The organism is Planktothrix mougeotii LEGE 06226, assembly GCF_015207485.1.
GTDB lineage: Bacteria > Cyanobacteriota > Cyanobacteriia > Cyanobacteriales > Microcoleaceae > Planktothrix.
This window is the reverse complement of the sequence record NZ_JADEWU010000003.1, coordinates 1-57,671: the sequence shown is the minus strand read 5'-3', so window position 1 is coordinate 57,671 and position 57,671 is coordinate 1. Positions and strand designations below refer to the sequence as shown.

General features: G+C 43.0%; 46 protein-coding genes and 2 pseudogenes (1 of these 48 running past the window's edge). 29 read left to right on the top strand and 19 right to left on the bottom strand.

Going from position 1 to position 57,671, the window contains the following annotated elements; translation table 11 throughout:
- Both nifJ and IQ236_RS02195 read right to left on the bottom strand, forming a co-directional pair.
- Positions 1-3,507 carry the 5' portion of a pyruvate:ferredoxin (flavodoxin) oxidoreductase gene (gene nifJ, locus IQ236_RS02200; RefSeq protein ID WP_193867765.1) on the bottom strand. It extends 150 nt beyond the left edge of the window, so 3,507 of the gene's 3,657 nt are visible here — the first part of the coding sequence; its start codon is at positions 3,505-3,507; its stop codon lies off the left edge, out of view.
- Between the two features lie 350 nt (positions 3,508-3,857).
- A complete protein-coding gene (locus tag IQ236_RS02195; RefSeq protein WP_190520737.1) occupies positions 3,858-4,091 on the bottom strand; it encodes a HypC/HybG/HupF family hydrogenase formation chaperone in 234 nt (77 codons plus the stop codon).
- Between the two features lie 402 nt (positions 4,092-4,493).
- Here IQ236_RS02195 and hoxE point away from each other — a divergent pair, with 402 nt between their 5' ends.
- From hoxE to IQ236_RS02120, 15 genes are all read left to right on the top strand, one after another.
- The gene (gene hoxE / locus IQ236_RS02190) at positions 4,494-5,015 is read left to right on the top strand and encodes a bidirectional hydrogenase complex protein HoxE (RefSeq protein ID WP_193867764.1); all 522 of its coding nucleotides are present in this window, start codon (positions 4,494-4,496) and stop codon (positions 5,013-5,015) included.
- 177 nt (positions 5,016-5,192) lie between these two features.
- Positions 5,193-6,806, top strand: a complete 1,614-nt coding sequence (locus tag IQ236_RS02185) for a NuoF family protein (RefSeq protein WP_193867763.1) — start codon at positions 5,193-5,195, stop codon at positions 6,804-6,806.
- A 63-nt stretch (positions 6,807-6,869) separates the two neighbouring features.
- Positions 6,870-7,175 carry an antibiotic biosynthesis monooxygenase family protein gene (locus IQ236_RS02180; protein ID WP_193867762.1) on the top strand — a complete coding sequence of 102 codons (306 nt, stop codon included), beginning with the start codon at positions 6,870-6,872 and terminating at the stop codon, positions 7,173-7,175.
- A gap of 60 nt (positions 7,176-7,235) precedes the next feature.
- Positions 7,236-8,885, top strand: coding sequence for a hydroxylamine reductase (hcp, locus tag IQ236_RS02175; protein WP_193867761.1), 1,650 nt, complete (start codon positions 7,236-7,238; stop codon positions 8,883-8,885).
- Between the two features lie 139 nt (positions 8,886-9,024).
- Positions 9,025-9,741, top strand: a complete 717-nt coding sequence (gene hoxU / locus IQ236_RS02170) for a bidirectional hydrogenase complex protein HoxU (protein WP_193867760.1) — start codon at positions 9,025-9,027, stop codon at positions 9,739-9,741.
- Complete coding sequence (locus IQ236_RS02165) at positions 9,729-10,277, top strand: NADH-quinone oxidoreductase subunit B family protein (RefSeq protein WP_193867759.1); 549 nt, start codon at positions 9,729-9,731, stop codon at positions 10,275-10,277. Before hoxU ends, IQ236_RS02165 begins: the two co-directional genes overlap by 13 nt.
- 164 nt (positions 10,278-10,441) lie before the next feature.
- Entirely contained in the window at positions 10,442-11,872 is a 1,431-nt protein-coding gene (locus IQ236_RS02160) for a Ni/Fe hydrogenase subunit alpha (protein ID WP_193867758.1), read from the top strand.
- Positions 11,873-11,944: 72 nt separating this feature from the next.
- Positions 11,945-12,208, top strand: coding sequence for a (2Fe-2S) ferredoxin domain-containing protein (locus IQ236_RS02155; protein WP_190520747.1), 264 nt, complete (start codon positions 11,945-11,947; stop codon positions 12,206-12,208).
- Between the two features lie 2 nt (positions 12,209-12,210).
- Positions 12,211-12,711 (top strand): PAS domain-containing protein, encoded by a 501-nt coding sequence (locus IQ236_RS02150; RefSeq protein ID WP_190520749.1) that lies wholly within the window; start codon positions 12,211-12,213, stop codon positions 12,709-12,711.
- 22 nt (positions 12,712-12,733) lie between these two features.
- Positions 12,734-13,900 (top strand): SpoIIE family protein phosphatase, encoded by a 1,167-nt coding sequence (locus tag IQ236_RS02145; protein WP_193867757.1) that lies wholly within the window; start codon positions 12,734-12,736, stop codon positions 13,898-13,900.
- A gap of 18 nt (positions 13,901-13,918) precedes the next feature.
- Positions 13,919-14,350 carry a hydrogenase maturation protease gene (locus IQ236_RS02140; protein ID WP_193867756.1) on the top strand — a complete coding sequence of 144 codons (432 nt, stop codon included), beginning with the start codon at positions 13,919-13,921 and terminating at the stop codon, positions 14,348-14,350.
- 173 nt (positions 14,351-14,523) lie between these two features.
- Positions 14,524-14,865, top strand: a complete 342-nt coding sequence (hypA, locus tag IQ236_RS02135; RefSeq protein ID WP_193867755.1) for a hydrogenase maturation nickel metallochaperone HypA — start codon at positions 14,524-14,526, stop codon at positions 14,863-14,865.
- Between the two features lie 2 nt (positions 14,866-14,867).
- A complete protein-coding gene (gene hypB, locus IQ236_RS02130; RefSeq protein WP_193867754.1) occupies positions 14,868-15,659 on the top strand; it encodes a hydrogenase nickel incorporation protein HypB in 792 nt (263 codons plus the stop codon).
- 19 nt (positions 15,660-15,678) lie between these two features.
- Entirely contained in the window at positions 15,679-16,458 is a 780-nt protein-coding gene (locus IQ236_RS02125) for a dioxygenase family protein (protein ID WP_193867753.1), read from the top strand.
- Positions 16,459-16,513: 55 nt separating this feature from the next.
- Complete coding sequence (locus tag IQ236_RS02120) at positions 16,514-16,696, top strand: SMR family transporter (RefSeq protein WP_193867752.1); 183 nt, start codon at positions 16,514-16,516, stop codon at positions 16,694-16,696.
- An 8-nt stretch (positions 16,697-16,704) separates the two neighbouring features.
- On the opposite strand, the gene IQ236_RS02115 is transcribed toward IQ236_RS02120, so the two are convergent.
- A complete protein-coding gene (locus tag IQ236_RS02115) occupies positions 16,705-18,042 on the bottom strand; it encodes a pentapeptide repeat-containing protein (RefSeq protein WP_193867751.1) in 1,338 nt (445 codons plus the stop codon).
- 134 nt (positions 18,043-18,176) lie between these two features.
- On the opposite strand from IQ236_RS02115, the gene hypF reads away from it, so the two are divergent.
- Positions 18,177-20,624, top strand: a complete 2,448-nt coding sequence (gene hypF, locus IQ236_RS02110) for a carbamoyltransferase HypF (RefSeq protein WP_193867750.1) — start codon at positions 18,177-18,179, stop codon at positions 20,622-20,624.
- Here hypF and IQ236_RS02105 read toward each other — a convergent pair.
- Complete coding sequence (locus IQ236_RS02105; RefSeq protein WP_190520767.1) at positions 20,572-21,135, bottom strand: hypothetical protein; 564 nt, start codon at positions 21,133-21,135, stop codon at positions 20,572-20,574. The genes hypF and IQ236_RS02105 overlap by 53 nt on opposite strands.
- A gap of 861 nt (positions 21,136-21,996) precedes the next feature.
- Here IQ236_RS02105 and IQ236_RS02100 point away from each other — a divergent pair.
- The 5 genes and pseudogenes from IQ236_RS02100 to IQ236_RS02080 all read left to right on the top strand — a co-directional run bounded on the left by IQ236_RS02100 (position 21,997) and on the right by IQ236_RS02080 (position 27,448).
- On the top strand, positions 21,997-23,112 hold the full coding sequence (locus IQ236_RS02100; protein WP_193867749.1) for an acyltransferase family protein: 1,116 nt from the start codon (positions 21,997-21,999) through the stop codon (positions 23,110-23,112).
- A gap of 233 nt (positions 23,113-23,345) precedes the next feature.
- Positions 23,346-23,951, top strand: a pseudogene (gene clpP, locus IQ236_RS02095) (ATP-dependent Clp endopeptidase proteolytic subunit ClpP); the annotation flags it as partial.
- A 304-nt stretch (positions 23,952-24,255) separates the two neighbouring features.
- Complete coding sequence (locus IQ236_RS02090; protein WP_193867747.1) at positions 24,256-25,398, top strand: polysaccharide deacetylase family protein; 1,143 nt, start codon at positions 24,256-24,258, stop codon at positions 25,396-25,398.
- Positions 25,399-25,437: 39 nt separating this feature from the next.
- Complete coding sequence (locus tag IQ236_RS02085) at positions 25,438-26,457, top strand: glycosyltransferase family 2 protein (RefSeq protein ID WP_193867746.1); 1,020 nt, start codon at positions 25,438-25,440, stop codon at positions 26,455-26,457.
- Between the two features lie 70 nt (positions 26,458-26,527).
- Positions 26,528-27,448, top strand: a complete 921-nt coding sequence (locus tag IQ236_RS02080; protein WP_193867745.1) for an NAD-dependent epimerase/dehydratase family protein — start codon at positions 26,528-26,530, stop codon at positions 27,446-27,448.
- 128 nt (positions 27,449-27,576) lie between these two features.
- On the opposite strand, the gene IQ236_RS02075 is transcribed toward IQ236_RS02080, so the two are convergent.
- Positions 27,577-28,284 carry a fasciclin domain-containing protein gene (locus IQ236_RS02075; protein WP_193867744.1) on the bottom strand — a complete coding sequence of 236 codons (708 nt, stop codon included), beginning with the start codon at positions 28,282-28,284 and terminating at the stop codon, positions 27,577-27,579.
- 228 nt (positions 28,285-28,512) lie between these two features.
- Between IQ236_RS02075 and IQ236_RS02070 the strand changes: the two genes are divergently transcribed.
- A complete protein-coding gene (locus tag IQ236_RS02070; protein ID WP_193867743.1) occupies positions 28,513-29,511 on the top strand; it encodes a hypothetical protein in 999 nt (332 codons plus the stop codon).
- 17 nt (positions 29,512-29,528) lie between these two features.
- Here IQ236_RS02070 and IQ236_RS02065 read toward each other — a convergent pair whose 3' ends face one another.
- The 5 genes from IQ236_RS02065 to purD form a co-directional block, all read right to left on the bottom strand.
- The gene (locus tag IQ236_RS02065) at positions 29,529-33,878 is read right to left on the bottom strand and encodes a transporter substrate-binding protein (RefSeq protein WP_193867742.1); all 4,350 of its coding nucleotides are present in this window, start codon (positions 33,876-33,878) and stop codon (positions 29,529-29,531) included.
- A gap of 232 nt (positions 33,879-34,110) precedes the next feature.
- Entirely contained in the window at positions 34,111-36,021 is a 1,911-nt protein-coding gene (locus tag IQ236_RS02060) for an N-acetylmuramoyl-L-alanine amidase (RefSeq protein WP_193867857.1), read from the bottom strand.
- A 232-nt stretch (positions 36,022-36,253) separates the two neighbouring features.
- Positions 36,254-37,936 carry a mechanosensitive ion channel family protein gene (locus IQ236_RS02055; protein WP_193867741.1) on the bottom strand — a complete coding sequence of 561 codons (1,683 nt, stop codon included), beginning with the start codon at positions 37,934-37,936 and terminating at the stop codon, positions 36,254-36,256.
- A 55-nt stretch (positions 37,937-37,991) separates the two neighbouring features.
- Positions 37,992-40,238, bottom strand: a complete 2,247-nt coding sequence (locus tag IQ236_RS02050; RefSeq protein ID WP_190520851.1) for an ATP-binding protein — start codon at positions 40,236-40,238, stop codon at positions 37,992-37,994.
- Positions 40,239-40,585: 347 nt separating this feature from the next.
- A complete protein-coding gene (purD, locus tag IQ236_RS02045; protein ID WP_193867740.1) occupies positions 40,586-41,851 on the bottom strand; it encodes a phosphoribosylamine--glycine ligase in 1,266 nt (421 codons plus the stop codon).
- A 253-nt stretch (positions 41,852-42,104) separates the two neighbouring features.
- On the opposite strand from purD, the gene IQ236_RS02040 reads away from it, so the two are divergent.
- Positions 42,105-42,596 carry a KGK domain-containing protein gene (locus IQ236_RS02040; RefSeq protein WP_193867739.1) on the top strand — a complete coding sequence of 164 codons (492 nt, stop codon included), beginning with the start codon at positions 42,105-42,107 and terminating at the stop codon, positions 42,594-42,596.
- Between the two features lie 285 nt (positions 42,597-42,881).
- On the opposite strand, the gene IQ236_RS02035 is transcribed toward IQ236_RS02040, so the two are convergent.
- The 4 genes from IQ236_RS02035 to IQ236_RS02020 are packed head-to-tail and all read right to left on the bottom strand — an operon-like array spanning position 42,882 to position 48,242.
- Complete coding sequence (locus IQ236_RS02035; protein ID WP_193867738.1) at positions 42,882-43,913, bottom strand: SAM-dependent methyltransferase; 1,032 nt, start codon at positions 43,911-43,913, stop codon at positions 42,882-42,884.
- Positions 43,903-45,327: a cytochrome P450 gene (locus IQ236_RS02030; protein ID WP_193867737.1), complete on the bottom strand. Its 1,425-nt coding sequence runs from the start codon at positions 45,325-45,327 to the stop codon at positions 43,903-43,905. Before IQ236_RS02030 ends, IQ236_RS02035 begins: the two co-directional genes overlap by 11 nt.
- A 10-nt stretch (positions 45,328-45,337) precedes the next feature.
- Entirely contained in the window at positions 45,338-46,600 is a 1,263-nt protein-coding gene (locus IQ236_RS02025) for a glycine amidinotransferase (RefSeq protein WP_228041377.1), read from the bottom strand.
- Positions 46,572-48,242 carry a flavin-containing monooxygenase gene (locus IQ236_RS02020; RefSeq protein ID WP_193867736.1) on the bottom strand — a complete coding sequence of 557 codons (1,671 nt, stop codon included), beginning with the start codon at positions 48,240-48,242 and terminating at the stop codon, positions 46,572-46,574. Before IQ236_RS02020 ends, IQ236_RS02025 begins: the two co-directional genes overlap by 29 nt.
- A 501-nt stretch (positions 48,243-48,743) precedes the next feature.
- Between IQ236_RS02020 and IQ236_RS02015 the strand changes: the two genes are divergently transcribed.
- The 6 genes and pseudogenes from IQ236_RS02015 (at position 48,744) to IQ236_RS01990 (ending at position 53,318) form a co-directional block, all read left to right on the top strand.
- A complete protein-coding gene (locus IQ236_RS02015) occupies positions 48,744-49,547 on the top strand; it encodes a HalD/BesD family halogenase (RefSeq protein ID WP_193867735.1) in 804 nt (267 codons plus the stop codon).
- Positions 49,548-49,567: 20 nt separating this feature from the next.
- Positions 49,568-50,143 (top strand): IS607 family transposase, encoded by a 576-nt coding sequence (locus IQ236_RS02010; protein ID WP_193867734.1) that lies wholly within the window; start codon positions 49,568-49,570, stop codon positions 50,141-50,143.
- 67 nt (positions 50,144-50,210) lie between these two features.
- On the top strand, positions 50,211-50,957 hold the full coding sequence (locus IQ236_RS02005) for a transposase (protein WP_193867865.1): 747 nt from the start codon (positions 50,211-50,213) through the stop codon (positions 50,955-50,957).
- A complete protein-coding gene (locus tag IQ236_RS02000; RefSeq protein ID WP_193867733.1) occupies positions 50,948-51,763 on the top strand; it encodes an aldo/keto reductase in 816 nt (271 codons plus the stop codon). The genes IQ236_RS02005 and IQ236_RS02000 overlap by 10 nt, the downstream gene beginning before the upstream one ends.
- 76 nt (positions 51,764-51,839) lie before the next feature.
- Positions 51,840-52,020, top strand: a pseudogene (locus IQ236_RS01995) (transposase); the annotation flags it as partial.
- A complete protein-coding gene (locus IQ236_RS01990) occupies positions 51,987-53,318 on the top strand; it encodes a hypothetical protein (RefSeq protein ID WP_228041392.1) in 1,332 nt (443 codons plus the stop codon). The pseudogene IQ236_RS01995 and the gene IQ236_RS01990, both read left to right, overlap by 34 nt.
- Before the next feature lie 194 nt (positions 53,319-53,512).
- Here the strand turns inward: IQ236_RS01990 and IQ236_RS01985 are convergent, their stop codons facing one another.
- The 5 genes from IQ236_RS01985 to bioD all read right to left on the bottom strand — a co-directional run bounded on the left by IQ236_RS01985 (position 53,513) and on the right by bioD (position 57,613).
- A complete protein-coding gene (locus IQ236_RS01985) occupies positions 53,513-54,871 on the bottom strand; it encodes a TrpB-like pyridoxal phosphate-dependent enzyme (protein ID WP_193867731.1) in 1,359 nt (452 codons plus the stop codon).
- A gap of 1 nt (position 54,872) precedes the next feature.
- A complete protein-coding gene (locus tag IQ236_RS01980; protein WP_322744066.1) occupies positions 54,873-55,091 on the bottom strand; it encodes a hypothetical protein in 219 nt (72 codons plus the stop codon).
- Positions 55,092-55,192: 101 nt separating this feature from the next.
- Positions 55,193-55,354 carry a hypothetical protein gene (locus tag IQ236_RS01975; protein WP_193867730.1) on the bottom strand — a complete coding sequence of 54 codons (162 nt, stop codon included), beginning with the start codon at positions 55,352-55,354 and terminating at the stop codon, positions 55,193-55,195.
- A gap of 195 nt (positions 55,355-55,549) precedes the next feature.
- The gene (locus IQ236_RS01970; RefSeq protein ID WP_193867729.1) at positions 55,550-56,770 is read right to left on the bottom strand and encodes a M20 metallopeptidase family protein; all 1,221 of its coding nucleotides are present in this window, start codon (positions 56,768-56,770) and stop codon (positions 55,550-55,552) included.
- Between the two features lie 159 nt (positions 56,771-56,929).
- Complete coding sequence (bioD, locus tag IQ236_RS01965) at positions 56,930-57,613, bottom strand: dethiobiotin synthase (protein ID WP_193867728.1); 684 nt, start codon at positions 57,611-57,613, stop codon at positions 56,930-56,932.
- Between the last annotated feature and the right edge of the window lie 58 nt (positions 57,614-57,671).

The following is a 57,671-nucleotide window of genomic DNA, read 5'->3' as shown; positions in this document are numbered from 1 at the left end:
TTGGGCTTCTTGTAATAACCGTTTGGCGTCTGCTGGTTTGCTCTTGGTCAGCATTTTGAAACGGTTCTCCGCATACATCGAAGGTTCAACGGTTTTCTTCGGTGATTTAGAATCTAAAATTAACGGGTTTTTGCCTTGTTCTTTCAAGTCGGGGTTATAACGATACAGCAACCAACGACCGCTTTCCACCACTTCTTTTTGATGGCTCATTCCCGTTGCCATATTAATCCCGTGAGCAATACAGTGAGAATAGGCAATAATAATCGATGGCCCGTCGTAGGCTTCCGCTTCTAAGAAGGCTTTCAGGGTATGTTCATCCCGTGCACCCATCGCCACACTCGCCACATAAACGTTACCGTAGGTCATGGCAATTAAGCCTAAGTCTTTCTTGGGTGACGGTTTACCCCCGGCTGCAAACTTAGCAACGGCACCGCGTGGAGTGGCTTTCGAGGACTGTCCTCCGGTATTGGAATAAACCTCTGTATCCAACACTAAAATATTGACGTTGCGACCACTGGCGATGACATGATCTAAGCCACCGTAACCAATATCATAGGCCCAACCATCTCCCCCAATAATCCAAACGGATTTTTTAACTAAATAATCCGCTAAACTCAATAATTGTTGAGCATCGGGGGAATGATTTCCCTGTAATTTTTGTTTAAGTTCAGCGACGAGTTGCCGTTGTTCCCAAATATCCGCTTCTGATTTTTGAGAATTATTGACAATTTGGCTAACTAGATTATCCCCAACTTCACCACCGAGTTTTTGTAACAGTTCCAAGGCAAACCCAGTGTGTTTGTCGATGGACATTCGGAACCCTAAACCAAATTCGGCGTTATCTTCAAATAAACTATTTGCCCAAGCGGGGCCCCGTCCGTCGGCGTTTTGTGTCCAAGGGGTTGTGGGTAAGTTACCGCCATAAATGGAGGAACATCCGGTGGCGTTAGCAACCATCATGCGATCGCCAAATAACTGAGTTACTAATTTAACATAGGGGGTTTCACCACAACCACCACAGGCGCCGGAGAACTCAAATAAGGGTTCTTGCCATTGTTGTTGACGAATCATGTCTGGCCGTAATTTTAACCGATCCGGGTTGGGAATACTGAGGAAGAAATCCCAATTTTCCGCTTCTTGTTCCCGTAACGGTAACTGAGGCGCCATGTTAATGGCTTTTTTCGACGGCATGGATTTATTTTTAGCCGGACAAACATCCACACACACGCCACATCCGGTACAATCTTCGGGAGCGACTTGAATGGTGAATTTTTCACCGCCAAAGGCTTTATCTTTAACGTTGGTAAATTTGAAGGTTGCAGGCGCGTTTTCTAAAGCCGTTTCATCATAAGCTTTACCCCGAATAACGGCATGGGGACAAACCATAATACATTTGCCACACTGCACACAGACATCGGCGTCCCAAACGGGGATATCTTGGGCAATATTGCGTTTTTCCCATTGGGAGGTTCCGGTGGGATAAGTACCATCGCAAGGCAGTTTACTAACGGGTAGTTCATCTCCCCGTCCGGCGATCATCATGCCTTCGACTTCTTTAACAAAGGCGGGTGCCGCATCAGGAACGGGTAAAGCCCGTCGAAGTAGAGACGTGCCATGGCGCGTCTCTACTTCATAAAGATGTTCTAGGGTATCGTCAACCGCTTTTAAGTTTAAGCGGACAATTTCTGCACCTTTTTTACCGTAGGTTTTTTCGATCGCTTTTTTAATTTGATAGATCGCTTCATCCCGTGGCAATACTTTCGCTAAGGCAAAGAAACACACCTGCATAATGGTATTAATGCGGTTGCCCATTCCACTTTCACGGGCGACTTGGTTGGCATTAATTACATACAGCTTGATATTTTTACGGATGATGGTTTCTTGAATTTCTATGGGCAAATGTTCCCAAACTTCATCGGGGCCGTAGGGACTATTTAATAAGAACGTTGTGCCGTCCATTGCACATTTGAGAACGTCTAATTTTTCGATAAACGTCCATTGATGACATCCGATAAAATTCGCTTGGCTAATTAAATAAATTGACCGGATGGGTTGTGGCCCAAACCGCAGGTGAGAAACGGTAACAGCACCGGATTTTTTAGAGTCATAGACAAAATATCCTTGGGCATAATTATCGGTTTCTTCCCCAATAATTTTAATCGAGTTTTTATTCGCGCCAACGGTTCCATCTGCACCCAAACCATAGAACATTGCCCGAACAACGTTATCGGGTTCGGTGGAGAAGTTGGGATCGTATTCTAACGAGGTTTGGCTAACATCATCATTGATCCCAATGGTAAAGTGATTTTTGGGTTTAGTTTGAGCTAAATCATCAAAAATGCCTTTAACCATTGCCGGGTTAAATTCTTTAGAAGATAAGCCATAACGACCGCCGACTAAGGATTTAAGGTTTTTAATTTTAGCTTTGAGATCCTCGTTATCTCCTAACATCACTTCTTGAACAGCCGTAACCACATCTAAATAGAGGGGTTCCCCACTAGAACCGGGTTCTTTGGTTCGATCTAAAACCGCGATCGCTTTGACGGTTTCTGGCAGTTCTGCAACTAATTGTTCTCCCTTCCAAGGACGATATAACCGAACTTTTAAAACGCCTAATTTTTCCCCTTGAGCGTTCAAATAATCGACGGTTTCATGAACGGTTTCGCAACCGGAACCCATGAGAATAATCACTTTTTCAGCATCCGGTGCACCGTGATATTCAAACAGTTTATAATTGCGTCCTGTCAGTTGTCCAAATTTATCCATTGCCCGTTGTACAATTTCGGGGGTTTTATCATAAAACGGGTTAACGGTTTCTCTGGCTTGGAAATAGACATCCGGGTTTTGGGCGGTGCCTCGCAGCACGGGACGGTCGGGGGTTAACGCCCGGTTACGATGTTCATAAACGTATTGATCATCGATCATGTCTCGCATGACACTCTCATCTAACAGATCAATTTTTTGAACTTCATGAGAGGTGCGAAATCCGTCAAAAAAGTGAATAAACGGAACCCGTGCTTCTAAAGTTGCCGCTTGGGCAATTAAGGCCATATCTTGGGCTTCTTGTACCGAAGCCGAACATAAGAGAGCGAACCCCGTGGCTCTGGCGGCCATGACATCACTGTGATCCCCAAAAATCGATAACCCTTGGGCGGCCAAGGAACGAGCGGCCACTTGGATCACGGCACAGGTTAACTCTCCCGCGATTTTGTAGAGGTTGGGGAGCATTAACATTAACCCTTGGGAGGCCGTGAAGGTGGTGGTTAACGAACCTGCTTGTAAGGCTCCATGAATGGCTCCGGCTGCCCCCCCTTCGCTTTGCATTTCTACAACAGCCGGAACGGTTCCCCAGAGGTTTTTATCACCTACAGAAGCCCAGGCATCGGCCCATTCTCCCATGGGTGAGGAGGGTGTGATCGGATAAATGGCGATCACTTCACTCAAACGATAGGCAACACGGGCAACGGCTTCGTTACCATCTAAGGTTGCATAATTTTTTGTATTCATTCCTAAAATTCCTCTAGCAATAAAACTTTGATCTGAATGCCCGTTAAACCTTAAATACAGAATTGTGGTGGCAATTCACGCGCCTAACTCAATTGATGCTTCTGCTGTTTAGTTTGAGTTGGTAATTTTTCTAATTCTGTAGTTAAACGGACAAAATTCTCCTTAAGAATTACTTCAGCTTTCTCTCATTACCCCAGTAATTGTTGAATTGGGAATTTCCCAGAGTCAAATGTTGGTCAAGATTAAACTTTCCTTAAATTTTGATTAAGGATTTTGCGGTCTACTCCCTAGATTTATATTTTAGATCATCTAATAAAAAAGGGAGAAATAGGATCACTGCTTAATGTTTTTTAACTGATCGTCACCATTTGTTGTAAATCTGTTAAGGTTTGTTGTGCGGCTTGTTCATCGACAATACTCAGGGCAAAACCGACATGAACAATGACATAATCACCGACTTGAACCTCTGGAACATAAGCTAGGTTGACTTCTTTGACCAGTCCGCCAAAGCTAACTTTCCCAATTTTTTCTAAGGGATCATTGCCAGAAATACTGAGCAATTGACCGGGAATCGCTAAACACATTGCTTTACCTATATTATTGTTAAATTTCTTGAAGGACAGAGGAGAGCTTGTTAGGAAATCAACACCTGTTCTGGGGGGCTGATTTTCCTTCTGTTTGGTGTGAGCCCCATCTCATGGTTCCATTATTAACTCACACTGATTAATTCTTTTTTTTATTTTAAGACTTTTTTCCAGAAGTAGGAAGTAGACTTACAATTGAGAATAGAAGTTGGAGTCCAACCCAGAATCGTCGAGATAAACAACAAAAGGGTTGTATAACCAACTCTTAACAAAGTCTACAATCCCTAAGTCCACAAACGTTATTCAATTGGTGATCATTTTGCTGAACAGAACAGAACTTTTTGCAACGGATCTGGCATTAAAAATCAGCAACAATCCATATCATGAGTAGAGAACTGAACTATGCAATCTTCTACGGTAACTGCTGCAAAAGCCGATAAACCCAAGGCTGAAACTGCTAAAGGGGGCGATAAACGATTTAAAGTCCTCGATATGACGATGAAACGGAATCAATATCGTCAGGACGCTTTAATTGAAGTGCTGCACAAAGCGCAAGAATCCTTCGGCTATTTAGAAGAAGAAGTTTTAATCTATGTCGCTCGACATTTAAAACTGCCCCTGAGTTATGTCTATGGGGTCGCCACGTTCTATCATTTATTCTCCCTCAAACCCAATGGTGCTCATACCTGCGTCGTCTGTTTGGGAACCGCCTGTTACGTCAAAGGCGGTGGGGATGTGTTAACCGCATTAGAAGCCAAAACGGGAATTAAAGCCGGGGAAACCACCCCCGATGGTCAAATTTCGATTATGACCGCCCGTTGTATTGGTGCCTGTGGTATTGCTCCGGCTGTTGTTTTTGATGGTAAAGTTGCCCCGCAGATTTCGCCAGAGGTGGCTTGCGATCGCATTGCGGAATGGGAATAAGAGGGTGTGGGAATGGAGGTTTTTCTCGTTTCTATCCGAACACCCGTAGGGGCGGGGTCATCCCGCCCAAAGCCTCCGAACCTTTAACCCTAAACCCTGGGAGGGTGGGGAGACCCCACCCCTACAATACAGAGGGGAGGGACACAAGCCCCTACAATACAGAGGAACACAACAATTATGGAATATAGCGAATTATTAGAACTAGCCGAGAAGGAACAAAAAGCTCAAAAGCCGATCCGGGTTCACTGTTGTACCTCAACGGGTTGCGTGGCGGCGAACTCCTTGGGGGTGAAAACGGAAATGGAACAGGCCGTTAAAACGGCTGGACTTGAAGAGCAAGTGCAAGTGGTCGGTGTGGGTTGTATGGGCTTCTGTGGACGGGGGCCAATGGTGGAAGTCGAACCCGTCGGACTGCAATATGAAAAAGTCACCCCGGAAGAAGCCCCCTCTATTATTGAAGCCATTAATGGGGGAGAAGCCAAACCCGTCCAAGGCGATCGCCATCATCCGTTTTTCAGTCGTCAACTGTTAATTGTTCGGGAAAATAGCGGTAAAATTGACCCGGAAAAAATTGGCGAATATGTTGCCGTTGGCGGGTATCAAGCGTTATATCATGCCCTTTATGAAATGAGTCCGGCCGATGTCGTTGCCGAAATTACTAAATCGGGTTTACGGGGCAGAGGCGGCGCAGGATATCCAACCGGGTTGAAATGGGCCACCGTTGCTAAAATGCCTCCGGGTCAGAAATACGTGATCTGTAACGCCGATGAAGGCGATCCCGGTGCGTTTATGGATCGCAGTGTGCTAGAAAGTGATCCCCACCGCATCTTAGAAGGGATGGCGATCGCAGGTTATGCCGTCGGTGCGACCCAAGGGTATATTTATGTGCGGGCTGAATATCCCCTGGCCATTAGTCGTCTGCAAAAAGCCATCCAACAAGCCAAACGTCAAGGGTTTTTAGGCAGTCAAATCTTTGGCTCGGCCATTGATTTCCGCATTGATATCCGAGTCGGGGCGGGAGCCTTTGTTTGTGGGGAAGAAACAGCCCTGATTGCTTCCATTGATGGCGGACGTGGCACACCTCGCCCCCGTCCCCCCTATCCCGCCGTTTCTGGCTTATGGGGTTGTCCCACCTTAATTAATAACGTCGAAACCTTTGCCAATATTGCCCCCATTCTCAAAAAAGGCGCCAATTGGTTTGCTAGTATTGGTACAGAAAAGAGTAAAGGGACTAAAATTTTCTCCCTTACCGGAAAAATTCGCAATACCGGACTCATTGAAGTACCAATGGGCATTAGCCTACGACAAATTGTCGAAGAGATGGGCGGCGGAATTGCGGGGGGGGGAAAAGTCAAAGCCGTGCAAACCGGAGGGCCATCGGGTGGCTGTATTCCCGTCGATTATTTAGATACTCCCGTTGATTACGAATCCTTGGCCCAACTCGGATCGATGATGGGATCAGGAGGCATGGTGGTGATGGACGAAGACACCAGCATGGTGCAAGTCGCCCAATTTTATATGGAATTCTGTCGAGGGGAAACCTGCGGAAAATGCGTTCCTTGTCGGACGGGAACGGTACAACTGTATCAAATGTTAACAAAAATTCTCAATCAACAAGCGACTTCCGCAGATATTGAGAAAATGAAACAGTTGTCGGAAATGGTAAAAGCCACCAGTTTATGCGGACTTGGACAAACCGCACCGAACCCGGTTTTGAGTACCTTACGCTATTTTCCAGAGGAATATACGACTTTATTGAAAACAGAAAATGAACAAGTTCCGGTGTCTTAAATTGACACAATGGAAATTGTTTTACTCTGAGATTGGCGTTAGTTTCGATGAGTGATTAATCTGATGATTCGAGTGATTTATCGTTGGAAAGTTCAACCTGAAAAGGAAACAGAATTTATTCAAGCTTGGACACAAGCCACTGAAACCATTCGACATCAGGTTTTAGGTGCAAAAGGGAGTTTATTACTGCGTTCTAGCGAACATTCATCGGAATTTATTGCGATCGCTCGATGGGAAACTTTAGAACACTGGCAACAATTTTGGCAAGGTGATCCACCCGATCCCCAAGCTTTTCAAATCATGCAAACGGTTAGTCAGTTATTATCCCATCAAGTCTGCGAGGAGATAGAAGATTTAACGCTTCTATAGGATTTATAGGATTGTAATTCACCCATTACAACACACACTTTAAACGAGGGTAAGTTCATTATGTTTTGCGAACAATGCGAACAAACAGCGAGTGGAAATGGGTGTCATCAATGGGGAGCTTGTGGTAAAAGTCCTGAAGTTAATGCAGTTCAAGATTTATTAATGTATTGCTTACGGAGTATTGCCCCCATTGCCTTAAAAGCCTATGAGTTAGGAATTCCAAATCGGGAACTGGATCGTTTTACCTGTGAATCGATCTTTTCTACGATGACGAATGTTAACTTCAATACGAAGCGATTTTCTGACGCTGCCAAAGAAGCATTACACTTTCGAGAAACTTTAAAACAAGCCGTTGAAAACCAAAATCAAACCCCCATTCAATGGCCAGAAATTTGTTCTTATCAGCCAAATTTTGAAGAAAGTTTAGCCGAACAAGGACAACAGTTTGCTTTAGATTTAATTCAAAAAGCCAGTGGGAATATTGATATTTATTCCCTGCAATTAACGACCATTTACGGGTTAAAAGGATTAGCCTCTTACACCTTCCACGCCTACGAATTGGGGCAAGAAGATGAGCAAATTTATCGGTTTATTTATGAAGCCTTAGTGGCTTTAGATCAACCGGATTTAACGTTAAATGATTGGGTTGGTTTAGCGTTGAAAGTGGGAGAAATGAACCTGCGGGCGATGGAATTATTAGATGCCGGACATACCGGACATTATGGACATCCCATCCCAACAACGGTTCCCTTAAATCATCGTCAAGGTAAGGCGATTTTAGTCTCTGGACATGATATTAAACAGTTGGAAGCGTTGTTACAACAAACGGCAGAAACGGGGATTACAGTTTATACTCACGGAGAACTTTTACCTGCTCACGGATATCCGGTTTTAAAACAAAAATATCCCCATTTGTACGGACATTTTGGAACAGCTTGGCAGAATCAAACTAAAGATTTTGCGAAGTTTCCGGGGTCAATTGTGGTGACAACTAATTGTTTAATGCCACCCCATGAAACCTATGATGAAAAACTGTTTACCATTGGGCCTGTAGGGTATCCAGAGTTAAACTATTTACCATCAGATGAAAATGGTATTCCTGACTTTACTCCCGTGATTCAAAAAGCCCTAGAACTCCCCGGATTTTCTGATAATGAAACGCCCCGTGAAGTCAAAACTGGATTTGCTCACAATGCCGTTTTAAATGTAGCAGATCATGTGATTGATGCCGTTAAAACTGGAAAAATTCGTCACTTCTTTTTAGTCGGAGGTTGTGATGGAGCAAAACCGGGACGGAGTTACTATACCGAATTTGTGGAAAAAGTACCCCAAGATTGTGTTGTCCTAACATTAGCTTGCGGAAAATTCCGCTTTTTTGATCAACAATTAGGGGAAATTGGGAGCATTCCTCGGTTGATGGATGTGGGGCAATGTAACGATGCTTATTCTGCCATCCAAATTGCGTTAGGGTTAGCCAAAGCTTTTGATATTGGGGTGAATGAATTACCCTTATCAATGATTTTGTCATGGTATGAACAAAAAGCCGTTGCGGTGTTATTAACCCTGCTGTATTTAGGCATTCAAGACATCCGTTTAGGCCCCACCTTACCCGCCTTTATTTCTCCCAATGTCTTCAAATTACTGTCAGAAACCTATCATCTCAAACCCATTTCAACTCCCGATGAAGACTTGGCAGCTTGTTTAGCTTAAAAAATGGGTGGGCAAAAGCCCACCTTTACCCTAAAAATTCTGTTAAAACTTTTAGGAAAAATGCTATAATGAAACTCGATACCTCTTAAAATTAAAGGATTAAATTTGATATTTTAACCGCATAGGAGATAAAAAAATTATGTCTGTAAAAACCCTAACCATTGATGGAATTGATGTTGCTGTAGAACAAGGAACATCCATTCTCAAAGCGGCTGAAGAAGCCGGAGTGAGAATCCCAAAACTCTGTCATTTAGAAGGCGTTTCTGATGTCGGTGCTTGTCGGTTATGCTTAGTTGAAATTAAAGGCATTAATCGTTTATTACCTGCTTGTGTAACGGAAGTTTCCGAAGGCATGGAAGTCTGTACAAACAGCCCCCAACTGCAAGATTATCGACGCATGACTGTAGAGTTATTATTCGCAGAAGGAAATCATGTTTGTGCGGTTTGTGTTGCCAATGGAAACTGCGAATTACAGGACGTTGCCATTGAAGTAGGGATGGATCATAGCCGTTTCCCCTATCGTTTTCCTGAACGAGAAGTAGACATCACTCATCCTAAATTTGGCATCGATCATAACCGTTGTATTCTGTGTACTCGGTGTGTGAGAGTTTGTGCTGAAATTGAAGGAGCCCACGTCTGGGATGTCGGCTATCGGGGAGCCGCAGCTAAAGTTATTACAGGGTTAAATCAACCTTGGGGTGAAGTCGATGCTTGTACATCCTGTGGCAAATGTGTTGATGCTTGTCCGACGGGTTCTATCTTTAGAAAAGGCACAACAACCGCCGAAATGCAACGCGATCGCGAAAAACTAGAATTCTTAGCAGATGCAAGAGGAAAACATCAATGGACAAGATAAGATTTGCTACGGTTTGGTTAGCGGGATGTTCCGGTTGCCATATGTCGTTTTTAGACTTAGATGAATGGCTGTTTGATCTCGCGGAAAAAGTCGATGTTGTGTTTAGTCCCGTCGGTTGCGACTTAAAAGATTATCCCGAAAATGTTGATGTTTGTTTAGTAGAAGGGGCCGTTGCTAACGAAGAAAATTTAGAGTTATTACATCAAGTTAGAAAACGCACGAAACTCTTAATTTCCTTTGGAGATTGTGCTGTTACCGCTAACGTTCCAGCTATGAGAAATATGTTAGGCAGTACGGAACCTGTGTTAAAACGCTGTTATTTAGAACTCAGTGATAAAGGCAATCAACTTCCAAAAGAGCCCGGTATTGTTCCTGAACTTTTAGACCGTGTTCGCCCTGTTCATGAATTAGTTAATGTTGACATCTTTTTACCCGGATGTCCTCCGTCTGCGGAGAGAATTAAAGCCGCCATTGCACCTTTGTTAGAAGGAGAAAAACCCGCTATGGTTGGGCGAGAAATGATCAAATTCGGTTAACCCGTTCTTGCAGAAGGGCGGGAAAACCCCGCCCCTACCATACAAATTCCAGAGGTTAAAAACCCGCAATGGTTGGGCGAGAAATGATCAAATTCGGTTAACCCATTCTTGCAGAAGGGCGGGAAAACCCCGCCCCTACGATACAAATTCCAGAGGTTAAAAATATGTCTAAAACAGTTATTATTGATCCCGTTACTCGGATTGAAGGACACGCTAAAATATCCGTTTATTTAGATGATGCGGGAGAAGTCGAAAACGCTCGATTTCACGTTGTCGAATTTCGTGGGTTTGAGAAATTCTGCGAAGGTAGACCGATGTTTGAAATGGCAGGAATTACCGCCAGAATTTGCGGAATTTGCCCCGTTAGTCACCTGTTAGCTTCAGCAAAAACAGGCGATAAAATCCTGGCGGTGCAAGTGCCTCCTGCTGGGGAAAAACTGCGGCGGATGATGAATTTAGCCCAGTTAACTCAATCTCACGCCTTAAGTTTTTTCCACCTCAGTAGCCCCGATTTCCTATTAGGTTGGGATAGTGATCCTGCTAAACGCAATGTCTTTGGTTTAATGGCGGCTGACCCCGATTTAGCACGGGCGGGAATTCGCTTGCGTCAGTTCGGACAAACGGTAATTGAAATATTAGGCGCGAAAAAAATTCATGCGGCTTGGGCGGTTCCCGGTGGGGTGCGTTCTCCCCTGTCTGAAGAGGGGCGAGAATGGATTATTGAACGCTTACCGGAAGCCCGACAAACCACCGAACTAGCGATTAGTTTGTTTAAACGGTTATTAGATAGTGAATTAGCCCAAGAAGTTGATGTTTTTGGGAAATTCCCTTCATTATTTATGGGGTTAGTTGCCCCCGATGGCACTTGGGAACACTACGGCGGACATCTAAGATTTATTGATAGTAATGGCGAAATTGTAGCCGATGGTTTAAGCGAAGATGACTATCAAGACTTCTTAGGAGAAGCCGTTGAAAATTGGTCTTATCTCAAGTTTCCCTATTACAAACCTCTGGGATATCCTGATGGGATTTATCGCGTTGGGCCCTTAGCAAGATTGAATGTTTGTGACTGTATTGGCACCGAAGATGCAGACCGAGAATTAATCGAATTTCGTCATCGCGCAGGGGGACGAGTTGCCACTTCTTCCTTCTTCTATCATTATGCACGATTAGTAGAAATTATGGCTTGTATTGAAGCCATTGAACAGTTAGTTGATGACCCGGATATTGTGTCAAAACGGGTGCGTTCAGAAGCCGGAATTAACTGTTTAGAAGGAGTGGGAGTCAGTGAAGCGCCGCGCGGTACTTTATTCCATCATTATCAAGTGGATGAAAACGGCTTAATTAAGAAAGTTAACTTAATTATTGCCACCGGACAAAACAATTTAGCCATGAATAAAACCGTGACCCAAATTGCCCAACATTATATTCATGGAAATGAAATTCCTGAAGGAATGTTAAACCGAGTAGAAGCCGGAATTCGTGCTTATGACCCGTGTTTAAGTTGTTCCACCCACGCCGTCGGACAAATGCCATTACACATTCAATTAATTCAAAAGGATGGAACAATAATTCAAGAAAAATATCGCAATTAATCACCCGTAGGGGCGAGGTTTTCTCGCCCTAAAAAACCCTTCTCCTCTACTTTCTTTATTAAGAGAGAAAAAATGTCAAAAGAAAACTTATATTTATGTATGGGTTCCGCTTGTCACCAAATGGGAGTCTATGAAGTTTTACCCAAATTGCAAGCCTTGATGAGTGAATATAATATTGATCAAAAGATTGAGTTAAAAGGTTCATTTTGTTTAGAAACGTGCAGTTCAGGAATTGTAATGAAGTTTCGAGATTTGCATTTTATTAATATTAGCCCTCAAAATATAGAAGATAAATTTTTACAAGAAATCCTTCCCGCTATTAAAAACAATAATTAACTATGTTAGAAAAAACACAAAACCACCTTTGGCAACTTTTATGGGAATATGATCCGAACGGTTTAATCGCCGTAGATTCAGATTTAATTATTAAACTGGTTAATCCAGCATTTTGTCAAATCTTTAACGTCGAAAAAGAAAAAATTATCGGAAAATTAGCAACGGAAATTTTAGGAAATATTGATCATTTTCAAGAAGCTTGGGAGACTAATACCGTAATTCGAGGACGAGAAACTTCCTATTCCCAATATGATTTATATATTCGAGAGTTTATTTTTCCGATTAAAGAAGAAAATATTATTGGCTGTATTATGACTGATATTACCGCCGAGATGGAACGTAAAAAAGAAACCGATAGAATTAAAGCAGAAACCGTTAAAAAAGTGAATGAAGTGGTAGATAATCAAATGAAAGTCGCTCAAGAAATAGCAGGGTTATTAGGAGAAACAACGGCAGAAACTAAAGTTAGTTTACTTAAAATTATTGAAATGGTAAATCAGTAAACCATCACAAACTTAATAGAATATGAATCAAGATAACTTTTTTGATATTTGTAATCTGAGCCTAAATAAAAAAGGCGAAGAGCTTTGTGGTGATCAAGTTAAATTTACTAAAACCGAAACAAAAAGCACCATTGTTTTATCCGATGGGTTAGGAAGTGGGGTAAAAGCTAGTATTTTAGCAACGTTAACCACTGAAATTTTAATCACGATGTTAAATGCGGATGTTCCCTTAGAAGAAGTGATTAAAACCGTTATAGGAACTTTACCCATTTGTCAGGTGAGAAAAATTGCCTATGCTACTTTTACCATTATTTCAATTAATCATTTAACCAATGAATTTAAAGTCATCAACTTTGATAACCCCCCAGTTCTTTATTTTAAAAAAGGTCGGATTGTTAAATTAGAAACCAAAATTGATAAAATATTAGAAAAAAAAATACAATCTTCTGAAGGAAAATTAGAACGGGGGGATTTTATTGGAGCCATTAGTGATGGTATTCTGTATGCGGGGTTAGGAGATACGATGAATTTTGGCTGGGGTTGGGATAATATTGCTAAATATATGGAACGAATTTTTATTAGTCAAGCGACAAATTCACGGTCAATTATTGAACAAGTAATGGCAGAAACTCGTTCTTTATATCGAGATAAAATTGGCGATGATGCAACTTTTGTGGGGGTTTATGTTAGAAAACCCAACCCCGTCATGATTTTTACTGGCCCCCCTTTAGATATTACTCAAGATGAAGTTTATGCAGAACGATTATTAAGTTTTCCCGGTCGAAAAGTCATTTGTGGGGGGACAACCGGAAATTTAGTGGCAAATTATATGGGAGAAACCATTGAAATGGATATTCCCACCATGCGAAAAGATTTACCTCCTATTGGTATATTAAAAGAAGTTGATTTAGTCACGGAAGGAATTTTAACGATTTCTAAAGCAACGGAAATTATTAGAAAATCTAAAGGAGATATTTCTCGCTTATCTTCCGATAAAAATGGAGCCGTTTTATTAGCAAGGGAAATTTTAGAAGGAGATTCTATTTATTTTTTAGTGGGTCAACAAATTAATGAATTTTACCAAAACCCTTTATTGCCTAAAAATATTTCAATTCGTCGTAACTTAATCGAAGATTTAGTTCAGTTACTTCGTAGCCAACAGAAAGAAGTTATGGTAGAATATTGTTAATAAAACCCCAAATAAATTATGATATTAATTATAGGATATGGCAACCCGATTCGCGGTGATGATGGCATCGGTCAAGCGGTAATTGCAGAAGTTGAACAGTGGAATTTAGCCAATGTGCGATCGCAATCTCTCCATCAACTCACCCCGGAAATGGCAGCAGAAATGGCTGAAGTTGATAGCGTTATTTTTGTCGATGCTAGTTTAGAAGGAGATACCGTTAATATTACATCCTTGGAACCTTTACCCTCAGATTTATTTAATTGGGGTCATTCTTTAAACCCGCGATCGCTTTTATCCTTAACTCAATTTCTCTATCAAAAAAGCCCTCAAGCCTGGTTAATTGCCGTCCCTGGAGAGAATTTTGAACTCAGTGAAACCCTTTCCGAAAAAGCTGAAAAAGGCATTCAAGAAGCTTTAAAAATCATTAAAAATCTCATCAAAAAAACCTAAAATTAATTATAATCAACCGTAGTGAGTCCTTCAGGACTCAATCTCACCCCTGAAGGGGTGACTACAAAGTAGTGAGTCCTTCAGGACTCAATCTCACCCCTGAAGGGGTGACTACAAAGTAGTGAGTCCTTCAGGACTCAATCTCACCCCTGAAGGGGTGACTACAAATAATTATGCACGAAGTTAGTATTATGGAACAAACCCTAGAGATAGCCTTAAATCATGCTAAACAACAACAGGCAACTCAAATCCATCGGATTAAAATGAAAGTAGGGACATTATCAGGGGTGATTCCAGAAGCGTTAGAATTTGCCTTTGATGTCGTTACCAAAGGAACAATAGCAGAAACCGCTCGTTTTGAAATTGAATCTATTCCCGTACGCTGTTATTGTCATCATTGTAACGTAGAATTTCAACCCGATGACTATATTGATGAATGTCCCCATTGTCATCAATATAGCCTTGATATTCGTCAAGGAAAAGAATTAGAATTAACATCTTTAGAGGTTTCTTAAATATGTGTACAAATTGCGGTTGTGCTGTCACCCCAGGAACGATTGAAATCCATAATCATGATCATGAACATCCCCACACCCATGATCATAATCATGAACATCTTGATCATGACCATTCCCATCAAATCTTAACCGTTCATGAAGCTATTTTATCTAAAAATGAACGATTGGCAGAACGAAACCGAGGCTTTTTTTGGGGAAAAGGACTGTTTGTTTTAAACGTTTTATCCTCTCCCGGTTCAGGGAAAACCGCCTTTATTGAACGGACTTTAACCGATATTAATTCTCGTCTTCCAGGGGCGGTTATTGTGGGAGATTTAGCCACCGATAATGATGCTCAACGCTTAAGACGTTCAGGGGCACAAGTGGTTCAAATTACCACCGGAACAGTTTGTCATTTAGAAGCGGATATGATTGCCAAAGCCATTCCTCAAATTAACTTAGATCAGGTAAAATTATTAATTATTGAAAATGTCGGTAATTTAGTGTGTCCCGCCGCCTACGATTTAGGGGAAAACAAACGAATTGCCTTACTTTCTGTCACCGAAGGAGAAGACAAACCCTTAAAATATCCCACCTTATTTAAAACGGCTGATGTGGTGATTATTAATAAAATGGATATTGCGGAAGCCGTCGGTTTTGACCGAGAATTAGCCTTAACTAATATTAAAAAAATGGTTCCCCAAGCACAAATTTTTGAAGTGTCTGCAAAAACAGGTCAAGGGATGAATCAATGGTATCAATTTTTGGAACAACAGGTTAAAGAAACCAACCCTCTATTAACCGTAGAATAAAACCCATTTGTATTAACCGATGAATACCCTACCTGCTATTTTCTTATCTCACGGAGCACCGGATTTAACCATTCGAGAGGGGGAAGTCACCCACTTCCTGCGCTCTCTTGATCAACACTTTTTTAAACCAAAAGCCATTCTAGTCATCTCTGCCCACTGGCTTACCGATTTACCTAGGGTCAGTACAGCCCAAAATCCCAGAACAATCTATGACTTTTCTGGGTTTCCCGAACAGCTTTATCACCTAAACTATCCCGCCCCCGGTGCACCTGAACTTGCTTCTCGTATCGTTAGCTTGCTCACCCAGGCGGATATTCCCTGCGAGACTCATCCAGAACGAGGATTAGATCATGGAGCTTGGACACCCTTGCTTTTAGCCTATCCAGCCGCGGACATCCCCGTTACCCAGCTATCCATTCAATACTACCGTGATCCCCTCTATCATTGTAAATTGGGACAGGCACTAGAACCCTTACGACAGGAGGGAGTGCTGATTATCGGGAGTGGTGGCATCACCCACAATCTTAATGCTTTTGATCAAGATTATAATGCACCGCCTCCCTATTGGGTGGAACAGTTTGATCAATGGGTAGCAAAGACCATTGAGGAGGGGCACTGGGACGCTCTAATTCGGTATCGGCAACTGGCACCTTATGCTCCTGAAAACCACCCAACAGAGGAGCATTTTCTGCCTTTGTTTGTGGCGTTAGGTGCTGGCGGAGTAAAGGCGAAGGGAATACAACTACACCGTAGCTACACCTATGGTGCTTTCAGTATGGCAGCTTACGCCTTTAGTTAGAAGACAGTAACGCAACAGAAGGAGTATTAATTTTATCTGTATTGTTCTCAAAAAAATGGGTTGGATTTACTTAATTTTAGCCGGATTATTTGAATTAGGATTTTCTAGTTTTTTGAAACTTTCAGAAGGACTCACAAAACCCTATGCAATTGTCACTTTTATTGGGTTTGGGGTGTTAAAAAGTTTATTAGTCCTTGCTTTAATTGGTTTAAAAGCCACTTCCTCCCAATTAAACTAATATTTTTTTTACTCTTCTTCTTCATTAACATAAATTTTACCATTCGGCATAGTTGCTCCTTTTAACTGAGTATCTCGTAAATTTGCTCCTTCTAAATCGGCTCCTTTTAAGTTTGCACCCCGTAAATTTGCCCCTTTTAAATAAGCATTTTTTAAGTTAGCTTTACTTAAATTTGCACCTCGTAAATCGGCTCCTTCTAAATTTGCTTCTTGTAAATTAGCTCGTTCTAAATAGGCTCCTAATAAATTAGCTCGTTCTAATTTAGCACCTTTTAAATTCGCTTTTTTTAATTCCGCATCTTCTAAACTTGCTCCTTCTAATACTGCATCAATTAATTGAGCATTATTTAAGTTCGCTTGATTCAGTTTAGCATAACCTAATTTCGCTTTCTCTAAATTAGCATTTTCTAAATTAACCTTTTCTAATTGAGCTAACCATAACACCGCTTCAGATAAATTAGCATCTTGTAAATTAGCTTGATTTAAAATCCCATTCCCTAAATTCGCTTGAGTTAAATTCGCCTCCGTTAAAACTGCATTTTGCAAGTTAGCTTTGTTTAAATTAGCGTCTTCTAAAATAGCACCATTAAGATTCGCATTTTTTAATTGAGCTTGTTTTAAATTGGCTGAAGTTAAATTAGCCATTAAGAAATTAGCAGATTCTAAAATAGCACCTTCTAAATTAGCTTTGCGTAAATCAGCTTGTCTGAATGTAGCATTATTGAGGTTCGCATTTTTTAAATTCGCTTGCCATAAATTAGCTTGTTGAAAATCAGCATTATTCAGTTTTGCTCCCATTAAATTAGCATATCCTAAGTTAGCACTTGCTAGTTGACTATCTCGTAAATCGGCTCCCGCTAAGGTTGCACCCCGTAAATCAGCTAACTCTAAATTAGCATCATTCAAATCGGCATTTTCTAAATTTGCTTTCCATAAATACGCTTCTCTCAAAGAGGCTTTTTTTAAATTAGCTCGACTCAAATTACATTCAGGACATTTCTTTGTTGCTAATAGAGTTTCTTGGGGATTTTTGGGTTGTTTTTTTGCCGATGATGGAGTTAAATTAGACGTTTCTGTTTTCAAACGTTGACTTAATCGGCTATTTTCGACCCAAACCCAAATGGCTATGACTGTACTTAAAACCGCCACAACTGCCAATATAATATTAATAACGGCTTTCCTCGGTTTAGGAGTTAAAGATTCTGATTCTGTTCCTAAATCCGATGATTTTAAACCAGGTAAGGCGTTTTTCGAGTCAAAGCGTTCTTTCGAGTTGGGTTCTAGCATTTGTTCTAATGATTCTAACCTTTCGGGTTTGCTCACTGATAATCCTGTTTTACCTTTCATACCACGATTTTCTACCGATGAGGAGGGTGGTCTATGTACAAACTCAGATAAATTTTGAGTGCTTCTCCTAAACTATAGTATTTTTGCGATCGCTTAACAATATCGCTATAATAAAATTGTTCTAAGTCTGATCTATGTCACAACCTTCTTCTGATCTCAATTCTCAACACTATCGCTTGCAACTCAAGATTCAAGGAACAGTGCAAGGCGTTGGCTTTCGTCCGTTTATTTATCGCCTCGCAACTCAGTTAAACTTAACGGGATGGGTAAATAATTCCGTTCAAGGGGTTTGTATTGAAGTGGAAGGTTTACGGGAGAATTTAGAACAGTTTCAACGCCGTCTTCAACAGGAAAAACCGCCTCAGTCTGAAATTTTAAGTTTAGACTCAATTGGGTTACCAACAGTAGGTTATTCTCAATTTGAAATTCACGTTTCTGACTCTACAACCCACACTCAAAAGTCAGCAATTGTATTACCCGATTTATCAACTTGTTCTGACTGTTTACAAGAAATTTTTGATCCTGAAAATCGCCGTTATCAATACCCGTTTACAAATTGTACCAATTGTGGGCCACGTTATTCGATTATTCAAGGGTTACCTTATGATCGAAATCACACCACAATGTCAACGTTTACCCTGTGTTGTGATTGTCAAAATGAATATAATAACCCTTTAAATCGTCGGTTTCATGCTCAACCCAATGCTTGTCCGGTTTGTGGGCCACAATTAGAATTATGGGATAAAATAGGAAATAAAATTGCTAGTTTTCAGGACGCTTTAAAACAAGCAGCCGATATCATTCGTTCAGGTCAAATTTTAGCATTAAAAGGGTTAGGTGGATTTCTTTTAATCGTCGATGCTAGAAATGCAACGGCTGTACAGAATTTACGCACTCGTAAACGTCGCCCAGCTAAACCCTTGGCGGTGATGTATCCGAATTTAGAACAAGTTAAACAGGATTGTTTGGTTTCTGAATTAGAAGCAAAATTATTATATTCTCCCGCTTCTCCAATTGTTTTGTTACGTCGAATTTCTCCATTAGCAGGGGTAATTTCCCCAGGAAATCCCTATTTAGGGGTGATGTTACCTTACACACCCTTACATCATTTATTATTAGCAGAATTAAATTTTCCGATTGTGGCAACCAGTGGCAATTTTGCCAGTGAACCGATTTGTATTGATGAAGCAGAAGCGGTCACTCGGTTAAATCAAATCGCCGATTTCTTCTTAGTTCATAACCGCCCGATTGTTAGACCCATTGATGATTCTGTGGTTCGGGTGATTGCAGGTGAAGAAATGGTGTTGCGTCGCGCCAGAGGTTACGCGCCTTTACCTGTTCCGATTCCAGAAGAGTCTATAGGCGCAGACAGATCCCCATTTTATCAAACTAACTTTAGTTTAGCACAGCTTTCTGATTTGTCAATAGAAACTCCCCAAAAAATTTTAGCGGTGGGGGGACATTTAAAAAATACAATTGCTATAGCATTTAATCAAAAAGCCTTCTTAAGTCAACATATTGGAGATTTAGAAAACCCCCAAGCTTTAGACGCATTTCAAGAAGTGATTAATAGTCTCAGTAATATTTATGATTTTCAACCGAATATCATTGTTTGTGATGCTCATCCTGATTATTATTCAACGCAATTTGCAGAAGCTTTATCCCAACAAAATCACCCCATTCCTTTGATTCGCGTCCAACATCATCTCGCTCATATTTTTTCCGTTATTGCTGAACATCATTTACAATTTCCCCTCTTAGGAATAGCTTGGGATGGAACCGGATATGGACTGGATGGAACGATTTGGGGGGGAGAATTTTTTCAGATCACAGAAACCCAAATTCAACGCATTGCTTCTTTTCGTCCCTTTCCCCTTCCCGGTGGAGATAAAGCTGTTTATGAACCTCGAAGAATTGCGTTAGGATTATTATATGAATTATTCGGAAATAATATATTTAATCACGAGATGAATTTAGAGTTGACGCAATCTTTCACCACTCAAGAGTTGAAAATTATACAAACTATGCTTAACCGTAAATTAAATACACCTTTAACATCGAGTGTAGGCAGACTCTTTGATGGGGTGGCTGGTTTATTAGGAATTGCTGAAATAGTAAGTTTTGAAGGACAAGCGGCAATGGCGTTAGAATTTGCCATTGATAATTTAGAAACCGATGAATATTATCCCTTTGAATGGTGTGATCTTCCCCAAGCTTTAGAAAAGGGAGAAAATCTAAATTATTTTAATTGGGAAGCTACAATTAAAGCCATATTACAGGATAAAATTAACCAAAAACCCCTTAATTTAATTTCAGCTAAATTTCATAATACTTTAGTTGAGGCGGTTTTAGAAATAGCCAGAAAATTAGGCGAAAAAACAATAACCTTAAGTGGAGGATGTTTTCAGAATCAATACTTAATTGAACGCATGATTAAACGCCTTTGTCAAGAACAATTTCAGGTGTATTGGTCACAAAAAATTCCTCCAAATGATGGAGGATTAGCACTAGGACAAGCTGCCTTTTTAATTAATCATCAACAATCTGTGCCCAATCTGGGAAAGAAGGCGGAAAAAAGTTAATTTCATAATTGGAATCTTCCCATTCTTGCACCCAAAGGGGAATTTTCCCCGGTTCAGGTGTTCGCGCAAATTGTCGTTCTTTAACTTCAATGATCCGAAAAATTTGCTTGAGGGTATCCCCTTTATCTAAAGACTCACACAGCAAATCATCCAGTTCAGGATCAACCCGTTTGACTCGACTTTTTCCGTCTTCAACCCATAACAATTTCAAAGATTCTAAATTGCGAGGGCTTAATTTACTTTTGAAATAGACACGCTTGAGGGTGGCAACGGGATCTAAACTACGTTCAACTCGACGAATTTGTTGTAAGCGAAGATAATGCCATTCCGCTAATCTTAACCGTTCTTCTGGACTAATTACCCCTTTGCTCGTGGCGTGTTTCAAACCATATTTAGCTTGAGAACACCCCAAATTTGCTAACAGGTGAATCAGTTCTCGTTCTTTCGGTGTCGCCTGTCGTCGAACAATCGTATTTGTTGATGCTCGTTGCCTTTTGGTTTCCGTTTGCATTTGTCCACCGACCGTTACTAGAAATACAGTTTCAACTCAACTCATGCAATCCTTGATGATGTCTAATCTGTAAGCCCCATTCTCCGTGACTCATGGGCTACAAACATCCTCAGACCCACGGATGTAGTTGTAGACAAACGGTATGGACTTGAGGACATTCAAGCTTAATCTGGTTAGGGTGTCAAGTCGAACGGAAACACCGAAATAACTAACACCGCTTTATTGACTCCAGAAAGTCTTAATTAACACGCCTAATGATCAATCTACAAGCAGCTTAACCCAAAACTTTAAGCTATGCCTAAATTTGTCATAAATTTAAGTAACTTTCAGAAAAAGTGGGTGATTGCAAAAGACCTCTTGAAATCGTTAAAATCTGCCTGCCATAATCAACATAGACTCGCACACCTTGATCGATCATTTAACTCAGACGTGACTTGTCCGTAGTGTCCATGTTTGTCCAACTAACCCATCAGGGGTTCACAGGAAAGCCATCAGGAAGTTGATCGATCTGGGTATCTTGCCATCAGGTGCATTTTTATTTTCCTCAATAGACTCTTACTATGTCTAATCATAGCCTACCGGGTCAACATCCTTTTCATCTTAGTTTACGCTTTGTGACAATTTTTGTCTGAAGTTAACATCTAGGATCGAGGAATAATTGATCCGGATTTTCCCTAACAAGTCTTCCGTCAATCACAATTAACCTCCTTTTTGATCTTTTTCAACTATTCACTCAGTCTTCAAAATTTCAATCCTCTTTGATTTAAGTTAATATTATTTATTAATATTATTATTAATATTATTTAAAATCTTTTAATCCCCACACCGGGCTATAATACCAGGCACGTTTTAGGATGACTTATGCGCCTACAGGCTTTGGATGTATTTCGGGGAATTGCGATCGCCAGTATGATATTGGTCAATAACCCCGGTAGTTGGGATTTTGTCTATCCCCTGCTCAATCATGCAGAATGGAATGGTTGTACCCCCACAGACTTAGTATTTCCTTTCTTTCTATTTATTGTTGGGGTAGCAATGGCTTTTTCCCTCTTGAAGTATACAAAAGAGTATCGTTCTCCAGAAACGACCGTTCCTGAATCGATTTATTGGCGAATTGCTAAACGATGTGGCATTTTATTTTTATTAGGATTACTCCTGAATGGATTTCCAACTTATAACCTCACCCAAATTCGGATTATGGGGGTTTTACAACGCATTAGTGTTGCCTATTTTTTAGCGGCGATCGCTATTTTTAATCTATCAAAAAAAGGATTATGGATATTAAGTGCTGCAATTTTAGTTGGATATTGGATAGCCCTGCAATATATTCCAGTTCCCGGTTATGGTGCAGGAAATCTAACACCGGAGGGAAATTTTGCTGCTTATATTGATCGAATACTATTAGGTCAAAACCATTTATGGAAAGGGGGAGTTTATGATCCTGAAGGATTATTTAGTACCTTTCCGGCTGTTGTTACCGTTCTAGCGGGTTATTTAACCGGAAATTGGATTAGAAAACAACCGATTAGAACCTACACCAGTATCAGTTTAATTGTATTTGCAATTAGTTGTTTTGTTGTCGGATATTTGTGGGCGGAAATTTTTCCCTTAAATAAATCTCTGTGGACAAGTTCTTTTACCACCGTTACCGTCGGATGGTCATTGTTGCTGTTAGCATTTTGTTATGAAACCCTAGAAGTTCGAGGCTGGACAAAATGGGGATTTCCGTTTAAAGTTATGGGGTTAAATGCCCTTTTTATCTTTGTCGCTTCTGGTTTTGTCGCTAGACTTCTGAATTTAATTAAAATAGGAAATTCCCCCGAAGCTCCCAGCGCTAAAACTTGGTTGTATGAAACCGTATTTCAATCGATTTTTGGCCCGATGAATGGTTCTCTGGCCTTTGCGATCGCAACCCTTTTATTTTGGTGGGTCATTTCCTATTTCATGTATCGTCAGCAATGGTTTGTGAAAGTTTAAACCCTCGACATCCAACCCAAACGAAAAATCGGGATTTGAGCAGCAAAATCTGGGCCAGAAACCGGGTTTCTCAACGAAAAATCGAGATTTGAGCAGCAAAATCAGCGGCCAGAAACCCGGTTTCTCAACGAAAAATCTGGATTTGAGCAGCAAAATCAGCGGCCAGAAACCCGGTTTCTACGCCAGTCCTAAAATCGCTACAATGACAATAGAATGACTATGAGCAGCACAGTCCTATGATTCCAACCGTTATTGAACAATCAGGTCGTGGCGAAAGAGCCTTTGATATCTATTCTCGGCTATTACGCGATCGCATTATCTTCCTGGGACAACAGGTGACAGCAGACCTGGCTAACTTAATTGTGGCGCAGATGTTGTTCCTCGATGCCGATGATCCAGAGAAAGATATTTATCTCTACATCAACTCCCCAGGGGGTTCGGTGTCGGCTGGTTTAGGTATTTTTGACACCATGAACCACATCCGTCCCGATGTTTGTACCATTTGTATTGGGTTAGCCGCCAGTATGGGAGCGTTTTTGTTGAGTGCGGGGGCTAAGGGTAAACGGATGAGTCTTCCCCATTCTCGAATTATGATTCACCAACCCTTAGGAGGCGCCCAAGGACAGGCGACGGATATTGAAATTCAGGCTAGAGAAATTTTGTATCTGAAAAAACGCCTAAATCAACATTTAGCGGATCACACAGGTCAACCCTTATCCCGCATTGAAGAAGATACAGAACGAGATTTCTTTATGTCAGCAGAAGAAGCCATGCAATACGGTTTAATTGATCAGGTCATTAACCGTCGTCCTTCTGCATCAAATCCGGTTGTGAGTTAGTTATTCTTGATAACGTGTCGGTTTAACCCCCCCCCGCTACACCCTTTAGGTGAGCGGAGGGTTGATATAAAAAAAACTCCGAAATTTGTTTTTTAACTGTTCTGAGCAATTGTTAATTTTTTTTAAGTTCAGGGTCTTTTTAGGGTTTTTATCATTGACGCCTTAATAGAGAAGGTTTAGATTATAAAAATTTAGTGGGTTAAAAATTTATTTCTTCATTCTCAACAAGAACCAGACTGTTGCTAGATTAGCCCAGGATGAGTTTCCAATCCCATTAACTTGAAACATCCATTAGCCTAACCTTATGCTAAATCAAGTAACCCAAAAAATCAAAAAAGGATTTCAAGAAGTACCCATTGAAATTGGGCGTTTTGTTTCCCATCAATATCCTGATTTTATTACTAACAATCAATTAGAAAGGTTGCAGGATGAAGTTCCTGTTTTTATGTTTCACACAATTTATCCTAATCTATTTAAACAGCAATTAGAATATCTAAAAATCAATCAATATCAAACCCTAGATTTAAAAACATTTATCGCTTTTTTGAAAGAAGAAGTTGAACTAAAGCAACCGTCAGTCTTAATCACGGTTGATGATGGAGAGAAAAGTTGGTATGAAGTTGCCTATCCTTTACTCAAAGACTATGGATTTCATGCCGTAGGTTTTTTAGTTCCCTTTTATATTAAAGAAAAACCTGAACCTGCTCAAGGGAAAGGCTGGCTTTCATGGCCCGAAGTTATAGAAATGGAAAAAAGTGGTGTTTTTGAATTTGAATCTCACAGCTATTATCATGGAAAAATCTTTACTGAACCTAAAGTTATTGATTTTTTCAATCCCGATTATCCCAATAGCTTAGGAATGCAAACCCCTTGGATTAATGATCAAGGTTCTTATACAAATCAGTTGCCTTTAGGCACTCCCATTTATGAAAATGCGGCTCGTTTAAAAGGAAAGCGACGCTATTTTGATCCCCCCGAAATTCGAGAAGCTTGCATCAATTGGGTCAAGGCTCAAGGAGGAGTAGAAGTCTTTAAGCGTTCCGATTGGAGACAACAACTGCAAAGGGTGTATCAGGAAGCTCAAGAACAGAATCAACTCGCAAACTATGAATCTGAACAGGAGCAAAAAGAACAAATTCTAATCGATTTAGGGCAAGCTAAAAACCACCTATCCGAACGTTTAAATAAACCCATTGAACACCTCTGTTATCCTTGGGGACAAGGGAGCGAACTTTCAGTAAAATTAAGTCAAGAAGTGGGTTATATCAGTAATTTTTGGGATTCGATCCCTCAACGGTCTACCAACCGGAAAGGCGACTCACCCTTGTATACACCTCGAATCAAAGATGATTATCTCATGCGTTTACCCGGAGCAGGTAGAAAACCGCTTTGGAAAATTTTTAAAGACAAGCTCAACCGTCGAGCAAAAACCATAGATTTGTATTAATTCACCAGAGTTTACATTCATTTAACAGAGGAAAAAAATATGAAACCCGTAACCATTGGAATTGTTAACTATAATGGCATGGTTTGTGTTCCTGAAACCTTGTCTGCACTGCAACAATTAAACTATCCCAATTTTGAAGTGATTGTTGCAGATAATTGTTCTACAGATGGAAGTCGAGAATGGATACAGGAACATCATCCCGAAGTGAAATGTCTGTGTTTAGAGTCTAACCGAGGATTACCGGGCGCTCGTCAAGCTCTTTTAGAAATCTGTCAAAACGAATATATTTTGTTTTTAGATAATGATATTGTGGTAGAATCTGACGCTCTAACTTATTTGATGCAGGTGATGGAGAAAGTACCCAATGCAGGAGCTTGTCATCCTGATATTTTAGATAGTCAGAATCCTTTATTTCATCATTATAATGGGGGATGGATTCATTATTTATGTGCATACATTGATCGATCTATACCCGATCAAGAACGAGAAGAATATGAAATTTTTGATGTAATTTCTGCGGGGGCTTTATTGGTTAAACGGGAAACGGCGTTAAAAATTGGCGGGTTTGATTCCGATTACTTTTTTAACTGGGAAGATGGCGATTTTTCGGCTCGATTAACCTTAGCTGGTTATTTATGTTTAAATGTTCCTCAAGCTATTGTTCATCATAAAAGTAAACCCAGAGGTACATCTAAAGCCTTTTATATGGTGCGGAATCGTTGGTATTTTATCATTAAACTTTATAATTGGAGAACTATCATTTTAGCTCTCCCGATGCTGATTATTTTTGAGTTTTCTCAAGCTTTACTCTTAATCGTAAAAGGCAATTTTAAAGATTATATTCGAGGGAATGTAGCTGTTTTTCAAAATCTCCCTATGCTTTTAGAAAAACGGAAAGCTTTCCAAAAATTAAAAATAAAATCTGATCGTGAATGGCTTAGAAGTGGAGAGCTTTATATTCCTGAAACCTTAGTTAAAGGAAGTTTATACACTCTTTTAAAACAAATTTATAATGGTTTTTTTGGAATTTATTGGCAAATCATTAAACCCTTTTGCTAACTCAGATCAGCAACGGATCTTGAAATCCAGGTTAAATCAAAAGTCCATATTGAACAAATGTCAAGTAAATATGAGCAGAATTGTGGTAACAGGTGGATGTGGTTTCATCGGCTCGAATCTAATTGATGCACTCATTAAAAATGGACATCAGGTTAAAGTCTTAGATGACCTTTCAACAGGTAAGATGGAGAATTTAAACCCTGATGCTCAACTGACTGTAGGAAGTATCACGAATGCTGATACTGTCAATTCAGTAATGCAAGATGTAGATGCTTGCTTTCATCTAGCAGCGATCGCTTCCACTCAACTGTCAAATCAAGATTGGCTTGGTACTCATGAAGTTAATCTCACAGGAGCCATTAACATTTTTAATAGTTGCCGCCAAACTCAGATTCCTATCGTTTATGCTTCGTCTGCTGCTGTATACGGAACCACAGATCCAACAAAAATTCAAGAGTCTTTTCCCAAAAAACCTTTAACAGCTTATGGAGCAGACAAGCTGGGATGCGAATTGCACGCTGCTGTAGCTGGCCATATTCACGGTATCCCAACTTGTGGCCTTCGATTTTTCAACGTTTATGGCCCTCGACAAGATCCGAGTTCCCCTTATTCTGGGGTCATTTCTATTTTTTGTGATCGGATTACTGCTGGCAACCCCATCAACATATTTGGAGATGGAGAACAAACCCGAGATTTTATATTTGTTGAGGATGTTGTTCGTTATTTAATTGCTGCTCTAGATCGTACAACGACTGCCGCACCTGTTTTTAATGTCTGTACCGGAAAAGGCATCTCTATCAATGAACTCGCTCGTACTGCTATGCTAGTGGCTAATCAAACCGTACCCATTGAATATCAACCTCTTCGCGAAGGAGATATCCGTCACTCTATTGGCGATCCCACAGCAGCCAATCAGTATTTTAATATTCAAGCAGAAACCAGCATTCAAGAAGGATTGCAAAAACTTTTTAACAGCTTTAATGTTAATTAATTTGTTCAGATTGATAATAGTGTAGACTGTTCCCTGCTCTCAGCGAAAAAACCCGGTAACTTGTAAGAAACCGGGCTTTTAAATCCTCTCAAAATCGATTAATTTTGAATTTGAGAACTCCTTAAATTCTATTGAGCGTTAGGAGCGGGAGCATCAGGAGGAAGAATAACAACCTTAATCACATGAATAACACCATTGCTGGCATTAATATCTGGTTGAACAACTTCAGCACCATTCACTTTAACTTTGCCTTCAGCCACTTCTAAATTAACCGGATCTCCTTCAACCGTAGCGACTTCGCCGGGTTGAATTTCAGCCGAAGCGACTTTAGTGGGCAGAATATGATACTGGAGAATTTGAGCCAATTTTTCTTTATTTTCTGGCTTCATTAACTCTTCTAAAGTTCCCGCAGGTAAGGCTGCAAACGCTTCATCGGTAGGGGCAAAAACGGTGTAATTCCCTGCACCAGATAGGGTTTCAGTTAACCCAGCCGCTTCAACGGCTTTAGTGAAGGTACTAAAAGAGGGGTTGCTGCTGGCAATTTGGACAACGGTTTCTGACTCGTTGGAAACTAAAGCGGCATCTGTTCCAGTATTTTCGGAAGCAACAGCAGGAGTGGTGGTCGCTGTACTGGCTGTGGTATCAGCACCCGGAGAGGGGGAAGCAGTGGTGGCTGTTGTTGTAGAGGTTGTAGACTCAGGAGTCCCTGCTGCTTGTTCGGTCGCCGGTTGTTCCGGGGTGGTGTTGGTGGCAGTAGGCTGACCACAGGCTGTAAGGACAGCGACACTGCTGACGGTTGCTAATAAAGTCAGAAATTTTTGGGTTGTTTGAGCCATGCTATTCATAATTTAGGCGTTTTGTTTGTAAACAGGTACACAAACTGCTTATGTAATTCTAGGCATAGTAACATATCTTCACAAAATTTCAAGTCCTGTTGCAAAATTCAGTCTCCAAACCGCCTCAACCCCTGAAAGACCATTAAGAGATAAAAGCCAGGTTATTTTTAGGTTAAGATATGATTAATCGGTAATTAACGATATCTTAACCTTGCCGGAGGAAGAAAGATGATGAAACAATCTGACTTAGCTCCTTATCCCTATCATCGCTATAAATATCCTATATCAGAGAATGGAATTTTAAACTTCACCCAAGTTCTGCAAGAATCTTTGACTGAGGCATTAGGCGGTAACACCAGCATCGGAGAGATATCCACATTTGGTCAGCCTAAAGGCATAGAGGATGAGACGACAAAATTTATCATTAAAGATCAAAGCGGTCGCAAGATCGCTGTTGCTGTGTGTTCTTCCCCTGCATCTCCAAAGATAGTAGCGCGAGGAGTAGAATCTTCACGTCTTGCTAAACAAAGATTGGGTTCAGGCTTAGGAGATCACATTCTTCAGCCTTTATGTGAGGGGGAATGGGGTGGACTCAGTTACGCTGCCCTTCCCTATTGTCAACCTCTGAGTAATTCACGGCTTTTGTGGTATTCTCAACGTTTTTTGTTGCGTCCCTCGGTGTTCCACTGGTTAACTTGTATTGCTGAAGCCACAGCAACAAAAGCAGACTCCGATGAAATCCAGCAAAACTTTCTGATTCCGCTTAAACACTTGGTAGAATTAGACGGCATCACTGATCCTGTTCGTGCTGGAGCATACGATACTCTCGAACGTCTTGCCAAAGGAACTTGGTCTCCTTATCATGTATTAATGCACAGTGATCTTTGGAAAGGTAACGTTCTGATTGCTCCTTCCTCTGTCAACAACATTGGAAATCGACCCTGGCAAGATCGTTTTGTGATCATTGATTGGCCGGGTGGTTTAATCAAAGGATATGGGATTTATGATTTGATTCGACTAGCCCAATCTTTAAAATTAGGACAAAGGCAACTGCGTAAACAGGTTAATGCTCATTGTCAAATCTTAAATGGTGAGTTCACAGATGCTCGTTGTCATCTTCTAGCGGCTTTAAGTTACCGAGGAATGCACCTCGAAAAATTTCCGCTTGCCAGATTTGCTAAAATGGCAGATTCTTGTCTCAAAACACTTGAAGAAATTGGGGGATAATTTTAACATTTATTTTGTTAGAAAAATTGGCGTTGGGTCAACCAATAGGTGAGCATTTGTCCCCGACCCTTAACGTCAATTAAACCCCGTTCTTCAAAGTTGTATTTTCCATTGAGCAGGTTTTTGGTGGTAGCCGTGACTTGGATTTTCCCCCCTTCCCCTTGAGATTCCATACGGGAAGCAATATTAACGGCATCTCCCCATAAATCATAAATAAATTTTTTCGTGCCAATAACACCTGCAACAACCGGCCCGGTATTAATGCCAATTCTTAAATTAAAAGATTGGTTCGTTTCTCGTTGAAATCGTAGAATTTCTGCCTGCATATCTAACGCCATTTCTGCCATTGCTTCTGCATGGTCATGGCGAGGCATGGGTAAACCTCCAGCGACCATATAAGAATCTCCAATGGTTTTAATTTTTTCTAAATTGTGTTTGTCGGCTAATTCATCAAACGCCGAGAAAATTTGATTCAGTAAATCGACTAATTCCGACGGAGAAATACGGGCGGAAAATCCGGTAAAATCGACAATATCAGCAAACATAATCGTAGCTTGTTCAAAGCGTTCAGCAATAGAATGGGGATTTTGTTTGAGTTGTTCTGCAATCGATTGCGGTAGAATATTCAATAATAACCGTTCTGATTTTTCCTGTTCTGCTTTTAAGGCTTCTAAAACCCTACGTCGTTCTGTTGTATTTCGAGCGACCCAAATCACACAGTTATCAGGCATGGGAGAAACAGTTGCAGCAAACCAGACTTCATCTCCCCCAATAAAATCAGAGGAATTGGGTGCATGATGTCCAGGTTCAGTTTCGGCAGAATTTAAACTATATTCAATATTTAAAGTTTGCTTTGTTTCTAATACTCTTTGAATTTGGTCATAAAATAAAGCGGCATGACTCGGAGGAAAAACTTCAAATACACTTTTTCCCAGACGTTCCTCCGTAGGACTATATAAAACTTCCGAATTGGTGTTCACAATCTTTTTATATCGTCCTTCTCCATCAAAAACCGTAATTACATCGGTCATCGCTGCAAATAAGGCTCTTAATTCTGCTTCTGATTCTCGTAAAGCGACTTCAATCCGGGTTCTTTCGGCTATTTCTCGAACTAATTGATGGTTGGCTTCCCGTAAAGCAGCAGTCCGTTCTTCAACACGGCTTTCTAACTCCTCCATTGCCTTTTGCAGGGCAACTTCAGCTTGTTTTCGCTCATTAATATCTTCAACGGTTCCTTCATAATAAAGTAAACTACCCGCTTCATCTCGCACCGCAAACGCATTTTCTGAAATCCAAGTCAACTGTCCATCTAAGCGACGAATTTGGGATTCAAATCCTACAATTGACCCCTGTTCTTCTAAGAGTCGAACAAACTCTTGACGACGTTGGGGTTCAACATACAATCGATCTTTAATATTCGTTAAATTTTCAATTAATTCTTCAGGAGATTGATAGCCATAAATTCGAGCTAAAGCCGGATTTGCACTTAAATATACTCCTGTCGGTGTACTTTGGAAAATGCCCTCAACGGCGTTCTCAAAAATGCTGCGATAGTTGGCTTCTGCTTGTTTTAAAGCTTCTTCTGCTTGTTTGCGTTCAGTAATATCAATTCCTACAAAGAAAGCCGCTTGATTATTATTATATTTATGAGCCACGATTAAATAGTTTCGAGGTTTGCCTTTAATCACAGACATTACTTCCTGATAAGCATCTCTTTCAGACTGATTAAAAAAGCCTTGAACGAAACTATTAAACTGAAAACTAGCTTTTAAAAATCCAATATCTTGGCCGACAAAATCTTCGGGTTTTAAGTCAAAGGTTGAGGCTAAATAACGATTAACACCTAAATAACGTAAATCCGAACTAATCCAAGAAACTGTCCCCGGAATTACATCTAATACCGCTTCTAATTGATCTTGAGTTAATCGTAAGGCTTCTTCTGCATTTTTACGCGCCGTAATATCAATTCCAACCACAAAAGCCGCTTGATTATTATTATATTTTTGAGCTACAATTAAATAATGTCGTACCTGTTCATTAATAGAAACAGATAGCTCTTGAAAGGCATCAATAATCGAACTATCAAATAAATGTTGGACAAATTGAGTAAACTCAGAATTGTCTCCTAAAAACCCAATATATTGACCAATAAAATGTTCTTTAGGCAAGTTGAACATATCCGCCAACCGTTGATTCACTTCGAGATAACGCAAGTCTGAACTAATCCAAGAAACACTTCCAGGAACGGCTTCTAATACCGTTTGCAATTGATCTTTGGCAGTTTTCAAGGATTCTTCAGCTTGTTTTCGAGCCGTAATATCAATTCCAACCACAAAAGCTGCTTGATTATTATTATATTTTTGAGCTACAATTAAATAATGCCGCCATTTTTTTTGAACTTTCGTTCTAACTTCTCGGTAAGCATCAATTTCAGGACTATTAAATAAATCTTGTACAAAGTTTTGGAATTCGGAACTACCGCCTAAAAACCCAATATGTTGACCTACAAAAGCTTCCCTCGGTAGGTTAAACATCTCCGCTAACCGTTGATTCACTTCGATATAAGACAGATCTGAACTAATCCAAGAAACCGTACCGGGAACGGCTTCTAGCACCGTTTGCAATTGATCTTTGGCAGTTTTCAAGGATTCTTCAGCTTGTTTTCGAGCCGTAATATCGATTCCGACCACAAAAGCCGCTTGATTATTATTATATTTTTGAGCCACCATTAAATAATGTCGCCATTGACCCTGAATTAGGGTTCTCACTTCTCGATACGCATCAATTTCAGGACTATCAAATAAATCTTGTACAAAGCCTTGGAATTCGGAACTGGTTCCTAAAAAGCCAATATGTTGACCGATAAAATCCTCTTTGGGGAGATTGAGCATATTAGCTAATCGGTCATTTACTTCCATATAACGGAGATCAGAATTAATCCAAGAAACGTTACCTGGAACTGCATCTAAGACCGTTTGCAGTTGATCTCTAGCTATGCGGAGCGCACTTTCTGCTTGTTGATGTTGCACAATCTCTTGTACTAAATTATCATTCGCTTCTCTTAAGGCTGCCGTGCGCTCTTCTACTTTTTCTTCTAACTCTTCATTCGCTCTTTGTAATGCGAATTCAAACTGTTTTCTGATTTCAATTTCCTGTTGAAGTTGAGCTTTTGTAGCTTCTAATTCTATAGATTTTTGCTCTAATTGTTCGGCGCGTTCAATGCCTTGGCTGACTTCAGCTAATAATTCAAAAACAATATCAGAGGCATTAAAATTGGCTTCATTAAATCCTAACCAAGGTAAAGGTTTAATCGGTTGTTCACTGGTGTATAAAACCTCAAATTGCTGATTCGGTAAAACTTGACCAATTCGGCAAACTTTAGCAACATGATGATTGGTTTCTAAACGAACCAAGCCACCCGGAGCGAGGAAACGCTGTCCGTAAGAGGCAATGCGAATGCGTTCCACATCAAAGGACTCTGCTAATTCAACAGATTGTTTCCATAGATAAAGTTGACTATAAGCCGTTGCCATAGGGTCATTGGTAACCCGATCTTCTCCATAACGGTGTTTAAAGGATTGGACAAATTGATGATTTTCTGGGGTATTGAGACTTTGAAAATAATGAAAACAACTTAAATGACCAATCGCCGCATTGTGAAGTTGTTGAACTTCATCTTCCGATAAAGAAGTTGCTAAAATGGGAAGCTCAGAAGCGCGAAGCCCACTTTCATAAAATTGGCGATAAAATACTAAATTGCGATCGCCTCTTAAGGTATTAATAATAATATCCGGCTGTGCCTGCCGAATGCGGGTAATAATCGGTTCAAAATCCCGCGTCGAAGAAGGAACATAAGCTTCTCCTACAACCTGTCCCCCGTGATGTTTCAGGTGAACTTTCATCAATTTATTTAGGGTATGGGAAAACACCTGATCCCAACCCAATAAATAACACCGAATTTTTTGATTTCGCCGTAACCAACTAATCGTAGATTCAACTTGTTGATTGGCACAAAATCCGGTATAGAAAATTTGGGTACAATTTTCCAATCCTTCATAAGGCGCTGGATACCACAATTGAGCATTAAAATTTTCCAGCACTGGTTTAACGCCATGACGGCTGGCTGAAGTCCAACACCCAAATAAGGTGGTCAGATTCTCCTGTTGAATCAGTTTTTTTGCTTTTCGCTCAAACGTGAAACAGTCTGAGGCTCCATCCTCAATCATGGGCTCAATCATGTGTCCTAAAACCCCACCTTGAGCATTAATTTCGGCGATCGCCATTAATTCTGCTTCTAGCAGAGGCCTTTCCCGATAAGCCATTGCTCCACTGAGAGAATGCAGTAACCCGACTCGTACACCTGGCATAGTTGATTAACGGCTGGTAGAACTAAACTTTCAATTTCGGGTAAGATAGCCGCACCCTCAAATTCCATTACCCTGAATACCTCACCTATCGATAGACTGTCCTATCACAACAGTCTAAACTGGGATTAGCTGAAATTTCTAATCCGATAATTTAATGATCTTAGCAGCAAATTCTGATGACGTTGGTGGTTAACCGTCAACCGTAAGCTATCAACGGTTAGCCCTCAAGCGTCTAATATCGATTATCGCGTAAATATTGGAGAATCCCCTGGGCGATCGCTTGAGCCATACGACTGCGTTGAGCCGGATCACCTAACATATAGGCATCATAATTATTTGTCACAAACCCCGTTTCCACTAATACCGAAGGCATCGAGGTATTTCGCAATACATAAAAACGCGCTTGTTTAACTCCTCGATTGGGCAATTGTGAAAAACTGCTCATAATACTATTTTGAATATATTGAGCTAGACGAGACCCACTGCTGTAATAATAGGTTTCAATCCCACTGGCAGCCGCATTGGTGGCTGCATTGGCGTGAATACTGACAAACAAGGTCGCATTCATGCGATTTGCCATATCCACACGGGGTTCTAACTCAACGGTGCGATCATCCAAACGAGTCATCACCGCCTGTACCCCATTTTGTTGCAGAATCTGAGCCACCTGTTGAGAAATCGAGAAAACAACATCTTTTTCTCGCAGTCCGCTCACACCCACCGCCCCCGCATCACTACCTCCATGTCCAGGGTCAATAATCACGACTACTCGACTATTGGGAAGGGGAAGGTTAGACGGTGGAGTTGCTGAACGTGGCGGAAACGGAAACGGATTCGGATTCGTTTGGGGAGGATTAGAACGAGGGGGAAACGGTAAGGGATTAGTATTCGTTCTGGGGGGAAGAGGTCTAGGATTAGGAGTTGGAACCGTCGCAACGGGGGTACGTCCAGCCGGAGGAACCCCTAACCCTTCTCCGACAAAAGGTAAAGCCAGTTGTTTCGGACTACTTTGACTAATTTGACCCACTTCAATCCGGGTTGCGGGTTTAATTAATAACGTAAAGGTTTCCGGGTCTTCCCGACGCACCCTTGTCCAAATAATCGGACTCCCAACCTGTCGTTGGGGTAGGGAAACTCCCTCCGCTAAAGCGGCAGAAAAAAACGTAATACTATAGGACTGAGTTTCTGCATCCCAGCCACTACTATAGTTCAGGGGTTGATCCCCTTGGATCAGAAGTTGTTGGTTACGGATTTCAACGGATTTAATCGTCGCAAACCCCGCCGAAAGTTGAACGGCTGGAGGTGTCCCCCCTTGGGGCCAAACCGCCACCCCTCCGGCGGACGCTCTGGCTTGCCAATTTTGATTCCGTTTCGGGGTACTCATGGTGACTCGAACCACCGGAGGGCTGCTAGACAGTTGGGTAACTTGCGTAATCGTCACCCCATCTCGATTCACCTGTTTTCCCGCACTGGTTGACCGACTCGCCAAGGTTGCACCCAGGATATCTAAGGTCATCCAACTGCGATCTTGACTTTGTTTAAATTCAATCTCTGGCATTTTGCCTGTGGTGTGCAGCACAATGCCATTATCGCGAATTTCGACCTGAGCTAAGGTGGTATTCGCTTGATTGGGAATTGAACGATTAACCGTCTGTTGGGGCGTTGGAGGCTGCGGAGGCAGAGGGCGAGGGGTTGTCGCCACAGGATTCGGCTGTGCTACAGGGTTGGGTGTGGGTGTACCCATAGGCTGAGGCGAGGGCAGTTGTACGCTCCACTGACTAGAGGAAATGCCGCGAAACTGTACCTGTTGAGGATCGAGGGTGTAACCATTGGCTAATTCCACAACAATCCGAGCCGTTTGATTATCCACCTGACCGACTCGAATTTCCCGAATTGCACCCCCAATCACCTGCTGACGGGTAACGCCGCCTAAGCTGGTTCCGGGTAAATCAATCACTAAGCGGGTGGGGTTGGACAACAGTTGAGCTTTGGGTTGTACCCCGCTATCGGTGGTAAAGGTCAAGCGGTTTTGAGCCGTTTCAAATTGCCAAGATTGTAGTCTCGCGGCTTGGGCGGGAGAGGTCAGGATAAAAAAGCTCGTTAAACTGGGTAGTAACCAACGCAAAAATAGAGTTTTTCCCATTCGTGACACGCTAAGAACCTGAATTAATAATTGAACCTGGGTCAAGGTTTTACACTCCCACAGCCACACCAAATCGGGATTGTCTTCGCTGTCGTCAGTTGTTGGCGAACAGTCGGAAGCTCGAATCCTCACACACCGTCTGAAAAACGTTGATTTGTCCCACTGGGACAGAATCAACAAAGCGAGTGAATCATATCATAGTTTAGCGATCGCAAGTTTTATTTACATCCAGTTATTGATTAATTCGGTGAGAATTTGTCAATTGAATATTTTGTTGGGGAATCCCAATGGAAATCTGATGTTGATCAAAGGCAATTTTTAAACGCCGTCGATATTCTCGTGCTACCGGCCATTGTTGTAGAGGTTGAGTTTTAATAAAAATCCGAATTCCCATTCCGGTATGATTGAGTTCATCGACTCCTAAAACCGTTGGGGGTTCTAAAATATAAAAACTCCAGTCCGGGTCTTGCTTTAAGGTTTGAGCGACTTCATTAATCACTTGAATCGCGTGATCAACATCGGTATGATAATCCACTCTTAAGGTTAAATCGATCTGTGACCAACCATTAGAAAGATTTTCAACGCTGGTAATAATTCGGTTGGGGACAGTAATTAAATTCCCGTTTGTATTTCGCAGTTGAGTAATGCGTAAATTCATATTCTCAACTTTACCGGAGAGTTGACCAATGGTAATCACATCTCCCACTGCAAATTGATCATCAATCAGAATAAAGACCCCGGCAATAATATCTTTAATTAAATCATTGAACATAATTGATAAAGCTAAACTGATTAACCCCCCTGCGGCTAAAATACTAGCAGAATTGACTTTTAAAACCGCCAAAATCGTAATCATCCAAATGATCAACCAAACCACAATAGCAATACTTTTTAAAGTTTGAGCTAAGGTGTAAGCTCGTAAAGAGCTACGACGATAAACATTAGGATTAACACTAAAAAAAGACGAATCTTCTAAGGCGATCATAAATCGATCAATAAACAGAAGAGTTAAGCGATTAGAAAGATAGATAAAAATTGTGATCATTAATAAAATATTAATGGCTCTTAAAATTAATTGATAATAGCGAGTTTGAGGAAACAAACCTAAAATAATAAAAAAAGCCGTGTAAACGATGATAATTTTTAATATTTCTAAAACCTGACGTTGAAATGTATTCCAATTAATTTGCTTTTTAATCTCAATAAATTCTTGATTTGATTGCTCAGAATTAACATCAGTAATCGGTTTGGGTTTATCATGATTTAAGGGATGGGATGGAATATTTTCTGAGAGAATTTCCCATTTTTTCTTTAATTGTTTTTGTCGATAGGAAATTAAAGCTATTGCCATTGAAATTCCCCAGAGTAGAGAAAAAGCAATTGCAAATTTTTGCTTTAAAAAGTCAGGCTGACGTTCTGATTTAGCTTGTAAAATTCCTTCCTTAATAATCGGAATTAATTCCATAGCATGGCTTTCAGGATCAACGCCATCAATTTCAGCATCTAATGACGTAACAGTCATCAGTTCATAGGGTCTTTCTCGACCTTTCCAAGACGCATAAATTACAGGTAAATTATTTTTAATTTGATAAAAAACCTGTAAACTATTCCAGTCAAACTGACTATTAACAATAAATAAAAGTCGATTTTCTATTTTTCTAATCCGCCGATTAATCGCAGGATTTCCATTGTCATCATTACTGACACGAGGGGCACTAATTTGAAACAATTCTTGACCATCTAATCTGACAGTACCTTGTACGAAAGCGGAATCATCCCCAGGGGCGAGAAAATTGTTCAAAGAATTAGCATTTGGGACTTGTCCCCAAGCTTTCGGTATCGTGATTAAACTCAAGGTAATCAGCATTAAACTGATCAAAAAAATTCCTGGATATTTAGACTTAAAAAAACGCATTTTAACAAATAGTTAAATTAAACAGTTTAGGAAAATAAATTTAAAATTATACCCCCTAAACTTTAGAAATAGAGATCGATTGTTCACCCATCAAAATATCATTATTGAAGGTCATAGATTGGCTATCTTCCTGACAGATGGCTAAATCAAACCAGAAAGTTGTTCCCACACCTAACTCACTAATTAAATGCACTTGACTGCGATGTTTTTCAATAATATTTTTAACAATAGACAAGCCTAATCCGGTTCCTTCTAAAGTATGAACTCGATTTTCCACCCGGAAAAACCGAGTAAAAACAGCACCTTGATCTTCCGGCGCAATTCCCGTCCCGGTATCAGAAACTTCTGTGCGAATATAACGAGTTTTCTGCTTATTTTCAACTAAGTGCAAATCAACAGGACGAGGGGGAGGAGGCGAAATAATCCAGCCTCCTTTTTCAATTTCTTCAAGTTCTTGATCAATCTTGAGATCATCTTCTTCCAACAAATAAACCCGAATAATCACCCGTCCCCCCGAAGAGGTAAATTTCAAAGAATTCCCAACTAAATTGGTTAAAACTTGCAACAATAAATCATAATGTCCTAAAACCGAGGGTAAATCTGGTTCAATTTCTCGACTTAGTTCAATGCCTTTATCCTTCGCATTCAGTTGATAGGTTCTCAAGGTTTGTTCTACGACTTGTGCCATATCAACGGGTTCAAAATGATAAATGCGACAAGATTCTAATCGAGATAAATCTAACACATCATTAACTAAACGAGTTAAACGATCCGTTTCATGATTCGCCGTTGCTAAAAATTCTTGTCGTTCTTCCTCCGTTAAATCTTCCCCATAATCATGCAACGTTTCAATAAAAGATTTTATATTAAATAACGGTGTTCTTAATTCGTGGGAAACATTACTAATAAACTGACTTTTAGCGTCATTTAACTCCACTTCACGGGTAATATCCTGAATGGTCATGGCAATTCCTTTTAAACTTTCCCGATAATTCCCTTCTTCGGGATGGTTTGCCATAACATCATACCCGTCTGTTTCTAGTCTGTGGTCTTCGGTGTCTTTTTCATATAACGTACATTCCTGAACATAGGGACGTTCTGATAATTCACAAGTATTATTCGTATCATTAATACAACTATAACACAGAGGTTCTGTCCCCGGAGATTTATGTAATAAAACCGTTGTTAATAAAATTCTCAACGTGCGGTTGGTTGGTTCTCCCAAAGAACAGCGAAACTCGCCCCCCTCTAGGGTTCCACAGGCGATATTTTGTAAAGGTTCAGATAATTCTTCCGCCACTAAAGTCGGTAAAAAGTTGAGCACATTATTACCAATAACCGTTGTTCCTTCCCAGCCAAAGAGACGGCGTGCTGTAGGATTCACTAACATTAAATTCAATTCTGCATCAATTAAAACCGCCCCATCAGCAATGGTTGAAACTAAGGTTTCTAATTTCGCTTTTTCTGCTGTTAGTTCTTCAAAATTTTGCTCTTCAAAACTTTCTAGGCGTTCTGCCATTTCATTAAAGCTAGAAATTAATTCCCCTAATTCTCCCCCAAAGGGTAAATCTACCCGTTGATTAAAATTTCCCGCCGTAATATTTTTAACGCCTTGCACCAATTCCTTAATCGGTTGAGTAATGGTTAACGCATTAAAAACCGCCCCTAAAATCACCATCACCCAAATAGAAACAAACACCGCTAAAGTAACATCACGGGTTAAATTCGAGGACACCACAACGGTCGGATTTGGATTAATTCCGATGGCTAAAATGCCTAAATAACTGCCATTGTGCATCAAAGGAACAAAAACATCCGTCACTTCTCCGGCGGGAGTTAAATGTTGTCTAATCATCGGTAAATCAGCAAAATTTCCTGACTCCACACTGGCTAAAAAATTATCCGGTAATTGCATCCGTCGCCGCAGCGTTAAGGAATTTTGTACCGCCGAATCAGAAAAGGGTAAACCTAGATAAATTTCTCCCTCTTGATCCGCATATAACATATAGCGGACACTAGAGGTACTGGTGTAAAATTGACGAGAAAATCGTGCGACTTCATCCCGTTTTTCTTCAGCAATTAGAGGGGCAACATTGGCAGCTAAAAGTAACCCTAAATCTCGACCGTAACGGGTATCATTCAGACGAGCATCTTCCTGAATGGTATTAACTGCCCAAAACGTTAAACTACTCATCAACAAAGAAACCACCAGGGTTGCCCCCGCCATTAACCGAGTTTGCAGGGTAAACTCTGACCACCATTTGCCAATAATGTCACCTATTTGTTTGAGGACTCTCAGCATTTTAGGACGATTTGGGGATTGAGGGTTCGGGGGTAACTCTGGGTTCATCGGCAATACAGTTAGGGTTCCTGATTTGTCGATATACCATATTCATCTGTGGAGATGCAGAGTTTTATCCCCAGTCAGCGTTAAGTTTTGTTAACAACACTATACATCCTAACAGCAGTAATCAGTTATCAGTCATCAGTCATCAGTTATCAGTGTGTCAGGGTGGCTTGCTGTCAGATGTGGATGATTACTAAAATCTGGCTATCTCCTGAAAGCCGCGTCACTACAGACTCTAGCTTTGTGAGTGAATCAACGGTCTACCTCTTAACTGATAACTGTTAACTGATAACTGTTAACTGTTAATGGTCAACCCTAAACCCAATATCCCGACGACAGTAGAGTCCTTCAAAGTGAATACAGTCAACGGCTTTGTAGGTTTGGGTAATCGCTTCTTTGAAGGTAGGCCCAATGGCTGTCACCCCTAAGACTCGTCCGCCATCCGTGAGAATTTGGCCGTCTTGGAGTTTTGTTCCCCCATGGAAGACAATGGCCCCCGATGCTTCTGCTTCTTCTATTCCGGTGATGATTTTGCCTTTTTCATAGGAACCTGGATAACCCCCGGAGGCTAACACCACACAAACAGAAACCCCTGATTTCCAGGTGAGAGGAACTTGTTCTAGGCGTTGTTCACAACAGGCGAGTAACACTTCATCTAAGGGGGTGTCTAATAAAGCGAGAACCGCTTGGGTTTCCGGGTCGCCAAACCGACAGTTAAATTCTAAAACCTGAATTTCGCCTTCTGGAGAAATCATCAACCCGGCATATACCACCCCTCGATAATCTATTCCCCGTTGACGCAGGGTGGCTAAAGTAGGTTCTAAAACCTCTTGTTGGACACGGGGCATCAGTTCAGCCGGAACAATGGGAGTTGGGGCGTAAGCACCCATTCCTCCGGTATTGGGGCCAGTATCCCCTTCTCCGGCTTGTTTATGGTCTTGGGCGGGAACTAAGGGGCGAATGGTTAGACCGTCGGTGAGGGCAAGTACGGAGGCTTCTTGTCCAGTTAAAAAGTCCTCTACCACAACTCGCCGGTTATCCTGGCCAAATTCCCCAGCAAAAATACTATCGATGGCTGCATGGGCCATTTCAACGGTTGTGGCAACTGTTACCCCTTTTCCAGCAGCTAACCCATCCGCTTTAACCACAATAGGGGCAGTTTGCACATAAGCTTTAGCTGTTTGAGCATCGGTAAAGACAGCCGCCTTAGCTGTGGGAATTCCGGCTTCTTCCATGAAGGCTTTTGACCAAGCTTTACTGGCTTCGAGTTGCGCCCCGGCTTGGTTAGGGCCGAATACTTTAATATTGTGTTGTTGTAAATAGTCGGTAATTCCTAGGGCGAGGGGTAATTCTGGCCCGACGACAACTAAGGATATTCCCTGAGTTTCCACTAAGGTTTTGATACCTTCAAAGTCTTCAACAGAAATCGGATAATTTTGACAGCCTTTGAGGGTGGCTGTTCCCCCATTTCCAGGGGTACAAAACACTTGTTCAACGTTGGGTGACTGGAGTAATGTCCAAGCGATGGCGTGTTCCCGTCCCCCATTTCCAACGACTAGAATTTTCACGGTTTTTTGTTCTCGTATTGATGAGCAGTTTTTGATTGTACAATTGGGGCGGTTGTTTTTACATCCGGTTGAGGATTGCTATATTTTAACCGAAAAATATAACCTGAAAAAACATCTATATAACTGTCTAGGGGCGAGGCGCGCCTCGCCCCTACGATGAATTCAATTTCAAAGTATTTCTACAACTGATTGAAATTTGCCATCTATAATTTAGTAGAATTTTAAAACAGCTTTGCTTTTGAGGTTAAGCCCAATGACTGATAATTTTTATCCTTTAACCTGTGATGAAGATCTTTTATTGATTAATAAAGATACTTTTACTGTTGCTCGGTTTAAAGAATTTGCGATAGATAATTTAAGTCGATATTATAACCGTTCTCATAATAATCGTTCTATATTATTTACGATTTTTGATCTTCTTAATAATTATTACTATGAAATTGATAACAAATTAAAACTACCATTAACACAAAGCTCTTGGAGTAATATTAGTGTACCTGTTGAATGTAAATTATTAAGTTTAACTTCTGGTAAAGGCTGGATTAGTGGTAAATTAATTATAAAAAGCACGGTTAATCTTTTTCCTGAAGACTATAAAAACTTTACTTATGATTCAGATTCTTCGCCTTATCCAAAATCGGAAATTGAGATAGAATTACAATTTTGTCCCGACGAACCCGAACCATTAGAAACCTCTGATGCTTCCTTAGATGAATTGAGACAAAAACTACAAATTTATCAATAATAATAGAATTTGAGGATATTTCATAGGGTACTTTTTCTCGTTTCTCTCGTTCCCTGATTCCACCCATCGATTACAACTTAAGGCAGAAAAGCTGTTGTCAAGTGGGATAGGGAGACAGATCTAAAAGGGGTTTTTGCCGAGATTTAGGGATAACTTTAACAATCCCTAAATCTTGATTTTCCGGTGCAGTAAAGTAAGCAATAGGGTCAGATGCTTTTTGCGCTCGATTGAGCTAAGTTAAAGTGATAAAAACCCCGGAATAACATTTCGATAGAAGCGGTATCATCAGTCAGGCAGATCAGGCTTGTTGACGGCATGGTAGAGCATGATGCCATCGCGCATCAGTGAGACCTCGAATCCGTAGGCTGGTGTCTGCCGCTCGGCACTCGTTTGCGCGGTGCAGCGAACCTCAAAGATGTCGCCTGTAAGGACTTGAAATGGCGACAATGCCACATGAACGGGTGCCCAGCTCGTGTTGTCGAAAGCATCGATGACTTGGCCTGGCCCAACTTCGAGGTGAATCCATAACAGCAAGCCATCAAACACACCGTCACGGGTGGCGATGAAGCTTAGTGGGCACTCCCTCGAACGCGGTGGCTCACCGCTCTGGAAGTCGAGTGCCTCGAAGATCTGCTCCGGTGCTAGAAGACTGGCGCGGGGGATATTGTGGATCTTGTAGCGTGTCAGATCGATCACCTGCCCGAAGGTGTCGGTCATTGACGGCGCGAATGAACGGATCAGTGCCTCCGTTGCATCGTCGGGGTAGAGATGGGACGGTCGCTCCACTGGACTCACCCAGGTCTTGCAGCCTCGGGGGATCATCACCGCATCGTCTGTGAGCAGGCGTCGGGTAGCGTCGTGCAGGAAACGTGTCGCACCCTCGGCGTCGCCGATGGAGCCGATAATCTCGGACACACACACCTCCCCTAGCTCCGGCAGATCGATCTCCGTGGACAGTCCGTGGATGAGTGTCAGTTGCTCCCCGAGGCAGAGGGTCTCGGCAAGGGCGCAACCGCGCTCGTAGGCGTCGCGGTTGGCCTCGATGGCGTAAATCTTCCGTGCACCCCCAGCCGCGCAGAGTTGGGTCAGAAAGAGCCGCGAGCCCGGACCGATCTCCACCACCACCCGGTCTCGGACGGTCGCGTCAATCACCCGACGATACACCTCGTTGCGGACGCTGTCGCGCACAAGCATCTGGTAGACGGTCTCATCCCAAGACGCATGGTGGTCGGCGAGATAGGGGAAAGGCAGGCGCAGGACTTGCTTGGCGCGGATCATTGCCCAGATCTGATCGGCGAGTTCAATCTCACGTGTCACCTATGACACCTCCCTGGACTGGGACTCCAGCATGTTCATGACGGCTCCTTGCCTCTGAAGGTCGTTGTGCAATCCGCAGCCGGAGGCCACTCTTGGGTCGCGATACTGTGCCCATGTAGAGTGGTACCGACCGCTCCGAAACCGGCGTAATGTCAAAGCCTTGAAGTGCCTGGGCAAGGATGAGTTGACCTTGTATCAGCGAATAGCGCATCGCCACACAGGTGCGGCGGCCGCCACCAAACGGCATCCAGGCGAAGCGATGGCGCGTGTCCGTCTCTGCGAAGCGCTCCGGCTCGAAGCACTCGGGTCGCTCCCAGTGCTCCGGGTGATGATGAATGGCATGGGTGATTATCGAGACGATCGTGCCTGCGGGGATCGGAACCCCGTCGATCTCATCATCGGCGGTGGCCATGCGCTGGATTTGATACACGGGTGAGCAGAGCCGTAGCGTCTCCTGGATGACCATGCGGCAATAGCGCAGGCACTCAAGGTCTTCGTAGGTAGGCACGCGCTCCCCCAGAATCTGATCCACCTCCGATCGGGTACGCGCCAGAGCAGCCGGATTGTGAACCAGTAGATCCAGCATGCACCGACTCGTGACCGCCATGATCTCGTAGCTGCCGAGCAGCAGAGACACAACCTCGTCGCGCAGAAATTCATCAGTCATGTACTCGACTGCATCATCATCGACCTGGGAGAGCAGAATGCCTAGTAGATTCGTGTCCGAACCCCCGCCCTCGATATGCCGATCCATGAGCTGGGTGGTGATATCGAGCACCGCCTTGATGGCCTTCTGCTGCCGTTCCTGGCCGAACAATGGTAGCCATTGCGGGAAGCCCGATCCGATTATGCTGAGCCAGATGTGATCCATGACCACTTCGCTGTTGGCTGCAAGTTTGTCCGCCTCTTCGTTACTGATGCGCACGCCGAACATGCTTCTTACACTGGCATCAATGGCGATCCGGCTCAGGGTCGGGCCAACGTCGATGGCCCCCCCGATGCACTCAGCTGAGTCCCATTCGCGGAGGTGCTCGGTGATCACCTCAATGAGCAGCTCGCTGAGGGAGCGGATGTTGGAATTGCTAAAGTGTGGCTGAACCGTCGCCCGCTGGCGACACCAGATCTCGCTCTCGCTGTCCGCAGTGGACAGACCCTCGTTGGTTAGTTCGCGGATTGCTGCCCGAAAGCCCTGGTTGCCGCCCTTGCTGCGGTAGTTGTCAGCATTGTCCACCAGCACATACTGAGCGTGCCTCGGCTGGCATAGGGCGATGGCTTCCGTTGCACCAAGCTTGATCCGAAACAGATCGCCGTATTTCGCCCGAGCATCGAGCCAGAAGCTGGGCTGCGCCTTGGCGAGATCTGGGATCACGCCGACATATGGCCAGCCACCGATCTTGGGTAACTTTATGTCCATGGTTCGCCCCTTAGCTTAGATAGTCTTCGGCACCGCCGACACGGACGGTGTCAAGCGTGAAGCAATGGAATCCACCGGAGAATAGCCGTCGGTGCCGATGGCGAACCGGAATAGTGGTGAATCCGTGCTGCTCCAGGGTGCGTATCAATTCCGGGAACAGGGAATTGACCACAACAGTATTCTCGTTGACGGAGAGCACGTTCAGGTCGATGTAGGGGCTGGTGAGTATCAACTCGTCATCGTCATAGTGCGGAAAGATATTCTCCGTCGGTTCCGGCGGGTAAATAACATCCCACTTCTGTAGCGACTCCGGTAGCTGCTCGCGCACAGCGGGGTTGCGTAGCAGCAGCAGACCTGGGCGTAGCGGTAGAATGGTACTGTCAATGTGGTTATCGTTGAGACGATAGACTCGGTGGAAGCGGAAGCGACCTTCAAAGTGACGCTCGAGCCATTTCAGACCAAGCTCGTGATTCTCGGTGGAGACATTGACTAGGATGTCTTTACCAAAACGCAGGCATTGGGCACTGTCGAACATCATCTCGAAGCCGATATCGAACTCGGATGGCTCCTGTGAATAGACAGCCTGGATAGCCGGTACATTCTGACCAGACACATAGGATGTGTCAAACGATCGATCCGTCATCATCGGTCGCGGCATCGAAGACCAGCGCGAGCCGCCTCGGAAGTAACGATAAAAGATAGGTTTGAGCAGATCGTTCTCGAAATAGCGCGCCCGCACCTGTGGGGCTGTCTCGATGATCTCGTCCCCAACAATCATGGCTTGATCACGGACGTTGAGTGCTGGCATCGTCGTCGCTTCCCAGTAAGGGGTACGAAACGGCGTCACCTCTGTCAGCGGCGTTGGACGGTACACGGTCACCCCAGCCATCTTCAGCGCCGTGACCAGCCCTTCCACGTCTTCATTGAGCTCTTCGAGGTATTGCTTGCTGAACTTGCGCACTGGCGTGCGCTTATTGGCATCCTCCGTTGTCGCCTTGTTGTGTTCGTAGTAGGGATACCAAAACGCCGAATAGGCCTGATCATGAAAAAAGAGCTTGAATGATAGTTCAAGCTCCTGGGCGTCGTAATGAACGGGGGAGCCCACAATCACCTCTTTTAGGGGAGACCACTCATCATAGCTGTTGACTTTCATCAGTCTGTTTGGGCTTTTTGTGTCGAGGAATGAGCCTTGTAATGATGGGTCGGAAAGGTCATCGAGACCCCGACCGTCAGTGATAGCTGGATCAGAAGCCATAGGAACGATATTTTTCATTTGCACTGAGACTGTAGATGAGCTTGCTGCCTAGCAACGACAGAAACTTGAAGGCAAGGGTCGGTGCGGGCATGGTGGGCATGGCTCGCAGTGCCGAACGCGCCACATCGGGACGGGCACCGGGTCCGGTGAGGCGGTACTGAGCCGAACTGATGGGTCCGAACATCACCTTACTCCAGGTGCGGAGGTCCCTCACAAAGAGTTGACGCAGAGGCGGCTTGCAGCCGATAACCTCGGCGACGCTCTCAAGGAAGCGTAGATAGTCCGTGAGAGTCGCGAGTCGCTCGGCATCTGCCACAAAATGTTCACGATCTAGACGCCCATGGGTTTCGATGTCCCGAGTCATGTCGGTGCTGCTTGGCAACTGCTTGATACCGCTAACGAGCAGCGCGAAGTAGCGTGCCTGCATCTCGGCACAGGGGGGGATGCTACCAATACCAGGTCGCACAAAGCCGATCCACGCAAGCTCGGTACCAATGGCCGGATCGATCATGCGCTTATAGAGTCCGCGAACGCGCGTACCCATATCGACGAGATCAGGATGGTGTTCAGCGAAGAATGGAAATTGGGTCTGATAGCCTGTACACAAGACAATGGCGTCGCAATCGAAGTGGGTGCCGTCAACAAACTGCACGCGACCCGGCTCGATGCGCTCGATGTCTGGCTTGTATTCAGTGCCGTGGTGGATCAGAGCCTCAACGAAAGCACTATTCTTGGTGGAGAATCGACGAAACGCCGATAGGCCACGGGCGGCGTTGATTTCCGCGGCTCGGTGAAGCACCTTGGGATCGTCGTCCGGCCCCATGTAGGCGTCGATCAAACGCAGATTGAGCTTGAACAGCGACGATTCCATCACTGGCAGTGGAATTGCGTGGTAACACCGGCTTGAATCCACATCCGTGGGTTGACCGTTGTAATAGCGTGGAATGACGTAGCCGGGCCCTCGGCGCGTTGAAACTGCCGTCGCTTGGGCAACCTGGGCGATTTGAAGCGCGATGTCGGAACCGCTTTCACCGAGTCCGACGATCAGCACACGGCGGTGGGCGAAGCACTCTGGCCGCCAGTAGTGAGACGAATGCAGCACATCACCGCCGAAGTCATCGAGTCCGGGCCATGTCGGACTGTTGCCACGTTGGTGGCTGCCGGCACAGACAGCAACATGATCCACCTCGAATTCTTGCTCCTGAGCAGGTGGGTGATGGCTTGACGAGGCCGCTTCGATATAGGCTGGCGGCACTTGGCGGCGGGGTGTCGCAGTGCCCTCTTGCACGCTCTGTACGCGAACCCGCCAAGTGCCCGTACCCGCGTCGCGGCGGACTGAGGTCACGTGTGTGGAGCAATAAATGTGCGGGAAAAGCTCGAAGCGCGCAGCGTAACTGTACAGGTATTCAAGGTATTCGGCGCAAGTCCAAACATGGGCCTCGCCCTCCTGACTCGGGTGATCGCCAAAGCTGGTGAGCAGATTGCTGCTGACGAGCCGCAGGTCGTCGTAATGGTTTGCGAAGACACCGCCGATCATCGACTGTTGCTCGAAGACGAGCACATCATGCCCCTGCTCAAGCAACTCTTTAGCCGTGACTAATCCTGATGGCCCCGCACCAATGACCGCGATCCGCCGACGCTTGATGTCCATCTTACGCATGTTCTATCGATCTCCCATTCCACCTTGCTCTTATAACCAACTATTTCTTTGCTATAAATAATATCAGTAGACCGAAAATTTTTACGATCGCACCCTAAAAGTCAATAATTAAGAGTCAGCACCCCGCTCTAAAGAGACGGAGCTTCATGCCTCCTCTTTGGATAGTTGACCAGCTATAGTCTTAATTGACTACGTTATCGGCAAGTGTTCAAGAACCCACCAATAGATGCGTAGCTAGTCTGTTGCTCTGGAACTTAAAAGTTAAACAGTTTTACGAGGGGTAAAACAGTGATGACTGAGATAGTTACCGACCGATAACATTGGCGAAGCTAACTTTACCCTAGAAATAGGAGTGGGAGAAATCCCAAAAAAACCGGGAATCGGCAAATACAAAAATTTTTGTCGGTTCCCAATCCAATATTCACGGGGAATAAATTCCCCTGAGTCGTGTTTCCTCTCAGGTCTGAAGACGCTGAGTTTCCACACTCCCATCCTACTTTTATGATTCAATCCATTGTGGACTTACACCGTTATCCCATCCTGGACACGCAGGCCGGGGGCGGTCGCTCAGTGGTAGAGGCCTGTCATCGCCAGTTTCGTGAGACTGGCCTGTGTATGTTGCCCGGTTTCTTGCAGCCCGAAGCCCTCTCAACTATGGTCGGCGAAGCACAGCGACTCTCCGGCGAGGCCCACATCACCGAGCAATACAGAGGCTCAGACACCTCGACGGATCCGCGGGCGACCCATGCCAAATTCGGTGCTGTCGCCTATGACCGGCTGGCGGACGACTCGCTGCTCCGGGCACTCTATGAATGGGACGGCCTCACGAGCCTAGTAGAGGCGATCGTGAACCAGCCCCTCAATCGCACCTCTGATCCGCTGGTGTCTTGCACCTTGTCCTATTTCTCTCAGGGGGACGAACTGGGCTGGCACTACGACTCCAACGAGGCGACTGTATCGCTGCTGCTGCAAGCAGCGGACGAAGGAGGTGCTTTTGAATTCGTGCCGAGAACCCGCGGTCACGGAGTCGATGCCAAGGAGCGGGAACAAGCCGTGTTGGATGGGCAGGCTGAACATCTGATTAGCCCTGATCTCACAGCTGGCACTCTCTCAATCTTCAACGGTAACCAGGCCCTACATCGCGTGTCGCCCAATACCGGCAAACGCCAACGAATTGTAGCCCTGCTCAATTATGCAGCCGAAGCTGATTATGTCTTTAACGAGCAGGTTCATATGCGATTTTTCGGCCGAACAAGCCCAAGCATGAGGTTGTTTAACAGTGTAAGCTTTGTTAATAAATGCTAACGTATGCTATGGTTTAAGGTATGGCATACATACCACTCAGAAAAGCGGTCGAATTTCTGGGTCTGCATCCAAATACGTTGAGAAAATACGCTGATGAAGGGAAGATCAAAAGTATCAAAAACCCAGCAGGGCAAAGACTGTACGATGTCGAATCCTACATACGGAATACAGTTGGAGCTACCACTGTTTGCTACTGTCGAGTCAGTTCAACAAAACAACGAGACGACCTTGACAGACAAATTGCTTATATGCAATCAATCTATCCAGATGCAGAAATTGTCCGAGACATCGGTTCAGGACTTAACTTCAACAGAAAAGGATTGCAAACCCTACTGGTCAGACTTATGCGAGGCGATAAGCTCACGATTGTTGTTGCCTGTCGAGACAGATTATGTCGATTCGGATTTGAAATATTCGAGTTTATGGCACAACAAAACGGTGGAAGCATCGTGGTTCTCGAAAATTCTGTACACTGTCCAGAAGCCGAACTTACAGCCGATCTTCTCTCCATCCTTCACGTCTTTTCTTGTCGGATGCACGGACTCAGAAGTTACAGCAAAAAAATCAAAGAAGATCCGAATCTACCTAAACCCTGAACAGAGAGGATTGCTCAAACAATGGTTCGGAGTTAGCAGATTTGTCTACAACGAAACCATTAAATATTTGCAGCAACCTGACACAAAAGCAAATTGGATGGCGATTAAAACAGGAATCTTAAACGGATTACCTGAATGGGCGAAACCCGTTCCCTATCAAATTAAATCAATTGCCATCAAAGATGCTTGTTTAGCAGTTAAATCTGCTAAAAAGGGGTTTAAGGTAGATGGTAAGATTTGCAGATGTAAATTTCGGAGTCGCAAAGATGTAAAGCAATCAATTTATATCCCTAAATCTGCAATTAAAGATTGTGGGATTTACCACAGTATATTAGGAGAGTGCAAGTTGAACGAATCACTCCCTAATGATTTTAGCGATGGTCGATTGACACTAATTTATGGTGAATATTACTTGACTATTGCTACAGAAGTGCAACAATTAAACTCCGAGAATCAAGGAAGAGTTGTTGCCTTAGATCCTGGTGTTCGCACATTCATGACATTCTTTTCTGAAACATCTTTTGGTTGGCTAGGCAAAGATTCTAACTTACATATTCAAAAAATATGTTTTAAGTTAGACAAAATAGTATCTCAAATATCAAAAGCCAAGTGCAAACAGAAAAGAAACCTCAAAAAAGCAGCTAGTAGACTTCGTTGTAAAATCAAGAATTTAGTTGAGGAATTGCATCATAAAACAGCTAAATTTCTAGTTGAAAACTTTGATGTAATTTTACTTCCCACATTTGAAACATCGCAGATGGTTTCTAAGTCAAGACGTAAGCTTAGAAACAAATCCGCATTATTATGCAGATAACCACTTTACAAAACAAAACCGTCGCTCCCCTTGGTTTGGCCAGCGTCCCGGACAAGGACATGGATCCGCGCTGTCCGGGCCGAGCCGCCGCCGCTGGCATCGATTATTTCTTCTTCTACAATCTGTCTTACACCTCGATGATCGACGGCTTAAAACCCCTGCTGGCTGAACGGCGGGACACCATCGCCGTAGCCACTGGCAGCCTCAGTCGTGGCCGGAGCGACCTGCGCAGCTACCTCGATCAAGTACGTATTACACTCGATACCGAGGTGATAGACGTGTTCTATGCCGAGTGGATCCGACCGGACGATGACATGGATCAAGTCCTCGGCGAGGTCTTGGACGAACTGCACAGATGGAAAGAGCAAGGCATCATCCGTTACGTCGGTGCCTCTGTGCACAACCGCCCCCTCGCCCTCGCGCTATTGGCAAGCGACAAGGTCGAGGTATTGATGCACCGTTACAATATGGCTCACCGGGGAGCGGAAGAAGCTGTCTTGCCTACCGCCCTCCAACTGGACGTGCCAGTGGTCGCTTATACCTGCACCCGATGGGGTTCCTTGCTCCAGGGTCACGATGCTTGGACTGGAGACATCCCCGCCGCGTCGGACTGTTACCGCTATTCTCTCGACCACCCAGCCATCCACCTGGCCCTGACCGCGCCGGCGACGCTGGAAGAACTCGAGCAAAACCTAGACATCCTTCACAACCAGAGCTTAGACCCCACTACCAAACGTCGCTGGGAGGAGTACGGGACTCTGATCTACGGCGACGGTCGCGATGCCTTCGAGACAAAGTGGCTCTAGGGCGTGTCATCAAATAGGTGCGACCTAGTTTAGAATCAGTAGACTCAGTGAATTAAGTCAATCGATAGGAGTGCGGATTAAGACGCGCCGATATGCCTTGCGCGACGACCAGTGGGAGAATCAAAGACTTATTGCCGGGGCGACAGGAAACTGTCGGGGTGACAGCTAAAAACAATCGATTATTTGTCGAAGCCTTATTGTACCGTTATCGAGCAGGCATCCCTTGGCGGGACTTACCCGAAGGATTTGGAGATTTTGGTTCTTCCGTACTTGCAGTTCGCAAACTTTCACTGTTTCTCGTAAGGCGGATAAATGGTTTGTTTCTTTCGTTTTGGATGCCGAAAAAGTTACTTCAATTTATCACCCAATCGAACGAGTTGGAGTTAATTTAGGTATTTTAGTGAGATTTGGAGCAGTTTTTTGGGGCAGTAGGATGAGTCAATCGACGATCAACTGGAAACAGGGCTTTCAGCTTCAAGGGTATCATATCGAGAAACAGAATATTCGTGTTCTACTTATTGGGGATAGTGTTATCGCTGGAACGAAATTCATTCAGTGTTTTCATCGACACATCCACATCAAAGAGGCTGGCGGTGAGAAGAAGTTCGAGATAGTCAAGCAAATTACTACCGAAGCAATGGGCTGGAAGTTCCTATTATTCCTCACAGATGAACTCTCTATCGATGTTGATTTCATATTTATATTTCTTCATGCTGCGGAAACAATAGCAAAACCATCTGAGTTTAGGCATGTGTATGCGTTATTCAGTTACCTTTATGCTTCTGCTAGTGATGGTAAAATGCCGCATGTAGTTATCTTCCGAACCCCAACAGGCAGTAGCTACGGTGAGTTTAAGCGTGAATTATGCCAGCTTGAAGCCAGGGTTCACCAAGAGCTAGGAGCTTCTCTTGTTGAAATTTATTCTCCTCAGACAGACCTGCGGGAAGATGAAACCCATTACACACAAGAAGGTATATTGAATCTGTCAAAGAGCATCTCAGAACTTTGTGATCAGCTGCAGAGAGTTCAGGTGTTTAATGAAGCGGGCGACTTGAAAGGTTTTCTCAGCAACTCGTTGAAGCTCAACGTACTAAGGAAAAAGACGGCAAGGTCTGGTTCTTCTGAGGACATTTGTCGCTTAATACTAGAGCCATCTTTCCGAGATGTAGAGTATTTGTTTCCTCATGAATCCATTCAGGTAACAGGGGTTGGGAAGGAGGTTCTTTGCTTGTGTTTCATTGGTCCTTATTCTGGGGTTATAGCTGTTCGCACAGTTTCGGATTCTCATGCAATCACGCTTTCAGACTCATGGTGCACCGTATCCCGTCCGTATGTTGTATCTCTCTGTTGTTCTGAGGAGAGTGTAGAGCATCTCTTGGAGATTACACTGACTGACAAAATACCCAAAGTGCAAAAGTACACATTGTCTGAACGCTTCGATCATGAGCCATTGATCGACCAAAGCAAGAAGTCATTCGAGTTCGAGATTTCTAACTACAGATATGCTGGACCTACGTTGTTCCCATTTGTGGCTTTTTGTATTATCGATTATTGAAGCTATTCGGCGGCGACATGTCCCTATTTTTTTAATGGAACAAGACCGCTCTTTTTTACCATATTGTGACTTGAAGAAGAAATCTGGCAGCATTGAGGCGGGAAAATCGAGGTGAAAACGATCCTTAGCCACAATAGATCATCTGATCTGGAGAGCAAACTTAAGCGTGGCTTTCTGCTCTTGCTGCAATCTCCTTAACCAATAACAGGTAAACCTGCCAAAGCCATCGCCACTTCTTCTGGACTATACTCAGTATCTACCAATTTTCCAGCTTGATAATCCATATAAGCCTGCATATCGAAATGCCCGTGACCGCAAAGATTAAACAAAATCACCTGACTTTCCCCAGACTCCCGACATTTTAAAGCCTCATCAAGAGCCACTTTCACAGCATGATTCGCTTCTGGAGCAGGTAGAATCCCCTCAGCACGAGCAAAAGTCAATCCCGCCGCGAAACAACCTAACTGATATTCCGCACACGGTTTCGCTAATCCCAAATTCACGATATGACTAACCAAGGGAGCCATCCCATGATAACGCAAGCCACCTGCATGAATGCCTTCCGGTACAAACGTGCTACCCAAAGTGTGCATTTTTACTAATGGCGTTAAGTGAGCCGTATCGCCAAAATCATAAGCGTATTTGCCACGAGTCAGAGTTGGGCAAGCCGCAGGTTCTACAGCAATAATCTCCACATCTCTTTCACCTCGTAGCTTTGCACCCAGAAATGGAAAAGCAATGCCAGCGAAATTACTCCCCCCACCCGTACAGCCGACTATAATATCTGGATAGTCACCTGCCATTTCCAGTTGTGCTAAAGCTTCCAAGCCAATTACGGTTTGGTGCAGTAAAACGTGGTTAAGAACGCTACCCAAAGCATACTTAGTCCCGTCATCTTGGGCGGCAATTTCCACCGCTTCACTAATCGCAATTCCCAAACTCCCCGTGCTATTTGGGTGTGATGCTAAAATTGATCGCCCAGCCTGCGTTTCTTCGCTGGGACTAGCTACAACTCTTGCTCCGTAAGTTTCCATCAACGCACGACGATAGGGCTTTTGCTGATAGCTGACTTTCACCATATAAACTAACACTTCCAGCCCAAACAATGCCCCCGCAAATGCCAGGGAAGAACCCCACTGTCCGGCTCCGGTTTCCGTTGTTAATCGTTGTACCCCTGCTTGTTTGTTATAGTAAGCTTGTGCAACAGCAGTATTCGGTTTATGACTTCCGGCCGGGCTAACACCTTCGTATTTATAGTAAATTTTGGCGGGAGTATCGAGGGCTTTTTCCAATCTGCGAGCGCGATACAGTGGAGTAGGGCGCCATTGACGATAAATAGATTGTACTTCGTCTGGTATTTCAATCCACCGTTCCTGAGTAACTTCCTGTTCAATTAAACTGGGCGGAAATAGGGGAGCCAAGTCATCGGGAGTAATGGGTTGACCTGTACCGGGATGAAGGACAGGGGGTAGAGGTGTGGATAAATCTGCCTGAATGTTATACCAAGCAGTAGGCATTTGATCTTCTGACAACAGGTATTTGATAGTGTCCATTCTAGTTTGGAAAGATTTTTGAGTTCAGCTTTTTATTGTCGCTGATCGTTTGCTCTGGAGAGCGACTAATGAGAAAATCGACATAACTCGTCAAATCAACCTCTGGCTGCACGTTGAATTCTTCACCCGAAAAAACACTAACTTGTCCCTTAAGCTGACGTTTGACTTCTAACAAAACGGGATTGATAATCGCTTCAGAACGGGCTTTTTCACTCCCCACTGCGATCGCATTCTGTCAAAGCAATACAATTAGGGTGCGTTATATTTCATTAACACACCCTACAAACTAACCCATCAGGCGATGCCTGCACTGGGCTGCGCCTACGCACTTCTTACCACTTTTTCGGTATTTTGTTCTGAATTAAGTAGGCTGGCATAAATAAACACCATTTTCTGTAATGCTTTCAAAGCAACCCTGTTGTTCAAGGCGATCGCTAGAGAATCAGGAGGTTTAGGTTGTTGGCAAACCGTTGAGACTTTCATCCGCAGATAAAGAACCGTTAATCTTTAATCCCACCAATAGGAAATAATCACGGCATCTGTTCGATGGGGAAAATCGGGGTTCCAGAGTGCTTTTTTCAGCCGCCATTCTAATTGGCGTAGAAATAGCGAATTTCTACGCCAGGTTCTTACATTTAGCTTTGGATCTCTAACAATTTAATCGCCTTCAATGCAGAATTAATGATGCAGCGTGTAGAATTTTTCCACACAGCGAACAAACATTTCTACACCCATTCCTAAGACGGTTTCATCAAAATCAAAACAAGGATGATGGTGAGGAAAATCCAACTTTTTATCGGGATTTGCTGATCCTAAAAAGAAATAACAACCCGGAACCGCTTGCAGAAAATAAGAGATATCTTCGGCTGCCATAGTTTGACATTCAGGCACAATTCCCTCCGGAGTTTCTACCACTGTTTCCGCTACGCTTTGTACCAATTCCGCGATCCGTTTATTATTAATAACAGGAGGATATAAAGGCGCGTAATTGAGTTGATAAGTAGCTCCATGACTCTGACAAATACCAGCAATAATTTGTTCAACACGTTTGCCAAAAAAGCCTTGATAAGCGGGATTAAAATATCGAACCGTTCCCAGCATTTTAGCACTATCAGCAATCACATTATCGGCTTTTCCAGCCTGAAGGGAACCAACTGAAACCACCGCCGCATCTAAGGGATTAACATTGCGAGAAACAATCGTTTGTAACCCTAAAACAATCTGAGAAGCAACTACAATGGAATCAATGGTTTGATGGGGAATAGCACCATGTCCCCCTTTTCCATAAATTGTACATTGAAATTTCTCAACGGCCGCCATTAACGCCCCACTGCGAACGCCAATAGTTCCCAAGGGTAAATTATTCCACAGGTGTAACCCAATTAAAGCATCCACATCCGGGTTCTTTAAAACCCCCGCTTCAATCATCGGTTTAGCACCTCCTGGCCCCTCTTCGGCGGGTTGAAAAATAATTTTAACGACGCCTTGAAAACAATGGCGATGATGAGCTAAATAATAGGCAGTTCCTAACGCAATTGCGGTGTGACCATCATGACCGCAGGCGTGCATAATTCCTGGGTGTTGAGACTGATAAGGAACATTATTTTCTTCTTGAATGGGTAAGGCATCTAAATCAGCACGAATGGCTAAAACTGGCCCTGGTTTTCCACTATCAATGGTGGCAACAATTCCGGTTTTGGCAATTCCAGTTTGATGATCAATTCCCCATTTTTTCAGGTGTTGAGAGACAAATTCTGCTGTTAAGGTTTCGGTAAATCCCAGTTCAGGATACTGATGTAAACGGCGTCGCCATTCTACTAACTGGGGTTGTAAATTACGAATATCCAGTCGGAGTTGGGATACATGAACTGAATTTAAGCTGGGAATTGTAGAAACCATTGGCGTGCAGAAGATCTAAAAGCTATATTAAGATGTGCTATTAATTATAACATTTGTCAACAAATGAGTTCTAATTCCTCTGCCTCAAAATCAGAGTCCCTTAAAGGTCGAGTCTGGGTTGTGGGGTATCAGATGGAAAATCTTTCCCCCACAAGGGGATTAAGAAAAAATCGTTTCTAAGTCTAAATTAGACGCAATTTGAGCCAATTTTTCCCGATCTGTAAGCGTATTCAGATAGGGCAAAATTCCTAAAATGGGAATTTGGGTTAAAGATTCTATCAGATCAATGGGAGTCCAATTTTGAATTTCTTCTGGAGAACAAGGGTCAACACAATTTAAAACCAATCCTTGCAATAATACCCCCATTTGTCGAGCTAAAGCTACATTAGCAACGGCTTGAGCGATCGCCCCTAACCGCACCGGAACCACTATAATAGTTGGTAAATGCCAATCTCGTGCTAAATCAGCCACCGTTAATTCAGGGGTAATCGGAGATCCTAATCCTCCTAACCCTTCTACTAATACAAAATCTCGGCTTTGTTGTAATTGACAAAACTGCGACCAAACTAACTTTAAATCGACTGTTTTACCTTCCAATTCTGCCGCAATGGGAGGAGCTAGAGGGGCTTCAAAGTGTAAAGGATTAATTTCATCAATCGATTGATTTAAAGCAAAATATTGGTGATAAAATTCTCGATCTCCAATCCCCGTTTGCATCGGTTTAAAAACCCCTAAACTCCGCGACAAATCATAAGTTTGCCAATAGGAAATTAACGCACTGGTTAATACCGTTTTACCCACATTCGTATCCGTTCCCGCCACCAATAAACTCTTTTTTACCATTTCCTTAATTAGAATTTTTGTTAATATTAAATATACCAAAACTCATCCCTCATCCCCC

What these genes read in the sequence shown, in the direction of transcription:
- hoxU (WP_193867760.1), top strand. Translation starts at nt 9,025, where the DNA reads ATGTCTGTAAAAACCCTAACCATTGATGGAATTGATGTTGCTGTAGAA.
- IQ236_RS02160 (WP_193867758.1), top strand. Translation starts at nt 10,442, where the DNA reads ATGTCTAAAACAGTTATTATTGATCCCGTTACTCGGATTGAAGGACAC.
- hcp (WP_193867761.1), top strand. Translation starts at nt 7,236, where the DNA reads ATGTTTTGCGAACAATGCGAACAAACAGCGAGTGGAAATGGGTGTCAT.
- IQ236_RS02090 (WP_193867747.1), top strand. Translation starts at nt 24,256, where the DNA reads ATGCTAAATCAAGTAACCCAAAAAATCAAAAAAGGATTTCAAGAAGTA.
- IQ236_RS01975 (WP_193867730.1), bottom strand. Translation starts at nt 55,354, where the DNA reads ATGAAAGTCTCAACGGTTTGCCAACAACCTAAACCTCCTGATTCTCTA.
- IQ236_RS02030 (WP_193867737.1), bottom strand. Translation starts at nt 45,327, where the DNA reads ATGGACATAAAGTTACCCAAGATCGGTGGCTGGCCATATGTCGGCGTG.
- IQ236_RS01985 (WP_193867731.1), bottom strand. Translation starts at nt 54,871, where the DNA reads ATGGACACTATCAAATACCTGTTGTCAGAAGATCAAATGCCTACTGCT.
- bioD (WP_193867728.1), bottom strand. Translation starts at nt 57,613, where the DNA reads ATGGTAAAAAAGAGTTTATTGGTGGCGGGAACGGATACGAATGTGGGT.
- IQ236_RS02105 (WP_190520767.1), bottom strand. Translation starts at nt 21,135, where the DNA reads ATGCAAACGGAAACCAAAAGGCAACGAGCATCAACAAATACGATTGTT.
- IQ236_RS02145 (WP_193867757.1), top strand. Translation starts at nt 12,734, where the DNA reads ATGAATCAAGATAACTTTTTTGATATTTGTAATCTGAGCCTAAATAAA.
- hypB (WP_193867754.1), top strand. Translation starts at nt 14,868, where the DNA reads ATGTGTACAAATTGCGGTTGTGCTGTCACCCCAGGAACGATTGAAATC.
- hoxE (WP_193867764.1), top strand. Translation starts at nt 4,494, where the DNA reads ATGCAATCTTCTACGGTAACTGCTGCAAAAGCCGATAAACCCAAGGCT.
- IQ236_RS02195 (WP_190520737.1), bottom strand. Translation starts at nt 4,091, where the DNA reads ATGTGTTTAGCGATTCCCGGTCAATTGCTCAGTATTTCTGGCAATGAT.
- IQ236_RS02080 (WP_193867745.1), top strand. Translation starts at nt 26,528, where the DNA reads ATGAGCAGAATTGTGGTAACAGGTGGATGTGGTTTCATCGGCTCGAAT.
- IQ236_RS02025 (WP_228041377.1), bottom strand. Translation starts at nt 46,600, where the DNA reads ATGAAAAATATCGTTCCTATGGCTTCTGATCCAGCTATCACTGACGGT.
- IQ236_RS01970 (WP_193867729.1), bottom strand. Translation starts at nt 56,770, where the DNA reads ATGGTTTCTACAATTCCCAGCTTAAATTCAGTTCATGTATCCCAACTC.
- IQ236_RS02180 (WP_193867762.1), top strand. Translation starts at nt 6,870, where the DNA reads ATGATTCGAGTGATTTATCGTTGGAAAGTTCAACCTGAAAAGGAAACA.
- IQ236_RS02115 (WP_193867751.1), bottom strand. Translation starts at nt 18,042, where the DNA reads ATGAAAGGTAAAACAGGATTATCAGTGAGCAAACCCGAAAGGTTAGAA.
- IQ236_RS02075 (WP_193867744.1), bottom strand. Translation starts at nt 28,284, where the DNA reads ATGGCTCAAACAACCCAAAAATTTCTGACTTTATTAGCAACCGTCAGC.
- IQ236_RS02100 (WP_193867749.1), top strand. Translation starts at nt 21,997, where the DNA reads ATGCGCCTACAGGCTTTGGATGTATTTCGGGGAATTGCGATCGCCAGT.
- IQ236_RS02185 (WP_193867763.1), top strand. Translation starts at nt 5,193, where the DNA reads ATGGAATATAGCGAATTATTAGAACTAGCCGAGAAGGAACAAAAAGCT.
- IQ236_RS02050 (WP_190520851.1), bottom strand. Translation starts at nt 40,238, where the DNA reads ATGCTGAGAGTCCTCAAACAAATAGGTGACATTATTGGCAAATGGTGG.
- IQ236_RS02155 (WP_190520747.1), top strand. Translation starts at nt 11,945, where the DNA reads ATGTCAAAAGAAAACTTATATTTATGTATGGGTTCCGCTTGTCACCAA.
- IQ236_RS02055 (WP_193867741.1), bottom strand. Translation starts at nt 37,936, where the DNA reads ATGCGTTTTTTTAAGTCTAAATATCCAGGAATTTTTTTGATCAGTTTA.
- IQ236_RS02000 (WP_193867733.1), top strand. Translation starts at nt 50,948, where the DNA reads ATGCAGATAACCACTTTACAAAACAAAACCGTCGCTCCCCTTGGTTTG.
- IQ236_RS02010 (WP_193867734.1), top strand. Translation starts at nt 49,568, where the DNA reads ATGGCATACATACCACTCAGAAAAGCGGTCGAATTTCTGGGTCTGCAT.
- IQ236_RS02065 (WP_193867742.1), bottom strand. Translation starts at nt 33,878, where the DNA reads ATGCCAGGTGTACGAGTCGGGTTACTGCATTCTCTCAGTGGAGCAATG.
- IQ236_RS02125 (WP_193867753.1), top strand. Translation starts at nt 15,679, where the DNA reads ATGAATACCCTACCTGCTATTTTCTTATCTCACGGAGCACCGGATTTA.
- IQ236_RS02040 (WP_193867739.1), top strand. Translation starts at nt 42,105, where the DNA reads ATGACTGATAATTTTTATCCTTTAACCTGTGATGAAGATCTTTTATTG.
- IQ236_RS02060 (WP_193867857.1), bottom strand. Translation starts at nt 36,021, where the DNA reads ATGGGAAAAACTCTATTTTTGCGTTGGTTACTACCCAGTTTAACGAGC.
- IQ236_RS02015 (WP_193867735.1), top strand. Translation starts at nt 48,744, where the DNA reads ATGATTCAATCCATTGTGGACTTACACCGTTATCCCATCCTGGACACG.
- IQ236_RS02150 (WP_190520749.1), top strand. Translation starts at nt 12,211, where the DNA reads ATGTTAGAAAAAACACAAAACCACCTTTGGCAACTTTTATGGGAATAT.
- hypA (WP_193867755.1), top strand. Translation starts at nt 14,524, where the DNA reads ATGCACGAAGTTAGTATTATGGAACAAACCCTAGAGATAGCCTTAAAT.
- IQ236_RS02120 (WP_193867752.1), top strand. Translation starts at nt 16,514, where the DNA reads ATGGGTTGGATTTACTTAATTTTAGCCGGATTATTTGAATTAGGATTT.
- hypF (WP_193867750.1), top strand. Translation starts at nt 18,177, where the DNA reads ATGTCACAACCTTCTTCTGATCTCAATTCTCAACACTATCGCTTGCAA.
- IQ236_RS02165 (WP_193867759.1), top strand. Translation starts at nt 9,729, where the DNA reads ATGGACAAGATAAGATTTGCTACGGTTTGGTTAGCGGGATGTTCCGGT.
- IQ236_RS02020 (WP_193867736.1), bottom strand. Translation starts at nt 48,242, where the DNA reads ATGCGTAAGATGGACATCAAGCGTCGGCGGATCGCGGTCATTGGTGCG.
- IQ236_RS02070 (WP_193867743.1), top strand. Translation starts at nt 28,513, where the DNA reads ATGATGAAACAATCTGACTTAGCTCCTTATCCCTATCATCGCTATAAA.
- IQ236_RS02140 (WP_193867756.1), top strand. Translation starts at nt 13,919, where the DNA reads ATGATATTAATTATAGGATATGGCAACCCGATTCGCGGTGATGATGGC.
- IQ236_RS02085 (WP_193867746.1), top strand. Translation starts at nt 25,438, where the DNA reads ATGAAACCCGTAACCATTGGAATTGTTAACTATAATGGCATGGTTTGT.